The sequence below is a fragment of the Micrococcus sp. H39-S4 genome, assembly GCF_027158145.1.
GTDB lineage: Bacteria > Actinomycetota > Actinomycetes > Actinomycetales > Micrococcaceae > Micrococcus > Micrococcus luteus.
The window spans coordinates 111,676-167,655 of the sequence record NZ_JAPVLT010000002.1; the positions used below are offsets into that span (position 1 = coordinate 111,676).

Sequence of the window (55,980 nt, forward strand, 5' to 3'; positions counted from 1 at the left end):
TCGAAGGAGCCGCCGCCGATGTCGAAGTTCAGGATGGAGCCGGCGCCCCAGCCCTGCCAGCGGCGCACGGCGAAGTACGTCATGGCCGACTCCTGGTCCCCCGTGAGCTCGGAGAGGTGCACACCGGTCTCGGCCTGCACGCGGGCCAGCACGGCGGCGCCGTTCGCGGACTCGCGGATCGCCGAGGTGCAGAACGAGATCATGTCCTCCGCCCGATGCTCCTCCGCGAACGCGGCGGCCTCACGGACGAAGTCCACGAGCTCCCGCTGTCCCTCCTCCGTGATCGCCCCGTCGGCGTCCTGGTAGCGGATCAGCGGAAGGGAGCGCTTGTGCTCCGCGTAGGCGACGGGGCGGGCCCCCGGGTGGGCGTCCACGAGCAGCAGGTGGACGGTGTTGGACCCGATGTCCAGGACGCCGAGGCGCATGGCGCTCAGGCCTTCTTCCGCGCGGTGGTCTTCTTGGCCGGGGCCTTGCGGGCCGCCGGCTTCTTGGCACCGCCGCGGGTGGCCGGGCCCTTGGCACGCTTGTCCGCGAGCAGCTGGTAGGCCTCCTCCGCCGTGAGCTCCTCGGGCTGACGGCCGCGCGGGACGGTGATGTTGGTGACCCCGTCCGTGACGTACGGGCCGAAGCGGCCCTCCTTCACGGTGACCTTCTTGCCGGAGACCGGGTCCTCGCCGAACTCGGCCAGCGGCGGCTTGGCGGCCCCGCGGCCACGCTGCTTCGGCTGGGCGTAGATCTCGAGGGCCTGCTCCTGCGTGATGCTGAAGATCTGGTCCTCGGACTCGAGCGAGCGCGAGTCCGAGCCCTTCTTCAGGTAGGGCCCGAAGCGGCCGTTCTGGGCGGTGATGACCTCGCCCTCGGCGTCCGCGCCCACGACGCGCGGCAGGGACATCAGCTGCAGCGCCTGCTCGAGGGTCACGGTGTCCACGGACATGCTCGTGAAGAGGGAGCCGGTGCGGGGCTTCTCCTTGGCCGGCTTCTTCTTCGGCTTGGGCTTGCCGTTCTTGTAGTACTCGGTGGGCTGGGCGTCGAGCCAGGCCTGCAGCTCCTCCTCGGTCATCTCCGGGATGACCTCGGTGACGTAGGGCCCGTAGCGCCCGTCCCTGGCGACGACGGTCCGGCCCGTCTCCGGGTCCGTGCCGAGCTCGCGCTCGGAGGGCTGGGCGGTGGCGAACAGCTCCTCGGCCTTGGCCGGGGTGAGCTCGTCCGGGGCCAGGTCCTCGGGGACGTTGGCGCGCGGCGGGGTGGCGCCCGCCTCCGCGTCGGCCGGCAGCGACCGCTCCAGGTACGGGCCGTACTGGCCCACCCGCAGGGTGATGTCCTCGGTGATCGGCAGCGAGTTCACGGCTCGCGCGTCGATCTCGCCGAGGTTGTCCACCACGTGCTTGAGGCCCTCGACGCCCTTCTCCGTCTCCGCGGCGGGGGCCCCGAAGTAGAAGGTCTGCAGCCAGGCCTCGCGGCCGAGCTCGCCCGCGGCGATCCGGTCGAGGTCGTCCTCCATGCGGGCCGTGAAGTCGTAGTCCACGTACTTCGCGAAGTAGTCCTCGAGCAGTCCGATCACCGCGAACGCGGTCCACGACGGGACGAGCGCGGTGCCGCGCTTGGACACGTAGCCGCGGTCCATGATCGTGGAGATCGTCGGGGCGTACGTGGAGGGCCGCCCGATCTCGCGGCGCTCCAGCTCGGCGACGATCGACGCCTCGGTGTAGCGGGCCGGCGGGGAGGTCTCGTGCCCGGTGGCCTCGATCGGGTCACCGGTGAGGCGCTCGCCCTGGGCCACCTGCGGCAGGCGGCGGTCCTTGGCCTCCGCGTTCTCGCCGTCGACCTCGGCGTCCCGGCCCTCCTCGTACGCGTCGAGGAAGCCCTTGAACGTGATGACGGTGCCCGAGGCGCTGAACTGCGCGAGGCGGCCGTCCTGCGCGGTGGCCGAGAGCCGCAGCGTGGCGGTGTAGCCCTTGGCATCGGCCATCTGCGAGGCCACGGTGCGCTTCCAGATCAGCTCGTACAGGCGGAACTCGTCCGGGCGCAGCTCGGCCTTGACCTGGGCCGGGGTCCGGAAGGAGTCCCCCGCGGGCCGGATGGCCTCGTGGGCCTCCTGCGCGGTCTCGTTGCGCTTGGCGTAGACGCGCGGCTGGGCCGGCACGGCGTCCGCCCCGTAGAGCTCGGTGGCCTGGCGCCGGGCGGCCTGCACGGCTTCCTGCGAGAGGTTCACCGAGTCCGTGCGCATGTACGTGATGTAGCCGTTCTCGTACAGGCGCTGGGCCACCTGCATGGAGACGCGGGAGCTCATGCGGAGCTTGCGGGCGGCCTCCTGTTGCAGCGTGGAGGTGGTGAAGGGGGCGGCCGGGCGGCGGGTGTACGGCTTGTCCTCCACCGAGTCGACCGTGAAGTCCGCCCCGCGCAGACCCTCGGCCAGCGAGCGGGCGCCGGCCTCGTCCAGGTGGGTCACCTTCTTGCCGGCGGAGGCCTTGAGCCGCCCGGCGTCGTCGAAGTCGCGGCCCGTGGCCACGCGCTCGCCGTCCACCGTGCTGAGGCGGGCCGTGAACGAGCTGCCCACGGCGTCCGCGGCCTGCGCGCCCTCGGCCACCGTGAAGGTGCCCTCCACGCCCCAGTAGTGGGCGGAGACGAAGGCCATGCGCTCCCGCTCGCGCTCGACGACGAGGCGGGTGGCCACCGACTGCACGCGGCCCGCCGAGAGCCCGCGGGAGACCTTGCGCCACAGCACCGGCGAGAGCTCGTAGCCGAACAGGCGGTCGAGGATGCGGCGCGTCTCCTGGGCGTCCACGAGGGCCGTGTCCAGCTCGCGGATGTTCTCCAGGCCTCGGCGCACGCCCTCCTGGGTGATCTCCCCGAAGGTCATCCGGTACACCGGCACCGTGGGCTTGAGGGTGTCCAGCAGGTGCCAGGCGATGGCCTCGCCCTCCCGGTCCGCATCCGTGGCGAGGTAGAGGGCCTCGGCGTCCTTGAGCTCGCGCTTGAGCTCCGCGACCTTCTTCTTCTTGTCCGGGTGCACCACGTAGTACGGGGTGAAGCCGTGCTCCGTGTCCACGGCGAACTTCCCGAACGGGCCCTTCTTCATGTCCGCCGGCAGGTCCGAGGGCTTGGGCAGGTCGCGGATGTGCCCCACGGAGGAGTCCACCACCCAGCCGGAGCCCACCGCGTTGAGGTACTTCGCGATGGACTTGCTCTTGGCCGGGGACTCCACGATGACCAGCTTCTTGCCCTCGGGCACGGGAGCGGTCACGGAAGCGGATGACGTGGACAAGGGGGTCCTCCTCGGACGGGGAAGGCGGTGGTTCCGGGCCGGTGCGCGGTGCACGCCGGCGTCGGGCGGACGTCCCCACATCGTAGGGGGCGCGGTGCCCACGATAACGCCCGGCGTCCCCGCGCCCGCCACCGCCCGATCGTCAGCCCTCCACCAGGAACCCGTCCTCGTACAGCTCCCGCAGCGCGGCCAGCAGGCCGGCCCGCCCGACGTCGTCCAGCTCCAGCAGCGCGGCGACCGCGCCCACCAGCTGCCCCACGGACAGCTCACCGTCGGAGGCGGACAGCACGCCCGCCGTCGCGGTGTCCAGGCGCGCCACGCGCCGGAACCCGGAGCCCTGCCGGGCCAGGATCACCTCGGGGTGCTCCGCCCCGAACCGCTGGTGGCGCTCCTCCGTGACGTCCGCGGCCACGCGCAGGTGCAGGCCGCGCAGCGCGGCCAGGGCCGGGTCCCCGACGGCGTCCCCCGCCCCGGCGCCGGCGGTGAGCCGGTCCCGGCGGGCGACGGCGGCGGCCCACGCGGTGCCGAGGGCCTCGTCCACGGCCTGGGTCAGCTCCTCGGCGACCACCCACCCCCGGCCCTGGGAGCCGTCCGCGGCGGGCCGACGCAGCCACACGTGGCCGAAGCCCACGCCCGCGACCCCGCGCGCGGCGAAGTCGTCCAGGTAGCCGCGGTAGGCGGCCTCATAGGCGGGCGGGTCGAGCTCGAGCGAGGAGTCCTGCAGCCACGTCTCCGCGTAGCCCGCGGGGTCCTGCCGGTCGCGCTGGAGGAACCAGGCCTGCATCCCCGGCGCCACCCACGAGCGCGGGCGCGCGTCCCACGGTGCGGTGTCGGCGTCGGCGGTGTCCCCCGCCGGGATCTCCCAGTTGGCGAGCAGCTGCGCGGTGCCGCCCTCGGCGAGCACGTCCGGCAGGGCCGCGATCAGCTCCGCGACGATCCGGTCGCCTTCGCGGCCGCCGTCGCGGTAGGTCAGCACGGGCGCGTCCGGGTCCGTGCGCGGGGTGATCACGAACGGCGGGTTCGAGACCACGAGGTCGAACCGCTCCCCCGTCACCGGCGCCAGCAGATCGCCGGCCGCCAGCCGGACCCGGTCCTCGAGCCGGTCCCGGTCGAGGCCGAGCACGTCCGCGTTGAGCAGCAGGTTGAACCGGGTGAATGCCAGGGCCCGCTCGGACAGGTCCGTGGCGGTGACATGGTCGGCGTGGGCGAGCAGGTGCAGGGTCTGGATCCCGCAGCCCACCCCCACGTCGAGGGCGCGGGCCACGGGACGGCGCTGCGTGGCGCCGGCGAGCGTGAGGGAGGCCCGGCCGACGCCGAGCACGTGCTCGGGAGGCAGCGGGCCGCGCCGCTGCTGGGCCGTCAGGTCCGAGGCGATCCACATCCGGCCCGGCTCGTCCGCCTCGTACGGCGAGAGGTCCACCGCGCCGCGCACGCGCCCGTCCGGCCCTTCCACGACGAGCCCGGCCGCCACGGCCCCGGCCAGGCCGAGGCTGGGCAGCGCGGCGTCGAGGTCGGCGGCGGGGACGGGGTCGCCGAGCAGCCAGGCCCCGACGGCGGCGGCGAGGCCCCGCGTGCCGTGCCGGTCGCCGGGGCCGGCTGCGTCGTCGTGCCGGCCGGGGCCCGCCAGGTGACCGGCGACGACGCGGCGGGCGGCCTCGGCGTGCGCGCGGTCCAGGGCGAGCGTGGCCACGGGTCCGAGCAGCCCCTCGACGGCGGCGGTGGTGAACGGCAGGGCCGCCAGGTCCGCGGCGAGGGCCACGGCCGTGGCCGGGGTCAGCCGCGGGGCGGGGGGCGACGGGGGTGTCGGGACGGGACTCATGCCTCGGTCCTCTCGGCGGGGTGGGGGCGGTGGGCGCAGACAGGACAGCGGTGCTCGGGGTCGTCGGCGGCGCAGGCCGCACAGCGGACCTCGAGCGTGGTGCAGGCCGGGTCGGCGCAGTTGCGCAGCGCCGAGGTCGGTGCCTCGCACGTGACGCACCGGCCGATGGTCTCGGCGTCGGCGGTGAAGCGGGTGGACAGGCGTCGGTCGAACACGGCCAGCTCGCCCCGCCACAGTCCGGCGTCGCCACGGGCCTCGCCGTAGCGGACGATGCCGCCGTCGAGCTGGTAGACCTCGGCGAAGCCGCGGTCCTTGAGCAGGGCCGAGAGGACCTCGCAGCGCACGCCGCCCGTGCAGTAGGTGATCAGCGGCGCGTCCTTGACGTGGTCCAGGGCCCCGGAGTCGACGGCGGCGAGCAGGTCGCGGGTGGTGTGCGCGTCCGGGACCACGGCCCCGTCGAAGCGGCCGATGGCCGCCTCCACCGTGTTGCGGCCGTCGAGGAAGCGCACGGGGTTCGCGGTGCCGGCCCGCTCGGCGACGAGCGCGTCCACCTGGGCGGGGGTGAGCCGCTCCCCCGTGCCGACGACGCCGTCCGCGTCCACGGTGATGCGCTCGGGGGCCCCGAACGCGACGAGCTCGGGCTTGACCTTGACGGAGAGGCGGGGGAAGTCCGCCGCCGAGCCGCCCGACCACTTCACCTCGAGGTCCCGGAACGCCGGATGCTCCCGCGTGCCGCGCACGTAGCGCTTGACCGCGTCGACCGGTCCGCCGACGGTCCCGTTGATCCCCTGCGGCGACACGATGATCCGGCCGGTCAGGCCGAGGGACGCGGCGAGCGCGCGCTGCCACAGCCGCACCGCCTCGGAGTCGGCGAGCGGGGTGAACCGGTAGTACAGCGCGATGCGCGAGAGGGGGGCGGTGCTCATCGAGGTCCAGGCTAGTGCGCGACCCCGGACGTGACGGCCGTGAGGGACGGGCGGGGCCTGGCCCGCACCGGCCTCACGCCTTACCCTTCAGACATGACTGAGCATCTGGATCCGGCACTGGTCGACATCTGGTTCGCGGCCTGGTCGCGATCGCGCGGCTACCGCGTCAGCCAGGAGGCGGGGCGACGCGCGGCCCTGCGCACCCCCCGCCCCGCCCACATGATCCCCGGCGGCTCCGGTCGCGCCACGGTGGACGTGCCGGCCACGTGGGAGCACGTGGTGGTGAACCCCTCCCGCGCGGAGCTGGAGGACCTGCGCGAGGCGGTGCGGGACCAGGAGCAGATCCTGCTCACCGTGTTCGGCGACGCCGGCGAGGACCCCAAGGCCATGGGTCTGAAGGCCCAGGCCGAGCCGGAGCGCTTCATGACCATGGACATGGACCCCGAGCTGCAGGACGTGGAGCCCCCGCTGCTGCCCGAGGGCTATGAGGCCCGCGTGGACCAGCCGATGGAGGGCAGCCGTCGCCTGCGCATCCTGGCCGTCGGCGCCTCGACCGCGCCCGAGGGCGAGGAGGAGCTCGCCGCCCTCGGCTGGGTCACCGAGGAGGACGGCACCGCCGTCTACGACCGGATCTGGACGTCCCCGAACCACCGTCGCCGCGGCCTCGGCTCCCTCGTGATGCGCTACCTGACCTCCGAGGTCATGAGCGAGGGTGAGATCAGCCGCGGCCTGCTCGTCGCCTCCCCGGACGGCCAGAAGCTGTACAGCCACCTGGCCTGGACCGACCTCGGCCCCGTGTCCATCTGGGGTCGCGGCCTGGCCGAGGACAACCCCACCGCCGAGCACACCGGCACCATGGGGGCGTGACCGGCCACCTGCCGGAGCACGATCCCTGGGCGGATCCCGCGGGCGGCTGGGGGCCGCCCGGCACGGCCGACGCCGCGCCGCCCGTCGACGACGCCGCCCCGGACTTCTCCGGACCGGAGCCGCAACCCGTCGGTGCGGTGGTGGCCGACGTGGTGGCCGGGCTGTCCGTCACGGCACCCGGAGACCTGCGCCCGGACACGCCGGCGGGGGCCGGGCTCCGTGCGGCGCTGGGTCGGACCGGGCTGCCCGAACAGATCCGCCACGTCACCGAGCTGCCCGCCCGGCAGGCCCGGCACACGGACTGGCCCGCGGACGCGCCGGAGGGCCTGGTCAGGGCGTTCGCGGCGCGCGGCGTCGAGCGGCCGTGGCTGCACCAGGTGCGCGCCGCGACCCTGGCCGGTGCGGGGACGCACACCGTGCTCGCCACGGGCACGGCGTCGGGCAAGTCGCTGGGCTACCAACTGGCGGTCGGCACCCGGCTGGCCGCCGACCCCCGGGCCACCGCGCTCTACCTCGCCCCCACCAAGGCCCTCGCGGCGGACCAGCTGACCTCCTGGCGCGCCCTCGAGCGGGACGGCGCCCCGGGGCTGCGCGCGGCCCCCTACGACGGCGACACCGCACCGCAGGACCGGATCTGGGCCCGCGAGCACGCCACCGTGCTCATGACCAACCCGGACATGCTCCACGTCGGGATCCTGCCGCACCACGAGCGGTGGGCCGCGTTCTTCCGGAACCTGGCGTTCGTGGTGGTGGACGAGTCGCACACCTACCGGGGCGTCTTCGGCTCGCAGGTGGGCATCCTGCTGCGCCGGCTGCGGCGCATCGCCGCCCACTACCGCGGGGACCGGCCGGAGACCGTGTTCATCGGGGCGTCGGCGACGTCGGCGGATCCGGCCGGGCACTTCGCTCGACTGATCGGGGCGCCGGCCACGGCCGTCACCGAGGACGCGTCCCCGCACGGGGCGGTCACGGTGGCGTTCTGGGAGCCGGAGCTGACGGACCGTCGGGGCGAGAACGGCGCGCCCGTCCGCCGCTCGGCGATGGCCGCCGCCGCCGACCTGGTCACGGACCTGGCCCTGCAGCAGGTGCGCACGCTGGCGTTCATCCGCTCGCGGCGCGGGGCCGAGGCCATCGCCAGCGCGGCCAAGCGGCAGCTCGAGGAGGTCGAGCCGGGGCTCGGCACCCGGATCGCGGCCTACCGCTCGGGCTACCTGCCCGAGGAGCGGCGGGAGCTGGAGGCGGACCTGCGCTCGGGTCGGCTGCTGGGCATGGCCTCGACGCCGGCGCTGGAGATGGGCATCGACGTCGCGGGGCTGGACGCGGTGGTGGTGGCCGGCTGGCCGGGCACCCGCGCGTCGTTCTTCCAGCAGATCGGCCGCGCCGGGCGCGGCGGCCAGGACGCGCTCGCGTTCTTCGTGGCCTCGGACGACCCCCTGGACACGTTCGTGGTGGACCACCCGGAGGCCGTGTTCGACCTGGGCGTGGAGGACACCGTGGTGGACCCGGAGAACCCGCACCTGCTCGGCCCGCAGCTGTGCGCGGCCGCCGCCGAGCTGCCGATCACGCCCGAGGCGTTCGGCTGGTTCGGGGAGCCGGAGCGGGTGCGCGCCCTGCTGGACGTGCTGGTCGAGCAGGGGCTGCTGCGCCGTCGGCCGGCCGGCTGGTTCTGGACGCACCCCGAGCACGCCGCCGGCATGGTCTCCCTGCGGGACGACGGCGGCGGGCCCATGGACATCATCGACGCCGAGTCCGGTGCCCTGCTGGGCACGATGGACTCGCCCCAGACCCACTACCAGGCGCATCCCGGCGCGGTGTACGTGCACCAGGACCGCACGTACCTCGTGGAGGAGCTGGACGAGGACGCGCACGCGGTGGTCGTCACGCGCGCCTGGCCGGACTTCACCACGCAGGCCCGGGACGTCACGGAGATCGAGATCGTGGCGGTGCACCGCCGCCTGGACGCGCGCGCGGGCACCCTGCGCTGGTGCCTCGGGGACGTGCAGGTCCGCACCCAGGTGGTGTCCTTCCAGCGCAAGGCCCTGGTCTCCGGGGAGGTGCTCGGCGAGGAGCCCCTCGACCTGCCGGCACGGGACCTGTTCACCTCCGCGGTGTGGTTCCAGGCAGCCTCGGACGAGCTCATCGCCGCGGGACTGACCACGGATCGCCTGCCCGGCGCCCTGCACGCGGCCGAGCACGCGATGATCGGCATGATGCCGCTCGTCGCCTCGAACGACCGCTGGGACATCGGCGGCGTCTCGATGGTCCTGCACCCGGACACCGGCTCCCCCGCCGTGTTCGTCTACGACGGCCGGCCCGGCGGGGCGGGCTTCGCCGAACGCGGCTTCGAGCAGGCGCGGCGCTGGGTCGAGGCGACGGCGGGGGCCATCGCGGCGTGCGAGTGCGCGGAGGGCTGCCCGTCCTGCGTGCAGTCCCCCAAGTGCGGCAACCGCAACAGCCCGCTGGACAAGGCCGGCGCGCTGACCGTCCTGCGGTTCCTGATGGACCACGCCGATCACCTCGTCCCGGCGGACGCCTCGACCGACGGCTCGGGCGGCGGTGCCTCCGGCGGGTCCGCGGACGCGGCGCCCGGGGCCTGAGACCGCGGCGGGCCCGCGACGGCGTCGGCCGTGGCCGCCGGCAGCGGGGCGCGGGTGAGCTCGACCGCGACGCGCACGGTCCCGTCCTCGCGCACCTCGCACGCCACGACGGCGGCCCCGTTGCGTTCGGCGGTCCGCCCGGCCAGCGCGCACGGCTCGTGGTCGGAGAGCCCGCGCCGGGCGTCGGAGGCGGCGAGCGCCGCCAGATCGGCGGCCCCGGCCGCCCGGGCGCCGGTGACCGAGGCCTGCCCCAGCGCCGCGACCGCCAGCAGCAGCCCCGCCCCCAGGGCGGCCGTGCCCAGGACGGACACGGTGCCCGAGCCGCGTTCGCCCCGCGCGGGCGCCCTCCCGCGGGTCATGACCGGTCCTCCGGCGAAGCGGCGGGCGTTCCGGGCCGCTGGTCGGGGGCGGCGGCGTGCGCGGTGAGGGTGAGGGCCTCGGCCCAGGCGAGCGGCCCGGGACCGGGCTGGACGACCTCGACGGTCACCCAGCCGCCCTCGATGGTGTGCGAGAGCGAGGCATCGTCGCCGGCCATGCGTGCCACCGCGTCCCGGGCCGCCGCCTCGTCATCGCCCCGGGCGAGGATGCGGGCGGCCGACGCCGCCGCGTCCTGACCCCGCACCTGCTGCACCGCGGCGGCGCCGGCCAGCAGGACGGATACGAGCACGAATGCGATCACGGGCAGCAGCACCGCGTACTCGGCGGTGACGGCCCCGGTCTCGCCGCCCCGGAGCGCCCGGGGCCGCCCCGCCGTCCGGGCGCCCGTGCGGCGCGCGGACGGCGGGGCGGAGGTCGGGTGCTCAGTCACGCTGGAGCGCCCCGGTGACGAGGTCCACGAGCAGCGACTGCACGTCCGGGCTGGTGAGCACGACGGCCAGCACGCCCGCGAAGCCCACGGCGGCGAGCGTGAGGATGCCGTACTCGGCCGTGATCGCGCCGGTCTCCTCGCCCGCGGCGTCGACGAGGCGGGCGAGGCGGTCGCGCTCGCTGGGGCGGGTGACGGAGGGCTGGGCGGAGTGGGAGCGGTGGGTCATGGTGGTCCTCCTGGAGTGGGCCCCGCGGTGCGGGGTGGTGGTGACGGCCCGGCCGGGCCGCTGGTCCCAGGCTGGCCCGGTGCGGGCCCGCGCGCCGGGTGCGGCGCGGATCCGGGGATGAGGCGGGGCGAACGGGGCCCTGTGCAGGACCGGACGCCCCGGTATCGCCGCCGCCTCAGGCCGGTCCCGCCCCGAGCAGGGCCATGACGACGGGCACCACGCCCCAGCACACGAAGGCGGGCAGCAGGCACAGCCCCAGCGGCATCACCAGGCGCACTGCGAGCTCCTCGGCCGCCCGTTCGTCGGCCCGCCGGGTCTGCTGACGGACGGCGGCGGCGGTCTCGGCCAGCGTGCGGGCGCCGGCCATTCCGGACCGGTGCAGCGGACGCAGTCGGGCGGCGGTCTCGGCCCACACCGGGTCCGTGTCGAGGCCTGCCCACGCCTCGTCCCAGTCCCGGCCCCAGAGCAGCAGCGCCGCCGTGGCCCGCAGTCCGCGGGTGCCCGGCAGGGTCCGGCCGAGGTCGTCCAGCGCGGCGGGCAGGGATCGGCCGGCGCTGAGCAGCGCCGCCAGCAGGTCCAGCACGACGGCGGCGCCCACCGCCGCCGGCTCGCGCGCGGCCGCACGCAGCAGCAGGCGCGTCCAGGACCGCCCGGCCAGCCAGAACAGCAGCCCCACCGCGGCGACCACGGCACCGAAGGGCGAGCGGACCAGGTCCCCCGGGGAGGTGCCGAGCAGCCACGCGAGGCCGAGGCCGCCCAGGGGCAGCCACTGCAGCAGGCGGGACGTCGCGCCCGGCCCCGCCGCGGCCGAGCGGCGGGCCCGGGCCGCGTCCACGTCCGCCTCAAGGCTGTGGGCCAGCCGCCGGGCCACGGCTGCGGGAGCGGCACCCGCCCGGGCCCCGGCCGCGAGCGCCGCGTCGACCAGCGCCCAGCCCGGGTCCCGTGCGGGGGTCCGCCAGGGCAGGGTCCCACCGCGGCGCGCCGCCTCCCCGGTCGGCGCATGCGCCGCCGGCACATCCCAGGCCAGCGCCTCGGCCCGGCGTCGGGCGTGGTGATGGGCACAGCAGGCGGTCCCCGCCTCGCTCGGCTCCGACCCACAGGCGGGCAGGGTGCACGCGGTCTCCCGCCAGGCCTGCTCCTCGGTCAGACCGGCCGCGACGAGGGCGGCCCAGCGGCGCAGCACGCCGATGAGCACCTCCGTCTCCTCCTCCAGCGGCACCCGCCCCGCCCGCCAGGGCAGCAGCGCCACGGCACGCCCGGCGTGGGACCGCCGCGCCGGCCCGGTGGCCGTCGTCGGGCTCACCGGCCGCTCCGCCCCGCCAGCCGGGCCGCGAGCGCGGGCACGCCGGGTCCCTCGACGGTCCGCCCGCCCGTCGCCTCCGTCCCGGGCCGCCACGTGAGGGCGGGCAGCAGGGCGAACCCGTCGGCGCGCGGGTCCGGGACGGCGAGCTCGACGGGGTGCCGCCCGTGGCCGTCCCGGGCGACGTGCAGCACGGCGTCCACGCCGGCGCGGGCCTGCGCGGCCACCGTCTCGGGCCGCCAGCCGGCCAGGGAGGCCATGGCCGTCAGCCGGGCGGGCACCTCGGCGGCGGCGTTGGCGTGCAGGGTGCCCCACGCGCCCTGGTGTCCCGTGTTCAGGGCGGTGAGGACGTCGGCCACCTCGGCGCCGCGGCACTCGCCCACCACGAGCCGGTCCGGCCGCATCCGCAGCGCGTGGCGGACGAGCTCGGCCAGTCCGACCTCGCCGGCGCCCTCCGCGTTGGCGGCGCGGCACTGCAGGGCGACCACGTGCGGGTGATCGGGCGCGGCCTCGGCCGTGTCCTCCACGACGACGATCCGTTCGTCCCCCGGCACCCGGCCGAGGGCCGCGGAGAGCAGCGTGGTCTTGCCCGCCCCGGTCGCGCCGCTGACCAGGACGGTGGCGCGGTCGCGCACGAGCGCCTCGAGGGCGTCGGCCCAGAGGGCGCCGTCCGGCCAGCCGTCGGCCAGCGCGGCCAGCGACGGCGTCGCCGCGGCCGGGATCCGCAGGCTCAGCAGGGTGCCGCCGCCGCTGACCGGGGGCAGGACCGCGTGGACGCGCACGCCGCCCACGCGGGCGTCGGCCAGCGGCACCGCCGCATCGAGGCGGCGGCCGGCCCGGTGCAGCAGCCGCACCGCGAGCGCCCGGGCGGCCTCGGGGTCGAGCCGACCGGGGCGGCGGACGAGGCCCTCGTCCCCGTCGGTCCACACCGCGCCCGCGCCGTCCACGAGCACGTCGGTCACGCCCGGGGTGCGCACCCAGGGTGCGAGCGGGCCGAAGCCGTCGAGCTCATCGACCAGCGCCGCCACGCGCGGGTCGTCGATCGGCGCGTCGAGGGCCTCGGCGATCAGCGGGGCCAGCGGCGGCTCCGCACCGTCCGCGGCCGACGCGCGGGCCTCGGCCACGCGTCGGCGCACGGCGGCGACGTCCAGCCCGCAGGGGCCTGCTGCGGGTGCGGCGAGCGGCGGCGCGGCGACCTGCGTGCGTTCCGGCTCGGCCGCACCGGTGCGGGGCCACGGGAACCGTCGGCCGACCTCGGGCGGGGCGAGGCGGGACCGTCGGCCCCGGGGCGGGCGGGCCGGGGCGGCGGGGACGAACGGGCGCATGGCGGACCTCCTGCGGGATGGGGGGCGGCCGCCGCGGTCCGCGGCCGCCGGCCCGTCCAGTCCACCGCCTCGCCCGCGCGCCCGCCTGCCCCGGTCGTCCGGCTGGGGACACGTGCCCACCCCCCGGCGCCTGTGCAGGAGCGGACGGCGCCGCGCAGCCGTCAACCGCGCAGGATCTCGTGGGTCCGCGCGTCGCGCACGCGGGAGTCGTCCCACGGCACGTCCCAGCCCAGCAGCGCCAGCACACGGTCCAGCAGCGCCGCCGTGAACCCCCACACCAGGCGCTCGCCCACGAGGAAGCCCGGCGTCTCGCCGCGGCGGCCGCCGGGCCGGGCCACGCGGCACCGGTTCGCGGGGTCCACCAGGTCCGCGACCGGCATCCGGAACACGGCCGCGGCCTCGGCCTGGTCGACCACCGCCACGCGACTGGGGTCCCGCCACCACCCGAGCACCGGGTGCACCACGTGCCCGGAGACCACCACCGGCACCGCCGGCAGCACGCCCAGGACCTCCACGCCGGCCGGGTCCAAGCCGGTCTCCTCCTGCGCCTCGCGCAGGGCCGTGGCCACGACGTCGGCGTCCTCGGGGTCGACGCGACCGCCGGGGAACGCGATCTGCCCGGCGTGCTGGCGCAGGGTGGCGGCGCGCTGGGTCAGCAGCACGTCCACGTGCGGGTGCACGCGCTCGGCGTCGTGACGGGCGGGGACGTCGTCGAGGGCGCCGAACAGGATCAGCACGGCGGAGGGGCGCGGATCGCCGGACCGGGGCCACTCGAAGCCCCACATCGGCACGGCCTCGGGCGGGATGGTGGTGAGCGAGGCCGGGTCGTGGTGACCGGGCGCGTCCGCAGGGGCCGTGCCCCACCGGGCCACGAGGTCCGCCAGCTGGTCCCGCGCACCCGTCAGCGACGCCTCGGACGTCCCGGCGGCGTCGCGGGAGGTCGGGCGGGGGCTCGCGGGGGTCTCAGGCATAGCCCCCACGCTAGCCGCCGGTCGTAGCCTCGGGGCATGACGGCTCCCCTGACCTCGCCCCCGGCGGACGCCGCGTCCCCGGATCCGGTGGACGTCGCGGTGATCGGCGCCGGACAGGCCGGACTGGCGGTCGGCTACTTCCTGGCCCGGGCCGCGCGGGACGTCGACCGCGGGCGCCGGCCGGGCCCGCCGCCGTCGTTCGTCCTGCTCGACGCGTCCGCCCAGCCCGGCGGCGCGTGGCCGCACCACTGGGACTCCCTGCGCCTGTTCTCCCCCGCCGAGCACTCCTCCCTGCCGGGCCGACCCATGCCGCCGTCGCCCGGTCCCGGCACCCCGGACGCCGGGCACGTCGTCGCCTACCTGGCCGACTACGAGGACCGCTACGGGCTGCCGGTGCGCCGGGGCGTGCGTGTCGCGGAGGTGACGCACGACGCCGCCGCGTCCCCGCCGTTCACCCTGCGGCTCGAGGACGGCACGGCCCTGAGCGCCCGCGCGGTGGTCTCCGCGACCGGCTCGTTCACCCGCCCGTTCGTGCCGGCTCTCCCGGGCGCCGACCGCTTCGGCGGCACGCAGCGGCACTCCGCCGCGTACCGCTCCCCCGACGCGTTCGCCGGGCGGCGCGTCCTCGTGGTGGGCGGCGGCAACTCGGGCGCCCAGATCGCGGCTGACCTGCTGCTGGCGGGTGTCGCCACCACGTGGGCCACCCGGCGTCCGCCCCGGTTCATGCCGGACGACGTGGACGGGCGGGTGCTCTTCGACCGGGCCTCGGCGCGCGTGCTGGGCCGCTCCGAGGCGCGCGTGGGCGACCTCGGGGACATCGTCATGGTGCCCTCGGTGATCCGCGCCCGCGACGAGGCCGGGCTCCACGCGGTCCCCGCGCCCACCGCGCTCACGCCGGACGGCGTCCGCTGGGACCACGACGCCGGCGCGAGCCACGGCTGGCCCGCCGCCAGCCGCGCCGCGGCCCGGGTGCGCGGCACCGAGCACCCGGTGGACGACGTCGTCTGGTGCACGGGCTTCCGGGCGGACCTGCGCCACCTGCGGAGCCTCGAGCTGACCCGCCGCCCCTCCGGGGCGCCGGCGACGGAGCGTGCGCTGCCGACCGCCTCGGTGGACGTGCCGGGGCTGCACCTGCTCGGCTACGACGACTGGTGCGGGGCCGCCTCGGCCACGCTCGCGGGCGTGGGGGTGCACGCGCGCCGGGCCGTCGACGCGATCCTCGCGGGCCTCACCGCGGGCTGAGCGGGTGGACCAGCCGGGCGGTCAGGCCTCCAGTCCGTGGCCGAGCGCGCGCAGCTCGCGGCGCGTCCGCCCCGCGCGCAGGAGCTCGAGCAGCTCCTCCCGGCCGGGCTTGAGCTCGTAGGCGAGCAGGGCGCGCGCCCGCTCGGGGTCGGTCTCCCCCTCGCCGTAGGACGGGCACCAGCGGGCGATCGGGCACGCCCCGCACGCCGGGCGGCGCGCGTGGCACACGCGGCGGCCGTGGAAGATCAGCCGGTGGGAGAGCATCGTCCAGTCACGGCGCGGGAACAGGGCGCCCACGGCGTGCTCCACCTTCACCGGGTCGGTCTCGTCCGTGAACCCCAGGCGTCGGGCCAGCCGGCCGACGTGCGTGTCCACCGTGATCCCGGGCTGGCCGAAGGCGCTGCCGAGCACCACGAACGCGGTCTTGCGCCCCACCCCGGGCAGCGCCACGAGGTCCTCGAGACGGGCGGGGACCTCGCCGTCGTGCCGGGCCACGAGCTCCTGGGACAGCCGCAGGATCGCCGAGGCCTTGTTCCGGTAGAACCCCGTGGAGCGCACGAGCTCCTGCAGCTCGGGCTCGGTGGCCGCCGCCATCGCGTGGGCATCCGGGAAGCGGGCGAACAGCGCCGGCGTGGCCGCGTTGACGCGCACGTCGGTGGTCTGGGCGGACAGCACCGTGGCCACGAGCAGCTCGAACGGCGTCTCGAAGTCCAGCTCGGCGACGGCGTACGGGTACGTCTCGGCCAGGATCCGGTCGATCCGCCGCGCCCGGCGCACCAGGGCCAGCCGGGTCTCCCCGGTCGGCGTGCCCGTCGACTCCGTCTCCATCCGCGCGTCCTCCCGCCCTCGTGCGATCCGCTCAGGTCCGACCATCCTAGGGAGCGGGGCACATGCCGACGTCCGCACCGCGTCCGGCCCCCGCTTCTGGGTGCGATGCGACACACAGGACCCGAGGATTTGTGGCGACGACGCCGCGCGCGGCATGCTGAGGCGGGAGACTAGTGTGGGACGCGTCACATCCGTGCCGCGCACCGACCGCACCACCCCGAAAGGACCCCGTCGATGGACGAGCAGATCCCCACGTTCCCGCCCCCGACCGAGTTCGCCGCCCAGGCGGTGGCCGGAGCCGACCTCTACGAGGAGGCCGCCGAGGACCGCCTGGCCTACTGGGCCCGCCGCGCCCGCGAGATCCTGCACTGGGAGCAGGACTTCACCGACGTCCTGGACTGGTCCGACGCGCCCTTCGCGAAGTGGTTCGTCGGCGGCACCACCAACGCCGCGTACAACGCCCTGGACCGCCACGTCGAGGCCGGCCACGGCGACCGCGTGGCCATCCACTTCGAGGGCGAGCCCGGCGACACCCGGACCTACACCTACGCCGACCTGGCCGCCGAGGTCCGGCGCGCCGCCAACGCGTTCGAGTCCCTCGGCGTGACCAAGGGAGACCGCGTGGCCGTCTACCTGCCGATGATCCCGGAGGCCGTCATCACGATGCTCGCGTGCGCGCGCATCGGCGCGGTCCACTCCGTGGTCTTCGGCGGCTTCTCCTCCGACGCCCTGCGCTCCCGCGTGGACGACGCCGAGGCCAAGCTCGTCGTCACGGCCGACGGCTCCTTCCGCCGCGGCAAGCCCTCCATGCTCAAGCCCGCCGTGGACCAGGCCCTCTCCGCGCCCGGCCACACCGCCGAGCACGTGCTCGTGGTCCGCCGCAACGAGGCCGAGGTCGAGATGACCGAGGGCCGCGACCTGTGGTGGCACGACGTCGTGGACGCCCAGTCCGACGAGCACGAGCTCGTGTGGCACGACGCCGAGCACCCGCTCTACATCCTCTACACCTCCGGTACCACCGGGAAGCCGAAGGGCATCCTGCACACCACCGGCGGCTACCTCGTGCAGGCCGCGGCCACCCACCACGACACCTTCGACCTGCACCCGGAGTCGGACGTCTTCTGGTGCACCGCCGACGTCGGCTGGGTCACCGGGCACTCCTACGTCGCCTATGCGCCGCTGGTCAACGGCGCCACCCAGGTGATCTACGAGGGCACCCCGGACTCCCCGCACCAGGGCCGCTGGTGGGAGATCGTGCAGAAGTACGGCGTGAGCATCCTCTACACGGCGCCGACGGCGATCCGCACGTTCATGAAGTGGGGCCGGCACATCCCGGACGAGTACGACCTCTCCAGCCTGCGCGTGCTCGGCTCCGTGGGCGAGGCCATCAACCCGGAGGCCTGGCGCTGGTACCACGAGGTCATCGGCGCCGGCCGCTGCCCCATCGTGGACACCTGGTGGCAGACCGAGACAGGCGCCCACATGCTCACCCCGCTGCCCGGCGTGACCACCCTCAAGCCCGGTTCCGCCCAGAGGCCGGTGCCCGGCGTCGTGCTGGAGGTCGTGGACGAGCTCGGCGAGCCCATGACGGACACGAGCGCGGGCTTCCTCGTGGTGCGCGAGCCGTGGCCGTCCATGCTGCGCGGCATCTGGGGCGACCGGGAGCGCTTCAAGGAGACCTACTGGTCCCGCTTCCCCGGCATGTACTTCGCCGGCGACGGCGCCCGCTACGACGAGGACGGCGACATCTGGCTGCTGGGCCGCGTGGACGACGTCATGAACGTCTCCGGCCACCGCCTGTCCACCACCGAGATCGAGTCCTCCCTCGTGGCGCACCCGTCCGTGGCCGAGTCCGCGGTGGTCGGCGCGAAGGATGAGACCACGGGCGAGGCGGTCGTCGCGTTCGTCCTGCTCACCGAGGACGCCGCCGCGGCCGATCGCGACGTCGCCGAGGTCGAGGAGGAGCTGCGGCAGCACGTGGGCAAGAACATCGGCCCCATCGCCAAGCCCAAGCGCGTGCTCGTGGTCCCCGAGCTGCCCAAGACGCGCTCCGGCAAGATCATGCGCCGCCTGCTCAAGGACGTGGCCGAGGGCCGCGACCCGGGCGACTCCACCACGCTGGCCGACCCCACGGTCATGCAGCGCATCGTGGAGACGCTCGCCCCGAAGGCCTGAGCCGGCACGACGACGCCGCCCCGGTCCGCACGCTGTGTGCGGTCCGGGGCGGCGTCGTCGGTGGGCGGGCCCGGCTCAGGCGCGGGCGGCCGCGTCCCGCCGGACCAGCTCCACGGCCTCGTCGGGCGTGTAGCCGAGGCGTTCGAGCAGGGTGTCGAGACAGCGGCGCACGGCCTGGTGCGCGGCGTCCGCGCGGGCGTCCGCCGAGGCGGCCACGAACGTGCCCGCGCGCCCCCGGGTGCGGATGGTGCCGTGCGCCTCGAGCTCCTTGTAGGCCCGGGCCACGGTGCCCGGTGCCACGCCGAGCTCGGCCGCGAGCGCACGCACGGGCGGCAGTCGGTCCCCGCGGGCGAGGGATCCGGAGGCGACGCCGGCCAGGACCGCGTCCACGATCTGCCGGTAGGGCGGGGCCGGCAGGCTCCCGTCCACCGCCACGACCGGCAGGGAGGCGGAGACCACGCCCGCGGCCCCGTCGGCGACCGAGGCCGCGGACGGGGCCGCTGCGGACGGACCGGGGGCCCTCATCGACTCACCGGTGCTGCGCGTCGAGACGGCCATCCTCGCGCTCCCACACGGCGGGGGCCAGTTCGTCCTCGATGGCGAGGTCGCCCGAGGAGTCGTCCGGGTGGCGGAGCAGGTGGACGGCGGAGACCGCGAGGCCGCCCCACACCAGGAGGATGGCCAGGGACATCATGACGATCGCTGCGGTGCTCATCGGTCAGAGCTCCTTCCGGGTGGCGGCCGCGGGCACCACCGGCAGGGCGCCGGTGGGGACGGTGCCCTCGGGCACGGCGTTGTGCGGGATGAGGTCGCCGTGGATCTCGCTGTCCAGGTCCTCGGCGTAGAGGTTGGACTTGCGGGACCACGGGATCAGGGAGAGCAGGATCGCCAGGGCGACGGAGCCGAGCGCGATGCCCCAGCCGAAGACGCCGAGGAAGTCGCCCGGGTAGCCCTCATAGCCCTCCGCGATCACCTTCATGATCCAGGAGAGCCAGATGTAGGCGAGCACGATCGGCATGAGCACGCCGATCAGCAGCACGTACCCGCGGCCGACCTTGAAGGAGGAGACGGCGTTGAGGTGCGCCGTGATGCGACGGGCCGAGCCCAGCGCACCGGTGACCAGGAGCACCGACAGGAGCGCCGCGCCCACGATGCCGAAGTTGTTGGCGAACGCGTCCATGGTGTCCAGCATCTGCAGGCCCGTGGTGGTGGAGAACAGGGCGAGGGAGACCACCCCGGACAGGCCGATCACCACGATCGTGGCCGTCCAGCGGCCCCAGCCGAGCTTGTCCTTCACGGCGGAGATGACGACCTCGAGGATCGAGATCAGCGAGGTGAAGCCGGCGACCACGAGCGAGCCGAAGAACAGCACGCCGATCAGGGCGCCGAGCGGGGCCTGCGAGATCAGGGTGGGGAAGGCGATGAACGCCAGGCCGATGCCGCTGCCGGCCACCTCGGCCACGGACACGCCGGAGGCCTGCGCCATGAAGCCCAGGGCGGAGAACACGCCGATGCCGGCCAGGATCTCGAAGCCCGAGTTGGAGAAGCCGACCACCAGGCCGGAGCCGGTGAGGTTCGTGCGGCGGTTGAGGTAGGAAGCGTAGGTGATCATGATGCCGAAGCCGACGGACAGCGAGAAGAAGATCTGACCGTAGGCGGCGATCCAGACGCCCGGGTCCGCCAGCGCGGCCCAGTTCGGCGTGAACAGCGCGTCCAGGCCCTGGGCGGCGCCCGGCAGGGTGAGGGCGATGCCGACGAGGATCAGGAACATCACGACGAGCAGCGGGATGCCGACCATCGAGGCCAGGGCCACGCCCCGGCGCACGCCGAAGCCCATGATGAGCAGCGTGATCACCCAGACGGCGAGCATGGGCCAGAAGACGCCCGAGACGACGTCGAAGGACGGGGACGGGTCGTCGGCGACCTGCAGGTAGTCGCCCATGAGGAAGGTCTCCGGGTCGTCGCCCCACCGCTGGTCCACGGAGAACCAGGTGTACATGATCGCCCAGCCGATGATCGCGGCGTAGTAGATCCCGATGACGACGCAGATGAGCACCTGCCACCAGCCGACGGTCTCGGTCCACCGGGACAGGCGCCGGAACGCCAGCGGCGCGGAGCCGCGGAAGCGGTGGCCGATCGCGTAGTCGAAGAACAGCAGCGGGATGCCCGCGGTGAGCAGCGCGATCAGGTAGGGGATGACGAACGCGCCGCCGCCGTTCTCATAGGCGACGTAGGGGAAGCGCCAGATGTTGCCGAGGCCCACGGCGGAGCCGATGGCCGCCAGGATGAAGGCCCACCGGCCGGTGAACTCCTCCCGGGTGCGCTTCGGCGCCGACGCGGGCGCGGAGACGGTGCTGGACATGCAGGACCTCCGGGGGTCGGGAAAAACTCGAGTGTGACGGAGGACACAATAGTCGACACGGGCCGTTGCCGGACAGTCCGGTCCGGAATGCGGGCATCAGGCGCGTGGCGCGGCGCCGGCTCAGCCGCCCGGGACGCAGTCCCCCGAAGGGACCGTGGCCGTCATTTCCGGGGCCGCGGCGACGACGGGGGCGATGGTGTCCGCCGTCAGGGCGTAGCCGACGGCGTCCGAGCCCGGGGCCCGGGCGAACACCAGACCGGCCAGGTTCCCGGCCGTGTCCACCACCGGGCCGCCCGAGTAGCCGTGGCGGATGTCCGCCGCGAGGGTGTAGACGTCCACCATGCTCGCGGCACCGGTCAGGACGTCGCCGAGCGGCACCTCGCCGACGGCCTGCACGGTCGCGGGGGTGGAGGCGAACGGGCCGCCGTCGGGATAGCCCAGGACGGAGGCCGACGCGCCGCCCGTCAGCTCGGCGCCGACCGGCATGACGGGCAGGTTCGCGTCGTCGACCGCCAGGACGGCGAGGTCGTGCGCCGTGTCCAGGTGGACGATCCGCGCCGCGTGCACGCCGCGGGCGCGGTCCGTCACGGTGGGGGCGTCCACGCCGAGGACCACGTGCGCGTTCGTGAGCACGCGGTCCGGGGCCACGGCCACGCCCGAGCCGCTCTGCACCTGGCTGCACTGCGCGGCCGTCCCGGTCAGCCGGACGACGGCGGCCGACGCCGAGGAGGCGGCGGGAGTCGAGGGGGCGGCCGTCGACGTCGACGAGGCGGGGGCGGTCGTCGTGGCCGACGGCGCGGCGGCGTCGTCGGGCTCCTCGGGGGTCGCCGAGGCGGACGGGGCGGACGTCGCGGTGTCGGACGGGGAGGAGGCGGCCGAGGGCAGACCCGGCGTCGCGGCCGGGGCCGGGGCGGCGCGGACGCCGTCGTCGGACTCCGGGACGGGGGCGGGCAGCTCGAGCTCCGGCAGCACGTCCAGGTCGGCGACGGCGGAGCGCGAGCGGGCGGCCCAGGCCAGGAGCGAGTCGGGCATCACGGTGTCCAGCGCCGTGATCATCTGCGAGCGGTTCACCTCACGGGTGACCGCGGTGGAGCCGGAGGCCGCGATGGAGAACGCCACGAGCCAGAGGACGAGGGCGCCCGCGAGACCGGCGGCGAGCGCGCCGAGCAGGCGGTCGACGAGTCGCAGGGCCGGCAGGTTCACGCGCAGCCGGATCGCCTCGCCGATGGCGGCGCCCACGTACTGGCCCGCCGCCACGAGCAGGACGAGGGTGGCGATCAGCGCGGCCCACCGCCACTGCGGCGCGGTGACGAACTCCGCCACCTCCGGCAGGGCGTAGAACGCGATCGCGGCACCGCCGACCAGGCCGACGAGGTTGCCCAGCACCACCCACAGGCCACGACGGTGACCTTGGACCAGGAGCATCGCGAGCGCGACGATGAGCAGGACGTCCAGCCACGTCAGACCCAGCGGCATGGGCGACCTCCTTCGGATGCGACGGCACCGGCCACGCACGGGGACCGCCCGCGCGCCCGGTCGAGGATCCAGGGTATCGGCCCGCACGGGGGTATGGGGCACAATGGACGCCAGTGAACCGGGCGGCTCCTCCGCCGCGGTGTGAGGAACTGCCCACAGAGAGGACACGCACACATGGATCTCGAGGTTCTGCGGAAGGCTCCGCTGTTCACCAACCTGGACGACGAGGTGTTCGCCATCCTCACCTCGGAGCTGACCGAGGTGGAGCTCTCCCGCGGCGCGTCCGCGTTCCACGAGGGCGACCAGGGCGATCAGCTGTACGTGATCATGTCCGGCAAGATCAAGCTCGGCCGCACCGCTTCGGACGGCCGCGAGAACCTCGTGGCCGTGCTCGGCCCCGGCGAGATCTTCGGCGAGATGGCCCTGTTCAACCCCGCCCCGCGCAACGCCACCGCCACCGCGGTCTCCGCCACGCGCCTGGCCGGTCTGCGCCACGAGAACCTGCGCCGCGCCATCGCCTCGTCGCCGGACGTGTCGGTCCAGCTGCTCCAGGCCCTGGCCCAGCGCCTGTCCAAGACCAACGAATCCCTGGCGGACCTGGTGTTCTCGGACGTGCCGGGCCGCGTGGCCAAGGCGCTCCTGGACCTCGCGGACCGCTTCGGCCGCCCGGCCGCGGACGGCCTGCTGGTGGCGCACGACCTCACGCAGGAGGAGCTCGCCCAGCTGGTGGGCGCGTCCCGCGAGACCGTGAACAAGGCCCTGGCCGAGTTCGTTCAGCGCGGCTGGATCCGCCTGGAGAACCGCGCCGTGGTCATCCTGGACCTGCAGCGTCTGCGCCAGCGTTCGCGCTGACGCCCCCCGCCGCCGTGGAGCGGGCCACCCCGGTCAGACCCGGGTGGCCCGCTCCACGCGCATCCGGGGGGTGCCGTCGTCGCCGGCCTCGGTGACCAGGTGGTATTCCGGCACGGGGCCGCGCCGGGCACAGGGCGTGACGGAGAGCAGGAAGGCGGCGGCCGTCCGGTGTGCCGCGACCCGACGCACGATCACCTGCGTCAGCGGGGTCGCCACCTGGTCGAAGGGTGCCGTGCCCTCCGCCCCGGCGGGTCCGGGCAGCCGCAGCGGGCCGGCGAGCGCGCGACGCGCGGACACCCACGCCTGAAGTTCGGGACCGGGTTCCTCGGATGCCGGCGCGGACTGCAGCGGTGGGGTCATCGTGGCGAACACGGCCGTGTCGAAGCGTCGGTGGACGTGGGGCGCGGATCGCCAGCGCATGACGGGGCGCAGCAGGTCGGCGCGCACCCCGAGGCCACGCGCGGCCAGCAGATGGGGCAGACTCTCCGAGCCCTCCTCGAGGGAGCTGCGGCCCCCGCCCCAGGTCTCGATGCGCGCCGTGGACACGACGTCCGTGTCGGAGCGACCGGCGAGGAGCACTCCGGCCTCGTCGTGGAGCTCACGGACGGCGGCCACCACGTGCTGCCGCGCACGCCGCCGGTCCGTGGTCCCGAACGTGCGGGCCCACTGGGAGGGCTCGGGCCCGTACCACGGGCAGGAGTCGGCGTCGGACTCGATGAGCGCGCCGCCGGGCAGACCCACGCGGCCGAGCGGGGTGCGTCCCGCGCGGTGACGGAGGAAGACCTCCGGGCCGTCGTCGCCGTCCCGCACGAGCACGACGAACGACCCGGGCCGGGCGGGGCGGACCTGGCGGAAGCGCCGGTCCAGCCACTGGCGGGTGAGGTCCTCCTCCTGCCCCGGGACCGGCAGCAGCAGGCCGGCCGGGTCAGCGGACACGGACGGTGATCTCCACCTCGACGGGAGCGTCCATGGGCAGCACGGCCACGCCGACGGCGGAGCGCGCGTGGCGGCCGGCCTCGCCGAAGATCTCGGCCAGCACGTCCGAGGCGCCGTTCACCACGCCGGGCTGACCGGTGAACGCGGGGTCGGAGGCCACGAAGCCGACGACCTTGACGACCTGGGCGACCCGGTCCAGGTCGCCCACCAGCTCGTGCACCGCGGCCACCGCGTTCACGGCGCATGCCCGCGCGAGCTCCTGGGCGCGTTCGGGGGTGACCTCCGCGCCCACCTTGCCGGTGGCGGGCAGGGCGCCGGCCACGAAGGGGAGCTGGCCGGAGGTCAGCACGAGGTCGCCGTCCCGCAGCGCCGGGACGTAGGAGCCGACCGGCGCCGCGACGGCGGGTCGGTCGATGCCGAGCTCCGCGAGGCGGGCCGCGACGGCGCCGTCGCCCCAGGTGGGGGCCGAGGACTGCTCCGTCACGTTCACGCCGCCTTCGGACGCTTGAGGTAGGCCACGGGGTTGTTCCCCTCGGGGCCCGGGATCACCGTGACGAGCTCCCAGCCGTCCTCGCCCCACTGGTCGAGGATCTGCTTGGTCGCGTGGATGAGGAGGGGGATCGTGGCGTACTCCCACTGCGTCTGCTGAGTCATGGGACCCACCCTAGCCACCGGCGCGGACCCCGGAAGAGGTCCCAGGCGCCCGCGCTACACTCGCGCCCATGGCCTCCCGCACGACCCGCTTCCCCGCGCCCTCGAGCGCCCTCGGCCGCCTCCTCGCCTTCGTGGGCCTCTCGGCGGTGGCCGGCCTGCTCGTGGCGGCCCTCCTGCTGCCCGTCGCGGGCCTGGCCGGTGTCGCCGCCGCGTCGGGCCGGGAGATGCTGGACGAGCTGCCGGACGAGCTGCCCACGGAGCCGGTCTCCGTGCCGTCGCGCATCCTCTCGGAGGACGGTGAGGAGATCGCCGTCTTCTACGAGGAGAACCGCACCCCGGTCCCGCTGGACGAGATCTCGGAGCACATGCAGCACGCGATCGTGGCCATCGAGGACGAGCGCTTCTACGATCACGACGGCGTGGACGCGCGCGGCCTCATCCGCGCGACCGTGAACAACGCCACCTCCGACTCCACGCAGGGCGCCTCCACCCTCACCCAGCAGTTCGTGAACAACATGCTGGTGAACGTGCAGCAGATCCGCGGCGACTCCCGCCTCACCCTCTCCGGCTCCAAGAACATCGCGGACAAGGTCAAGGAGATCAAGCTCGCCGTCGCCGTCGAGAAGCAGATGTCGAAGGACGAGATCCTCGAGGGCTACCTCAACATCGTGCTGTTCTCCGGCCGCGCCTACGGCGTCGAGGCCGCCTCGCAGTACGTGTTCGGCAAGTCCGCCGCCGACCTGGAGAGCTGGGAGGCCGCCACGCTGGCCGGCATGGTCCAGTCCCCCACCCGGTTCAACCCGGCCCGCAATCCGGAGGAGGCCACGGAGCGGCGCAACCTCGTGCTGAACGCGATGAAGGACAACGGCTACCTCTCCCAGGAGGAGTACGACCACGCCGTCGCCCAGCCGATGGAGGTGGTGATGGAGTCCCGCCCCTCGGGCTGCCTCTACGCCAAGTTCGGCGCCTACTTCTGCGACTACGTGGAGCGGCAGATCCTCGCCGACCCCACGTTCGGCCCGGACGTCCAGTCCCGCCAGGCCCTGCTGGACCGCGGCGGACTCACCATCCGCACGACGATCGACTCGACGCTCCAGAAGGAGACCGAGAAGAACCTGCGCGCCTCCGTGCCCAACAACGAGTCGCTGGGCGCCGGCCACGCGCTCACCTCGGTGGAGGCCGGCACCGGCAACATCCGCACCATGGCCCAGAACACCGAGTACGCCATCCAGGACGAGCTCGGCCACACCTCGCTGAACTTCAATGTGGACAAGCAGTGGGGCGGCGGCCAGGGCTTCCAGGCCGGCTCCACGCTCAAGCCCTTCGTGGCCCTGACGTGGCTGCGCAACGGCAACCGCCTGGTCGACTCCGTGGACGCCTCCCGGAACGTCTACCCCACGGGCACGCGCTTCGCGGCCTCGTGCCGCCCGGGCGGCTACACCACGATCGGCGGCACCTGGCAGTTCAAGAACGTGATCCCGAACATGCTGCGGCAGGTGCGCGTGGACGAGGGCCTCTTCTGGTCCGTGAACACCCCGACCGTCGCCACCGCGTACCAGCTGGACCTGTGCGACATCACGAGCCTCACCACCCAGCTGGGCATCACCCGCGCCCTGGACAGCTCCCCGCTGCAGCCGGACGACCCGTCCTTCCTGCTCGGCAAGGACTCGGTGGCCCCGCTCTCCCTGGCCGGCGCGTACGCCGCCATCGCCGCGAACGGCCTGTACTGCGAGCCGCGCGCTATCCTGGAGGTCACGGACACCGCCGGCAACCAGTACGACGTCGCCGACCCGCAGTGCGACCAGGTCATCGACCCGGACCACGTCCGGGAGCTGATGCCGGTCCTGCGCCACATCGGCGGCTTCAACATCGCCGAGGAGGGCGCCGGCTACGAGTTCGGCGGCAAGACGGGCACGAACGACAACGTGTCCTCCACGTGGTTCGTCGGATTCACCAGCAAGCTGGCCACCGCCGTGTGGACCGGCCGCTACAACAACCTGAAGTCCATGACGGGCGAGACCGTCAACGGCGAGGTCCGAAACCCGTTCTACTCGACCTCCATCAACGGCCCGTCCTGGCTCGAGTACAACCAGTTGGCCAAGGAGAAGTTCCCGCCGGGTGAACTGCCCGAGTGGGACGGCCCGCAGTCGGAGGACCCGGGCGAGGCCGGCGAGCACCCGGACGGACGCCAGTTCACCATCGACGACCTGGACCGGGGCGGGCCGCAGCCCCAGGCGGTCCCGGGCTTCTGACCGCGATGCGCCCCGCCGCCTCCCCCGCCCGGCGCATGTTCCGCGCCGCAGCGCCTGCCGCCGCCGGGCTGGCCGCGACGGCGGGCCTCGGCCTGGCCTGGGGCCTCGCCGAGGCCGAGGCCCGGACGGTGCGCACGCACCGACTGGCCGTGCTGCCGGCCGGGTCGGCGCCGCTGCGGGTGCTGCACCTCTCGGACATCCACCTGCTGCCCCGGCACCGGGCCAAGCGGGCGTGGCTGCGCGGATTGGATGCACTCGAGCCGGACCTCGTGGTCAACACGGGTGACAACGTGTCCGCCGCGGCGTCGGTGCCGCTCGTGCTCGACGCGCTCGGGCCGCTGCTGGCGCGGCCCGGCGTGTTCGTGCCCGGCTCCAACGACTACTACGCGCCCAAGGCGGCCAACCCCCTCCGGTACTTCGCGGGCCCCTCGCGCATGGACGCGGACCGGCCCCGGCTTCCCTCCGACGTCCTGTTCGGCGCGTTCCGCGCCGCCGGCTGGGCCGACCTGACGAACCGGGGCGCCGCTCTGGCCGTGCCGACCCGCGCCGGGACCACGCTCGAGGTCCTCGCCGCCGGCACCGACGACCCGCACCTCGGTCTGGACGCCTGGGCCGGCTTCCCCGGCTCCGCGCCCGACGACGGCGCCGGGCGGCCCGGCGACGACGGGCGGTTCCGGCTGGGCGTCACCCACGCCCCGTACCGCCGCGTGCTGGACGCCATGACCGCCGACGGCGCCGACCTGCTGCTCGCCGGCCACACCCACGGCGGGCAGGTGTGCGTGCCGTTCCTCGGCGCGCTCGTCACCAACTGCGACCTGCCCCGCCGACAGGCCTCCGGGGTCTCGACGTGGACGGCCGCGGGGCGGACCGTCCCCCTCGAGGTGTCGGCCGGCCTGGGGACCGCGCCGTCCGCGCCCGTGCGGTTCGCGTGCCGGCCCGAGGCCGTGGTGCTGGACCTGGTCCCGCGGGGCTGAGCCGCCTGTCCCGTCCGCGGCCGCGGGTACAGTGGAGCCCCGTGACCCGCGCCACCTCTCCCGCCGCCTCGTCCCTGCGTGACGCCCTGGGCGGGATCGCACCGTACCTCGAGGGCGTGCGGGCGCGCTGGGTGCTCGGGCTCGCCTCGGCCACGGCGGCGGGCCTCGTGGCCCTGGCCATCCCGCAGGTCATCCACCTGCTCGTGGACACCGTGTTCACGCAGACTGTGCTCGCCGGGCCCTCCTCCCCCGACTCCCGCGCGGACGTGTGGCGGGCCGCCGGCCTGCTCACCGTGCTCGGCCTCGCCGAGGCCGCGTTCATCGGCCTGCGCCGGTACTTCATCCTCCCGCCGGCCGCCGGGGTGGAGAACCGGGCGCGCATCGCCCTGTTCGAACGGCTCCAGCGCCTGCCGGTGGCGTTCCACGACGCGTGGCCCTCGGGGCAGCTGCTCTCCCGGGCCCAGGGCGACCTCTCGCTGCTGCGGCGGTGGATCGCGTTCGGCTCGGTCATGCTCGTGGTGGACGTGGTGACCATCGCCGTCGGCCTCGTCCTGCTGTTCCTGCTGTCCTGGCAGCTGGCCCTGCTCTACCTCGCCGCGGCCGTGCCGATCATGTGGGCGTCGTTCGGGTTCCGCAACGACTTCCGCGCCGCGTCCCGGCTCTCCCAGGACCAGGCCGGGGACCTCGCCACGTCCGTCGAGGAGTCGGTGCACGGCATCCGCGTCCTCAAGGCGTTCGGCCGCGGCGCGCACGCCCTCGACGGCTTCCGCGGGCGCGCCCGCACGCTGCAGGGCACCGAGGTGCACAAGGCCTCGGTGCTGGCCCGGTTCATCGCGCTCATCGTGGCCCTGCCGGAGACGGTGCTGGGCCTGGGCCTCGCCCTGGGCCTGTGGCTCGTGGCGACCGGGGAGCTGACGGTGGGCGCGCTCGCCGCCTACTTCGCCACCGCGGCCGTGCTGGCCGGGCCGGTCGAGTCGGTGGGCCAGCTGATGGGCATGACGCTCTCGGCCCGCACGGCGATCGACCGCCACGTGGACGTCCTCGCCACGCCCGTGGACATCGCCTCGCCCACCGGGGAGGCCGCCGTCGTGCCCCCGGCCACCGGCGCGCTCGCGTTCCGCGGGGTGCGCTTCCGCTGGCCGGACGCGGACCCGGGGCGCGGGGAGCGCGACCTGCTCGACGGCGTCGACCTCGAGCTGGTGCCCGGCGAGACGATGGCCCTGGTCGGCGCGACCGGCGCCGGCAAGTCGACGCTGCTGCAGCTGGTCCCCCGGCTGCTCGACGTCACGGCGGGCTCCGTCTGCGTGGACGGGATGGACGTGCGCCGGATGCCGCTCGAGGAGCTGCGCCGGCGGGTGTCCGTGGCATTCGAGGACGCCACGCTGTTCTCCGCGACCATCCGGCAGAACGTGCTGCTCGGCGCCCCGGCGGACGTGCTCGCGGACGGCCTCCACTCCCCCGCGGCGGACGCCCTGCTCGACCTCGCGCTCGAGACCGCGCAGGCGGGCTTCGTGGCGGACCTGGCGGACGGCGTCGAGACCGAGATCGGCGAGGAGGGCCTCAGCCTCTCCGGCGGACAGCGCCAGCGGATCGCCCTCGCCCGCGCGATCGCGGCACGCCCGGACGTGCTCGTGCTGGACGACCCCCTCTCCGCCCTCGACGTGCGCACCGAGGAGGCCGTGACCGCGCGCCTGCGCGAGGTCCTCGACGGGACGACCACCCTGATCATGGCGCACCGTCCCTCCACCGTGGCCCTCGCGGACCGGGTCGCGGTGCTGGCGGACGGGCGGATCGAGGACGTGGGGACGCACCCCGAACTGCTGGCCCGCAGCGCCGTGTACCGGCACATCATCTCGAGCCGACCGGAGGAGCAGGCATGAGCGCCGCCGACGTGAGCCGCGTGCGCGGCGTGGGGGCCGAAGAGGACCTCGACTACACCCGCGCGGAGCGCCGCCACATCCGGCGCCGATCCTTCCGCCTGCTCGGCGAGCTCGCGCGGCCGGTCCGGGGGACGCTGCTGCTCACCGTGGTCTTCGTGCTCGTGTCCAACGCGGCGCGGGCGGCCGGGCCGCTGATCATCGCCTGGGCGATCGACGCGGAGCTGCCGCGCGTCGTCGAGGCCGTGCGGGCCGGCGAATCCGTCTGGCCCATCCTCGTCCCCGTGGGCGGGGCGTACGTGGCGGCGGCCCTCATCTCCGGCGGCCTCCTGGGGGCGTACACGTGGCTCACCGCGCGGGCGAGCCAGGCCATGCTGCTGAGCCTGCGGCTGCGCGTGTTCCGGCACACGCAGCGGCTGAGCCTCGGCTTCCACGAGCGGTACACGTCCGGGCGGGTGATCTCGCGGCAGACCTCGGACCTGGAGGCGCTGCGGGAGCTGCTGGACCAGGGCGTGTCCTCGCTCGTGTCCGGGCTGATGTTCATGTCGTTCACCGCGGCGTCCATCCTGCTGCTGGACCCGCCGTCGTTCCTCGTGCTGCTGGGCGCGGCCGTGCCGGTGGCGATCGTGACGCGCTGGTACCAGGTGCGGTCCGAGGAGGCGTACCGGCGGTCACGGGTGTCCTCGGCGCGGTCGATCGTGCACTTCGTGGAGACCATGACCGGCATCCGCGCGGTCCAGGCCTTCCGGCGGGAACGGGACAACGACGCGCGGTACCGCGACTTGGCCACGGCCTACCGGGACGACATGGTGGCCACGCTCAACCTGTTCGGCATCCTGCAGCCGGTGCTCGTGGCGACGGGCAACCTGACGGTGGCGGCGCTGCTCGTGACCGGGGGCCTGCGCGTCCTCGACGGCGACCTCGAGGTGGGGGTGCTCGTGGCGCTCCTGCTGGCCGGACGGCGCGTGTTCCAGCCCATGGAGATGGTGGCGATGTTCTACTCGTCGCTGCAGTCCGCGACGGCGGCGCTCGAGAAGGTCTCCGGCCTGCTCGAGGAGGAGCCCACCGTGGTGGAGGCCGCCGAGCCCACGCCGCTGCCCGGGGCCGACGCTCCGGGGACGGGCGTGGCGTCCGGGCGGGTGGAGTTCCGGGACGCGGTGTTCAGCTACGGACCGGACCGGGTGGTGCTGCCGGAGTTCGACCTCGTGATCCCGGCCGGGCAGACCGTGGCCGTGGTGGGCCAGACGGGTGCGGGCAAGTCGACGCTGGCCAAGCTCATCGCCCGGTTCTACGACGTCTCTGCCGGCTCGCTGACGCTGGACGGGGTGGAGCTGCGCGAGCTCAGCCAGGCGGATCTGCGGCGCAACGTGGTGATGGTGACCCAGGAGGCGTTCCTGTTCTCCGGGTCGATCGCGGAGAACATCGCCCTCGGCCGGCCCGACGCCACCGAGGCCGAGATCCAGGCGGCCGCCCGGGCGGTGGGGGCGCACGACTTCATCCTGGGGCTGCCCGAGGGCTACGCGACCGACGTCGCCAAGCGCGGCGGGCGGCTGAGCGCGGGACAGCGGCAGCTCGTGTCGTTCGCGCGGGCGTTCCTCGCGGACCCCGCCGTGCTGATCCTGGACGAGGCGACGTCGTCGCTGGACCTGCCGAGCGAGCGACTCGTGCAGGCCGGGCTGGAGCGGCTGTTGGGGAACCGGACGGCACTGATCATCGCCCACCGGCTCAGCACCGTCGAGACCGCCGACCGGGTGCTCGTGATGCACGACGGCCGGATTGTCGAGGACGGCAGCCCCGCCGAGCTGGTGGCGGCCGACGGGCGGTTCGCGGCGCTGCACCGGGCCTGGGAGGACTCGCTCGCCTGACGGGTGGCGCGCCCGACGCGCTTTCGAACGTGGCAGAGGGCCTACCCCACGTTCGAAAGTCCGGGTCAGGCGTCGAAGGGGCGGCCCGTCAGGCGCTCGTACGCCTCCACGTAGCGGTCGCGGGTCTTGGCCACGACGTCGGCGGGCAGCGCCGGCGGGGCCTCCCCGCTGGTCTTGTCCCAACCGGAGTCGGGGCCCGTGAGCCAGTCGCGGACGAACTGCTTGTCGAAGCTCGCCTGGGGGCGGCCGGGCTCGTAGTCCTCGGCGTCCCAGAACCGGGAGGAGTCCGGGGTGAGGACCTCGTCGCCCAGCACCACCTGGCCGGTGGCAGGGTCCACACCGAACTCGACCTTCGTGTCCGCCAGGATGATGCCGGCCTCGCGGGCGATCGCCTCGGCGCGGGCGTACAGGTCCAGGGTGAGGAACCGCAGGCGCTCGGCGGCCTCGGTGCCCACGCGCTCGACCATCTGCTCGAACGTGATGTTCTCGTCGTGCTCGCCGACCTCGGCCTTCGCGGACGGCGTGAAGATCGGCGGGTCGACCCGCGAGCCGTCCACGAGCCCGGCGGGCAGCGGCAGGCCGGCCACCGTGCCCGACGCGCGGTACTCGGCCAGGCCGGAGCCGGTCAGGTAGCCGCGGGCGATGCACTCCACGGGGAACATGTCCAGGCGCTTGACGATCATCGCCCGCCCGGCCACGGCCGCGGGCACGTCCGTGCTCACCACGTGGTGCTCGACCGGCTCGGCGTGGGCCCCGTTGTAGCCCTCGGCCAGCTTCTCGAACCACCACAGGGTCAACCGGGTGAGGATGGCGCCCTTGTCCGGGATCGGCGGCTCCAGCACGTGGTCGTAGGCGCTGATCCGGTCGGAGGCCACCACGAGCAGCGTCGCGGACCGCCCCGGCTCGGCGTCAGCGGGCTCGTACAGGTCCCGCACCTTGCCCGAGTAGACGTGCCGCCAGCCCGGCAGCTCGAGGGCCTCGGCCCCCGTGAACCCCACGCGCTCCCCGCTCACTTCGCTCCCTCCGTCCCCGGCACGGTGATCTCGCCGCGCTCGGCCTTGAGTCCGATGTCCGTGCGCCACTGGGCGCCGTCGAACCGGATGCGCTCGACGCCCGCGTAGGCGCGCTCGCGCGCTTGGGCCAGGTCCGCCCCGCGCCCGACGACGGCCAGCACCCGGCCGCCCGCCGTCACCACGTCCTCACCGGACACCGCGGTGCCCGCGTGGATCACGTGCACGCCCTCGAGGCCGGCCGCGTCGGCCAGCCCGGTGATCACGTCGCCCTTCGAGGAGGAGGCCGGGTAGCCGGCCGAGGCCATGACCACGTCCACGGCGACGTCGTCGCTCCACTCGAGTCGACGGTCCGCGCCGAGCCGGCCGGCCGCGGCGTCGGCGAGCAGCCCGCCCAGGGGCGTCTCGAGGCGGGCGAGCACGGCCTGGGTCTCGGGGTCGCCGAAGCGCACGTTGAACTCGATGACCTCCACGCCCTCGGCGGTCACGGCCAGGCCGCAGAACAGCACGCCCGTGAACGGGGTGCCGCGGCGGGCCATCTCGGCGAGCACGGGGCGGGCCACGCGGTCCATGACCTCGTCCGTGAAGCCCTCGGGCAGCCACGGCAGCGGCGTGTACGCGCCCATGCCGCCGGTGTTGGGGCCGGCGTCGCCGTCGTGGATGCGCTTGAAGTCCTGGGCGGGGGTGAGGGCGACGGCGGCCTCGCCGTCGCAGATCACGAAGAGGGAGACCTCGGGGCCGTCCAGGAAGTCCTCGATCACCACGGTGCCGCCGGCGGCGAAGCAGGCCTCGGCGTGGGCGAGGGCCTCGGCGCGGTCGGAGGTGACCACGACGCCCTTGCCCGCGGCCAGACCGTCGTCCTTGACGACGTGCGGGGCGCCGAACTCGTCGAGGGCGGCGGCGGCCTCCGCGGCGGTGGTGCACACGCGGGAGCCGGCGGTGGGCACGCCCGCGGCGGCCATGACCTCCTTGGCGAAGGCCTTGGACGCCTCGAGCTGCGCGGCGGCCTGCGAGGGGCCGAACACGGCGAACCCGGCCTCGCGCAGGGCGTCGGAGACGCCGGCGGCCAGCGGGGCCTCGGGTCCGACGACGACGAGGTCGGCCCCCAGCTCGCGCGCGAGCTCCACGACGGCGGCCGGGTTGGTGGCCTCGACGGCGTGGAGGGTGGCGAGGTCGGCCATGCCGGCGTTGCCGGGCGCCGCGTGGAGGGCGCTGACCTGCGGATCACGGGAGAGGGCGGTGAGCAGCGCGTGTTCGCGGCCGCCGTTGCCGAGCACAAGGGTCTTCACGAGCCTCAAGCCTACGCGGTGGCCCTGGCCCGGCCCGGCCCGTGGCCCCTACGGTGGAGCGCATGACGATGCCTCCCCTCCACCACGGTCAGCCCGGCGACGACGGCGACCCCCGTGACCCCCGCCACCGGCCCGGCGCGGGGCTGGGACCCGGGCTGCGCTCGGCCTGGACGTTCGTCGGCGTGATGTTCACGTGCGCCCTGATCGTCTTCTGGACGCTGCGGGGGCTCGGCGTCCAGCGCGGCGACCTCAGCCTGCCCGCCGCGCTCGGCGTGCTGGCGCTGGCCGCCGTCGCCGCGGCGGTGATCACCCGGTACGTGCGGCGCCGCTGAGCAGGGCTGGGCCCTCCAGGGCCGGCCGCCCCGGCCTGTCCGTCAGCGGATGATGCGCCGTCGCCGGGCCTCGTCGACGGCGCGCGTGCGGTTGTCCACCCCGAGCTTCTGGAAGATGTGCACCAGGTGCGTCTTCACGGTGGCCTCGGAGATGAACAGCTCCTTCGCGGCCACCTTGTTCGTGGCGCCCCGCGCGATCAGCTCGAGCAGCTGGATCTCCCGCTCGGACAGCACCTCGGAGCCGCCGGACATGCGCCCCATCAGCGTGGCCGCGACCTGCGGGGCCAGCGCCTTGCGCCCCGCCGCCGCCTGCCGCACCGCCGAGGCGATCTCCTCGCTCGGGGCGTCCTTGAGCAGGTAGCCGGCAGCGCCCGCGTTCACGGCCGCGAGGATGTCCGCCTCCGTGTCGAAGGTCGTCAGGATCAGCACCTGCACCCCCGGCCACCGCTCCCGCACCGCGCGGGTGGCGGTCACGCCGTCCATCCCCGCGCCCATCTGCAGGTCCATCAGCACGACGTCCACCGCGGGCTCGCCCGCCTCCAGGACGCCGATCGCCTCCGCCCCGTCGGCGGCCTCGGCCACCACGGTCAGGTCCGGGTGCGCCTCGACGACGGCCCGCACCCCCGCCCGGACCACGGGGTGGTCGTCCACCAGCATCACGCGCACGCTCATGCGGTCTCCTCGCTCTCGGTCTGCTCGGGATCAGCGCTCCGGCCGGCCCCGGCGGCGACCAGCGGCACCCGCAGCGCCACCACGGTGCCCTCGCCGGGGGCCGACTCGACGGTGGCCTCGCCGCCCACCGCCGCGAGGCGCTCGCGCACGCTCGCCAGTCCCACGCCGGTCCCCACCCCCGGGTCGGCACCGGCGGCTCCGGCCCGGGCGCGAGCCGCGACGACGGCCGGGTCGAACCCCGCGCCGTCGTCGGCCACGTCCACCGTCAGCTCGTCGCCGAGGTAGCCCAGCGTGACGCGGGCGCGATGGGCGCCCGCGTGGGCGCCGACGTTCGCCAGGGAGGCCTGCACGGCTCGCAGCACGGCGGTCTCCACGGCCTCGGCGACCGCGACCGGCTCGCCCACGACCTCGACGTCCGCGGCCACGGGTGTCCCGGCGGCGGCCTGCCGGTCGGCGAACCCGGTGACCGCTCGTTCGAGCGCCTCGATGAGGGACGGTGCCCCGGTGCCGCGCAGGTCGCGGACGAAGCGGCGGGACTCGGCGAGGTTCTCGGCGGCCGTGGCGCGCACGGTCTCCATGCGCTGCCGGGCGAGGGCGGGGTCGGCGGCGTCGAGCGCGTCCTGGGCCGCGCGCGAGACCAGCACGATCGAGGCCAGCCCCTGGGTGAGGGTGTCGTGGATCTCGCGGGCGAGCCGCTCCCTCTCGGCGCTCACCCCCGCCCGGTGCTCGGTGCGCGCGAGCTCGGCCTGCGCGGCGCGCAGCTGCTCGGCCACGGCACGCTGGCGCTCGGACTCGGCGTGCAGGGCGCGGTACGCCCCGGAGAGCACCACGGCCACGGCGGCGCCCACCAGCGGACCAATGACGGCCGGCACCCGCACGCCGCCGGCGCCCGCCGCCATCCCGGCCACCACGACGACGGCCATCGCCACCACCAGCGCGGGCCCGACCACGTGGCGCACCCAGGCCTGCCGGGCCACCCGGTCGACCACGTGCAGGACGACGAAGAAGAGGGGGAAGGCGACCCACGCGAAGTCGCCGTGGTGGGCCACGAGCAGGCCCCACAGCAGCAGCACCAGGGCCAGCCAGGCGACCGCCGGACCGCGGCCGACGTCGTCGCCCCGGGCCCACCGGCGCCGCTCCAGCACGGTCCCGGCCAGGTAGACGCCCGCCAGCGCGGCGGTCAGCAGCACCAGGGTGGTGGCCGGGAACGGACCGGAGGACGCCTCCGGGGACCGGTCCGCGAGCGCGCGCGCCAGCCCCACGGTGAGCAGCGCGGCGAACGTGACGTGCAGGGCCACGCGCAGGCCGGCGAGCACGGCGGTGGTGCCGGTCTCGGTGGGCGCGGGGGGCACGGCGGCGCGGGGTGCGACGGACATGGCTCCACCCTAGGGCGCGCCCCGGACGCGACAACGGCCCGATGCCCCGGGGCCGCGCCGCTGCGCCGCCGGGATCAACCATTCGGTTGACCGGGTCCAGCCGCCGCGGGCGATGTGGCGACCCCTCCCCGCGCGAGACCGTGGAGGCAACCTCAGGACAGACCTCGTCAGGAAAGGACGCGCCCCGTGTTCCTCGCACTCCGCGACCTCCGCTTCGCCACCGGACGGTTCGCCCTCATGGGCTCCGTGGTGGCCCTCATCAGCCTGCTGCTCGTCATGCTCTCCGGCCTCACGGCCGGCCTGGGCGGGCAGAACACGGCCGCGATCGACCGCCTCGGCGAGCAGGGCGTGCAGCGTCTGGTCTTCGGCGGTGCGGCGGGCCAGGAGCCCACCGCGTCGTTCACCCAGTCCGAGTTCACCGTGGCCCAGCGCGACGCGTGGGCGGCCACGGACGGCGTGGCCTCCGTCGAGCCGCTCGGTGTGAGCCAGGGCCGGGCCATTGGCCTCGAGCACCCCGTGGACACGGACCCGCAGGGCCGCGCGGACGTGTCCGGCGAGCCCACCACCGGCGTGGCCACCACCGCGTTCATCGGTCTCACCCCGGGCGGCTCCGACGCGCCGGCCGGCGTCGAGCTCGGGCAGATCGTGCTCAGCCAGGACGTGGCCGACTCCCTCCACGCCCAGGCGGGTGACGCCGTCGCGGTCTCCGGCTTCGTCTACACCGTGGCCGACGTCGTGCCGACCGAGTACTACTCCCACTCCCCCGTGACGTGGCTGGCGCTCGAGGACTGGAACGCCATCTCGCACACCGCCGACGACGCGGTGCTCGGCACCGCCGGCCTCGTGCGCTTCGACGCGGGCGCCGACGTCGACGCCGTGGCCGCCGCCGGCGACGACGCCGCGGGCACCGTCGCGGAGACCGTGAAGGGCTCCTACGCCGCCCTGCCCAGCTACCGGTCCGAGAACGGCTCCCTGATGACCATGCAGGGCTTCCTGTACGGCATCTCGGCGCTCGTGGTGATCGCGTTCCTGTCCATCTGGACGGTGCAGCGCACCCGCGACATCGCGGTGCTCAAGGCCCTCGGCGGCTCGAACGGCTGGGTGCTGAAGGACTCGCTCGCGCAGGCCGCGTTCGTGCTCGTCGGCGGCGTGGCCGTGGGCACCGGGCTGGCCGCCGTGATCGGCGCGTTCGCGGGGCGGGCCGTCCCGTTCGAGCTCTCGTGGGCCACCACCGCGGTGCCCGCCGCCGGGGTCCTCGTGCTCGGCATGCTCGCCGCCGTCATCGCGGTCTACCGCGTCACCCGGATCGACCCGCTGGTCGCCCTCGGCGGCAACTGAGCGCCCCGACGACGGCGCCGCCCGGCGCCGTCGTCCCCCTCGGCTCCGCCTCGCCCCCGCCTGGAGAAAGGACCTCCCCATGACCACCCTCACCGCCCCGCAGGCCGACCTCGACGCCCTCCGCACCCCCGCCGCCGCGGCCGCCCACCGCGTCGCCGGCGAGCGCCCCGCCGCCGCGGCCGACGCCACCCCCGCGCTGTCCGTGCGCGACCTCGTGCTGGAGTACCCGGACGGCGAGCGCGGCGTGCTGCGCGCCCTGGACGAGGTGAGCCTGGACCTGCTCCCCGGCACGTTCACCGCGATGGTCGGCCCGTCCGGCTCGGGCAAGTCCTCCCTGCTGGCGGTGGCCGCGGGCCTGGTGACGCCCACCTCCGGCAGCGTGTCCGTCGCCGGCCGCGAGATGGCCGGGCTGTCCCGGAAGGAGCGCACGGCGCTGCGCGGCCAGGAGATCGGCGTGATCTTCCAGCAGCCGAACCTCATCCCGTCCCTGACCGCCGCCGAGCAGCTCGAGCTGACCGTGCACCTGGACCGCGACGCCACCCGCGCCGACCGCAGGGCCGCCAAGGCCCGGGCCATGGAGCTGCTCGAGCGTGTGGACCTGGCCGACCAGGCCGGCAAGCGCCCGCACCAGCTCTCGGGCGGTCAGCGGCAGCGCGTGAACATCGTGCGCGCGCTGATGGCCTCCCCGACGCTGCTGCTCGTGGACGAGCCCACCTCCGCGCTGGACCGTGAGCGCTCGGCCGCCGTCGTGGACCTGCTGGGCACGCTGACCCGCGAGGAGCAGGTGGCGACGCTCATGGTCACGCACGACCACGAGTTCCTCTCCGTCACGGACCGCACCCTGACCATGGTGGACGGGCGGCTCTCCGCGGAGTGAGCCGCTGACGCCGCCGGACCCGACCCGGCCCACCGGCCCCGGACGCCCGGCGCGTCCGGGGCCCTCGCTACCCTGGACCGCATGACCCACGCCACCGTCGCCCCCGCGGGCGAGACCCTCGCCCTGTCCGACGCCGTCGAGCTCGTGGAGACCGTCCGCAACGGCTTCGTCGAGTCCCGGACGGCGGGCGCCGCCGTCGTGACCGGCCCCGACGGGCGGGTGCTGGCCGGGCTCGGCCCCGCGGACGCGCTGATCTACCCGCGCTCCACGCTGAAGCCGTTCCAGGCCGTCGCGTCGCTGCGCCACGGGGCGGCGCTGGAGGGCGAGGCCCTGTCCATCGCGTGCGGCTCCCACCGGGGCACGCTCCGGCACCAGGCGCTGGCCGAGCGCATGCTCGCGGACGCAGGCCTCGACGCGTCCGCCCTGCAGTGCCCGCCGGCCTGGCCCGCGGACACCTCCGAGGTGGTCGCCCAGGTCCGCCGCGACGGCGAGTCCGCCGCCGCGACCCCGCTGGCCTTCAACTGCTCCGGCAAGCACGCCGGCTTCCTCGCGGCCTGCGCGGCGTCCGGGCACGACGTCGCCACGTACCTCGACCCGGCGCACCCGCTGCAGCGCGAGGTGGACGCGGTGATCGCCGAGTACTGCGGCGAGCCGGTGGCCCACACCGGTGTGGACGGCTGTGGCGCCCCGGCCGCCGTCATCTCGCTGGCGGGCCTGGCCCGCGGCATCGGGCGGGTCGCCGCGGCGCCCGGCCGCGCCGACGCGGATCCGCACGCGGCCGCCGTCGCCACCGCGATGCTCGAGCACCCGTGGGCCGTCCACGGGGAGACGAGCTCCAACACCGTGGTGATGCGCGAGCTCGGCCTGCTCGCCAAGGCGGGCGCGGACGGCGTGCTCGTCATGGCCGCGCCGGACGGCACGGCCGTGGCCGTCAAGGCGCTCGACGGCGGCACGCGGGCCGGCGACCTGGTCGCGCTCGCGCTGCTGGCCCGGTTCGCCCCGGACCACGTGGACCGGGCGACGCTGCCGGGCGTGCTGGCCGCCGTCGTGCCCCCGGTGCTCGGCCGGGGTGAGCCGGTCGGTGAGATCCGCCTGGCCGCGCCGGTGCGGGACCTCGTGGGGGACGTCCTGCCGGCCTTCGAGGCGCGGGCGTGACCACCGGCTCCGTGCCCCGCCGCCGGGTGCCTGTCGTCGAGGGCCACGCGGCGCTGCTGGCGTGGGCACGCGCCCACGAGGAGGACCCCGCGGCGGCCGCCGCGCTGCCGCGCCCCACGCGGGCGACGGCGGTGCGCTTCGCGCTCGAGGAGCTGGCGACCCGCGTGCCCGGGAACTCGGTGGAGGTGCGCGTGCCGCCCTTCGGCGTCGCCCAGTGCCTCCCCGGGCCCCGGCACACCCGCGGCACCCCGCCCAACGTGGTGGAGATGGACGCCGTGACATGGCTGTCCCTGGCCACGGGGCTGACGACCTGGGAGGACGCGACGGCGGCCGGCGGCGTGCGCGCCTCGGGCGTGCGGGCCGACCTCGGCGCGCACCTGCCGCTCGTGCGGCCGTGAGCGAGGGGTGTCCGGCAGTCCTCTCGGCGGCACCGACCGTTCGAACGTCGGCACCGTTCCTCGTCGCGGGATGCAGCTCTGCCGATCCCGCCCCGGACACCGCGGCGAAGGCACAGCTCGCCCGTGCCTGCGGGCAGGTCGTGCTCCCGCTGGAGGAGTATCAGGCCGCGGTCGACGAGCTCAACGTCACGCAACGCGCCGGCCAGAGCGTGCTCCGGGAGTGCCGCCACCGCCGCGGGCACGCGCGACTGGCCCCAGCGGCCGACTCGATAGACTGGCGCGCATGACCTCCGCCCCCGAGCCGACCCCCGATCAGCGCGCCTACACCGTCCGTCGCGCCCCGCGGCTGACCGCGGTGCTCGCGGTGGCGCTCGCGCTCGGCCTGCTGATCGCACTCGTGATTACCACCGCGGTCCACGCCTCCCCCACCCCGCCCGCGGACCCGTACTCCGGCATCCCGCTCTCCTTCTCGGAGACGTTCGGCTTCGCATCGCTGCTGAGCATGCTCGGCACGAGCGTGCTCGGGCTGCTCGTGTGGCTGCTGCTGGACCGCCGCTCCCGGTCGACCGCGCGCACCGTGGTCCTCGAGCGCACCGACGACCCGGCCGTGGCGGACGTCCGCCTGGACCGTGTGGACGCGGGTGCCCCGCCCGCCCGCACCACCCCCACCGAAAGGACCCCCGAGCAGTGATCGCACCGCGCACCCGACGAGGCGACGGCCGCCTGACCGCCGCCCTCGACCCCCAGGACCAGGGGCCGCAGGACGAATGCGGCGTGTTCGGCGTGTGGGCGCCGGGCGAGGAGGTCGCGAAACTGGCCTACTACGGCCTGTACGCCCTCCAGCACCGCGGCCAGGAGTCCGCGGGCATCGCCGTCTCGGACGGCGGGCGCATCGCCGTCTACAAGGACATCGGCCTGGTCTCCCAGGTGTTCGACGAGGCCACCCTGACCGCACTGAGCGGCCACATCGCCGTCGGCCACTGCCGCTACTCCACCACCGGCGTGAACAAGTGGGCCAACGCCCAGCCCACCCTGGGCGCCACCGCCGACGACGGCACGGTCGCCCTGGCGCACAACGGCAACCTCGTGAACTCCGCCGAGCTGCTGCGCATGGTGCACGCCGCGGACGGCCGCCACACCCACGGTGAGATGAAGCAGGGCAACACCACGGACACCGCCCTGGTCACGGCCCTGCTGCACGGCGCCCCCGGGGACCGCCTCGAGGAGACCGCCCTCGAGCTGCTGCCGAAGATCCGCGGCGCCTACTGCTTCGTGTTCATGGACGAGCACACCCTCTACGCCGCCCGCGACCCGCAGGGCGTGCGCCCGCTCGTGCTCGGCCGCCTCGAGCGGGGCTGGGTGGTGGCCTCCGAGCAGTCGGCCCTCGCCACCGTCGGCGCCTCGTTCATCCGTGAGGTCGAGCCCGGCGAGATGATCGCGATCGACGAGGAGGGCATCCGCTCCACCCGCTTCGCCGAGTCCAAGCCGGCCGGCTGCGTGTTCGAGTACGTCTACCTCGCCCGGCCGGACGCCACGATCGCCGGGCGCTCCGTGTACGAGTCCCGCGTGGAGATGGGCCGCCGCCTCGCGCTCGAGCAGCCGGTCGAGGCCGACGTCGTGATCCCCGTGCCCGAGTCCGGCACGCCCGCCGCCGTGGGCTACGCGGACGCCTCGGGCCTGCCGTTCCGCCAGGGGTTCGTGAAGAACGCGTACGTGGGCCGCACCTTCATCCAGCCGTCCCAGACGCTGCGCCAGCTCGGCATCCGCCTCAAGCTCAACGTCGAGTCCACCGTGGTGGCCGGCAAGCGCGTCGTAGTGGTGGACGACTCGATCGTGCGCGGCAACACCCAGCGCGCCGTCGTGCGGATGCTCAAGGAGGCCGGCGCCGCCGAGGTGCACGTGAAGATCTCCTCCCCGCCCGTGAAGTGGCCCTGCTTCTACGGCATCGACTTCGCCACCCGCGCCGAGCTCATCGCCAACGGCGCCGCGGTGGACCAGATCGCCGCATCCATCGGCGCCGACTCGCTGGCCTACATCAGCGAGGAGGGCATGATCGAGGCCACCGGGCAGCCGCGCGAGCGCCTGTGCACCGCCTGCTTCACCGGCGACTACCCGATCCCGCTGGCCGACGAGGGCGAGCGCGGCAAGGGCCTGCTGGAGCCGGTCGCCGTGTCGCCCGCGTCCACCGTGGTGTTGGACGAGGACGGCGAGACCACCACCGTGACCGCCACGGGCTGCGAGCCCGGCCCGGACGCCGACGACGAGAAGCTGCTCACCGAGACGGACAGGACCCCGCTGTGACCCCGAACCAGACCCCCTCCTCCGCCGCCCCGATCACCTACGCCTCGGCCGGCGTCGACGTGGAGGCCGGCGACCGCGCCGTCGAGCTGATGAAGGACGCCGTGAAGGCCACCCACACCCCCGAGGTCATGGGCGGCATCGGCGGCTTCGCCGGCATGTGGGACGCCTCCGCGCTGCTGCAGTACCGCAAGCCGCTGCTGACCACGTCCACGGACGGCGTCGGCACCAAGGTGGCGATCGCGCAGGCGATGGACAAGCACGACACCATCGGCCAGGACCTCGTGGGCATGGTCGTGGACGACATCGTGGTGGTCGGCGCCCAGCCCCTGTTCATGACCGACTACATCGCGTGCGGCAAGGTCGTGCCCGAGCGCATCGCGGACATCGTGCGCGGCGTGGCCGAGGGCTGCCGCCTGGCCGACACCGCGCTCGTGGGCGGCGAGACCGCCGAGCACCCGGGCCTGCTGGCCGCAGACGAGTACGACGTGGCGGGCGCGGCCACCGGCGTGGTCGAGGCGGACATGGTCCTGGGCGCGGAGCGGGTGCAGTCCGGCGACGTCGTGATCGGCATGGCCTCCTCCGGCATCCACTCGAACGGCTACTCGCTCGTGCGCCGCGTGGTGAACGCCGCGGGCTGGTCCCTGGACCGCGAGGTCACCGAGCTCGGCTGCACCCTCGGCGAGGAGCTGCTCGTGCCGACCCGCATCTACTCCCGCGCCTGCCTCGACCTGGTGCAGCGCCTCAACGGCCACGAGGGCGGCTCGGACCTGCCGGTGCGCGCGTTCAGCCACGTGACCGGCGGCGGCCTGGCCGCGAACCTGGCGCGCGTGCTCCCGCAGGGCCTCATGGCGACCGTCGAGCGCGACACCTGGTCCCTGCCGCCCGTGTTCCGCCTGGTGGGCGAGCTCGGCCGCGTTCCGCAGTCCGACCTCGAGCGCACCCTCAACCTCGGCGTGGGCATGGTGGCCGTGGTGGACCCGGAGGTGGCCGCGACGTCGATCTCCGTGCTCGTGGACGCCGGCATCGACGCGTGGGAGATGGGCACCATCGGCGCCCTCACCGACGACGCGGCGGCCGCAGGCCTGAACTTCGTGCAGGGCGCCAAGGGCGTCGACGGCGGCGCCGTGCTGATGCGCGGCCAGTACGCCGCCTGACCCCACGGGGCGTTTTCGTTCGGGAAACGGCGGCCTCCGGGGTGTTTTCGTTCGGGAAACGGCGGTTCACGACGCGAACACCCGCCCGCCGAGCCGGGCCCGGTGCGTCTGCACCTCGGCGACGACGCGCCGGAAGTCGTCCCGTGCGTCGTCCACCGTGGCCCAGATCTGCGTCCAGCCCGCGCGCGCCCATCCCTCGTCTCGCCACGAGTCCACCGCGAGCTGTGCCGGGTCGAGGTGGTGACCGCCGTCGTAGTGGACCACCAAGCGCCACTGCCGCCACCCCAGATCCGCGTCCGGTGACCGGGCCCGGCCCGGGTGCAGCACCAGCTGGAGCTCCGGCTCGGGCAGGCCGGCGTGGAGCAGGGCCAGTCGCAGGGCTGTCTCCTGCGGGGAATCCGCGCCCACCCGCACCAGCTCGAGTGCGGCACGGGCGGTGCGCACTCCCTTGAACCGTCCGGCACGCAGGAGCGCGGACCGCAGGGCCGCCGTCGTGGTCCGTGGTGAGCGACGCCCCTCCGGCGACCACGGCCGATGGATGAGGGCGTCCCCGGCCGCCACGACGGGCTCGAGCATGCCTGGACGAAGCAGCGCGGCCAGATCCGCCCAGGATCGCTCCAGGCTCGTCAGGCGGATCCCGTGGAGGGCTGTGACGTCCGCGGCCGGGACGAGGCGGGCATGCGAGGTGATCTCCGGTCGGACGCTCGCCCCGCGCGGGTGCGGCCGGGACACGTGCACCGTGCCGTCCTCCGCCAGGAACGGCGGCAGCGGCACGCGGTGCAGGAGCAGCGCCGTGAGGTGGGAGGCCACTCCCCCGCTCGCCTCCACGATCGCGGCCGTCTCCTCCGGCGCGAAGGGAGCGGGCGCCTCGGCGTAGCCGAGATCCGCCCACGAGCCGAGGTGGTCAGTCCGGAGCCGATGGACCCCATGCGTCACGCGCCGCACGTCACCGCCGCGGACCAGTCGCTCCGAGACCCCGGCCGCGCGCAGGTCGCCACGGGTGAACGGCCGGCCGGCCTCGGCGATGTCCGACAGGGGCAGGGAAGACGTGACCATGCCCGTGACGATGGCTCAACCCGGCCGACCCCGGCCGCGCGGGAGCACCCACCGTGGACGAGGACGTCGGCGGCGCCGCCTGTGCAGGAGTCGTGCGTGGCCCCGGGCCACCCGGTGTCCACACCCCCGGCGCCCGCCGTTTCCCGCACGAAAACGCCCCGGCGTCCGCCGTTTCCCGAACGAAAACGTGGGTGGGGGTCAGAGGCGGGCGTCGAGCCAGGCCAGCGCGTCGGCGACCGGGGCGCGCCAGCGCCAGCGGGCCTTGGCGTCGGCGCGGGTGGGGCCGAGGTTGATCAGCCCCGTCTCATGCCCGGCCCGCTCGGCCCGCAGCACGAACCGGTAGCCGCTCATCACGGCCAGCGAGGTGCCGACGGCGAGCACCGTGCCGCCGTCGTCGGCCATCGCCTCCGCGGCCGCGCGCCGCGCCGCGGGCACGGACTCGCCGAAGTACACGACGTCCGGCTTGAGCTTCACGGAGCCGCACACCCGGCAGCCGACCATCGTGAACTCCTCCACCCAGTGCTGGTCGAGGGAGACGTCCCCGTCGGGGTTCACGGCGTCCGGGTCGATCGCCACGCGCTCGAGGTAGCCCGGATTGGCGGCCTCGAGCCGCAGGTCCAGGTCACGGCGGGACTCGGTGGCCCCGCAGTTCAGGCAGGCCACGCGCGCCAGGTCCCCGTGGAGCTCGATCAGCCGGTCCTCCGGCATCCCCGCCGCGCGTCCGGCCTCGGCGTGCAGCCCGTCCACGTTCTGGGTCAGGACGCCGGCGATCCGCCCCTCGGCCGCCCAGCGCGCGAGGATGCGGTGCGCCTCGTTCGGGCGGGCCTGGTCCATGCGGCGCCAGCCCACGAACGAGCGCGCCCAGTAGCGGTGGCGGGCGGCCGGGTCGTCCCGGAACTCCTGGTACGTCATCGGCCGGTGGCGGTGCAGGGACCCGTTTGGCCCCCGGTAGTCCGGGATGCCGGAGTCCGTGGACACGCCGGCCCCGGTGATCACGAGCGGGCGGGACTCCTCCATCAGACGCAGCAGACCCCGAGACGCCGTCTCGGGGTCCTGCAGCGGTGCTGTCTCATCCACCACCCTGGCGATCGACCGCAGGGCGGCCTGATACCCGTCCAGGGCCGGATGCCGTGCGGGCGTCATCGCGCCCGCGCGTCGTCGTCCTCGTCCTCCGCGTAGAGGTCCGCGTACGGATCCTCGTACTCGGGCTCCTGGTCCTGCTCCGGGCCGCGCGTGCGTCCGCCCGTGAGCTCTCGCTCCAGTGCCGAGAGGTCTGTTCCAGGAGAGAAGTACTTCATCTCCCGTGCCTGCTTCGTGGCCTTCGCCTTCTGACGGCCGCGCCCCATGAGCGTGACCCCCTTCGCATCTCTCGCCGCCTCGGATCTGTGGCGCACAGGGGCCCGCCGAGGTCTTCACTGGTCAATATGGTTCGTGCGGACAAGGATACATGACCCGCCGGACGGCCTGTGGACGACGACGACCGGCCCGGTCCGGCGGGGCGTGCAGTGGCGCCGGGCGCGGCGCGGGCGGCCGCGACACGGGCGGCATCCGGCTGGACGGGCGTGACACACACCCTGTACGGACGCTGGACGACCGGCTAGGTTGCGTACGTCACACCCACTCCGACGATGAGGATGCCCATGCGCCGCACCCCCACCCTGCTGGCCGCCGCCACCCTGGCCGCCACGCTGACCGCCGCCCCCGTCTCACTCGCCGCCCCGGCCGCCCCGGCCGCCCCGGCGAAGGCCAGCGCCGCCACCGCGCAGACCGCCGACCGGGGCCTGGGCCCCGGCCAGAACCGTGCCGGCGGCAACCCGAACTCACCGGAGAAGCTGGTCCGATCCATCTCCTCGGACCACCTCCGCCAGGACATCGAGGCGTTCGCGGCCATCGCGGACGAGCACGGCAACCGCGCCGCGGGCACGCCGGGCTTCCAGGCCTCGCTCGACTACGCCGTGGGCGAGCTCGAGGAGGCCGGCTACGACGTCGAGCTCCAGGAGTTCGAGATCACCTACACCGAGACCCTGCGGGACCGGCTTCAGCAAACCGGACCCGTCCAGCGCGACCTCGAGCACACCGTCTTCACGTCCTCGCCGTCAGCGCAGGTCACCGACGCCCCGCTCGCCGCCCCCGCCGGCGCCGCCACCGGCTGCGCCGACGCGGACTGGGCCGACGCGGACCTGACCGGCAGCGTCGCCCTGGTCTCCCGGGGCGACTGCACCTTCGCCCAGAAGTCCCAGGTCGCGGCCGCCTCCGGTGCCGAGGCCGTCATCATCTACAACAACGCCGAGGGCGCGCTGAACGGCACCCTGGGCGCCGCGCCGGGCGACGTCGTCGGGACCGTGGGCGTGACCCGCGAGCTGGGCGCCGATCTGCTGGCCCAGACCCGCGCCGGCGGCGCCACCGTCACCCTGGACCTCGAGCAGCTTGTGGAGCAGCGGCCCACCTGGAACGTGCTGGCGGAGACGCGCACGGGCAGCGACGACGACGTCGTGATGCTCGGCGCCCACCTGGACGGCGTGCCGGAGGGCCCGGGCATCCACGACAACGCCTCGGGCGTCGCGGCGACCCTCGAGGTCGCGCGCCAGGCCGCCAAGGCCAACAAGGCCGAGAGCAAGGTCCGCTTCGCCCTGTGGGGTGCCGAGGAGATCGGCCTGCTGGGCTCGCACCACTACGTGGACACCCTGACCGCCGCGGAGCGCGAGGACATCATCCTCTACACCAACCTGGACATGGTGGCCCCGCTGGACCACCAGAACACGCTCGGCGTGCTCACGGCCGACTGGTCGATCGGTGCTGAGTCCCTGCTCGGCGCGCAGCTCGACCGCGACGGCCACGGGCACCAGCCCGAGGGCAGCAACGGCCGCTCGGACTACGCGCCGTTCGTGGACGCGGGCATCGCCTCGACGGGCCTGCTCTCGATCCGCGACGACAACTACCACACGCCCCAGGACGACATCGACAACGTCTCCATCACCACGCTGACCCACACGGCCCGCGCGGTGGCGAACCTGATCGGCACCCTCCAGCAGGACGCCGACGCCCTCGGCACCCGCTGACCCGAGGCGTCCGCCCGTCTCGCAGATGCCGTCGGGGGCGGTTTCGGGTGGTATCCAGGCCGGATACCACCCGAAACCGCCCCCGACGCGCCAGAGGGAGGAGGAACACGGTCCGTCGGTCCCGGCGTCAGCCCTTCCGGGTCACGGTGAGGCCGTTCTCGCCCTCGACACGGTCCACGACCACGGTGTCCCCGTCCGCGATCTCCCCGGCGAGGATGCCGCGGGCCAGGCGGTCGCCGATCTCGCGCTGCACCAGGCGGCGCAGGGGCCGGGCGCCGTAGGCCGGGTCGAACCCGGTCGCGGCGAGCCACGCCTTGGCGGCGTCGGACACCTCGAGGGTGAGGCGGCGGTCCGTCAGGCGCGCCTGCAGGGACTCGACCTGCAGGTCCACGATCCGCGTCAGCTCGGCCACGGTGAGCGCGTCGAACTGCACGATCTCGTCCAGGCGGTTGAGGAACTCGGGCTTGAACGCCCCGCGCACCACGGACATCACGGACTCGCGCTTGGCGGCCTCGTCCAGGGTCGGGTCCACGAGGAACTGCGAGCCCAGGTTCGAGGTGAGGATCAGGATCACGTTGCGGAAGTCCACGGTGCGGCCCTGGCCGTCGGTGAGGCGGCCGTCGTCGAGCACCTGGAGCAGGATGTCGAAGACCTCGGGGTGGGCCTTCTCCACCTCGTCCAGCAGCACCACCGAGTACGGGCGACGCCGCACGGCCTCCGTGAGCTGGCCGCCCTCGTCGTAGCCGACGTAGCCCGGAGGGGCGCCGACCAGGCGGGAGACGGAGTGCTTCTCCGCGTACTCGGACATGTCGATCCGCACCATGGCGCGCTCGTCGTCGAAGAGGAACTCCGCGAGCGCCTTGGCCAGCTCGGTCTTGCCCACGCCCGTGGGGCCCAGGAACAGGAACGAGCCCGTGGGCCGGTTCGGGTCCGCGATGCCGGCCCGCGAGCGGCGCACCGCGTCCGCGACGGCGACGACGGCGTCCCGCTGCCCGATCAGCCGCTCGCCGAGGTGCTCCTCCATGGTGAGCAGCTTCTCGGACTCGGCGGTGAGCATGCGCCCGGCGGGGATGCCGGTCCAGGCGGAGACCACCTCGGCGATGTCGTCCGCCGTGACCTCCTCGGAGACCATCGGCTCGGTGGCCGAGCGGTCGGCCTCGCGGGCGGCGCGGTCCGCCTCCTCGAGCTGCTTCTCCAGCGCGGGGATCTCGCCGTACAGCAGGCGGGAGGCCTCGGCGAGGTCGCCGTCGCGTTGGGCCTTCTCGGCGAGCGAACGCAGCTCGTCCACCTTGGCGCGCAGGTCGCCGGCCTGGTTGAGGGTGGCCTTCTCCGCGTCCCAGCGGGCGGTGAGGGCGGTGAGCTCCTCCTCGCGGTCCGCCTTCTCCGCGCGCAGGGCGTCGAGCCGCTCGATGGACGCGGGGTCCGTCTCGCCTTCGAGGGCGAGCTCCTCCATGGTCAGGCGGTCCACCTGGCGGCGCAGGACGTCGATCTCCTCCGGGGCGGAGTCGATCTCCATGCGCAGGCGTGAGGCGGCCTCGTCCACGAGGTCGATGGCCTTGTCCGGCAGCTGGCGGCCGGTGATGTACCGGTGGGACAGCGTGGCCGCGGCCACGAGCGCGGAGTCGGCGATGGCCACCTTGTGGTGGGCCTCGTAGCGCTCCTTGAGCCCGCGCAGGATGGCGATCGTGTCGTCCACGCTGGGCTCGCCCACGAAGACCTGCTGGAAGCGGCGCTCCAGGGCGGGGTCCTTCTCGATGTTCTCGCGGTACTCGTCCAAGGTGGTCGCGCCGATCAGGCGCAGCTCGCCGCGGGCCAGCATGGGCTTGAGCATGTTGCCGGCGTCCATGGCGCCCTCGGACGCGCCCGCGCCCACGACGGTGTGGATCTCGTCGATGAACGTGACGACCTGCCCCTCGGCGGCCTTGATCTCCTCGAGGACGGCCTTCAGGCGCTCCTCGAACTCGCCGCGGTACTTGGCGCCGGCGACCATGGCGCCCAGGTCCAGGCTGATCAGCGTCTTGCCGCGCAGGGACTCGGGGACGTCCCCGGCCACCATCCGCTGGGCCAGGCCCTCGACGACGGCGGTCTTGCCGACGCCGGGCTCGCCGATGAGCACGGGGTTGTTCTTGGTGCGGCGCGAGAGCACCTGCACCACACGGCGGATCTCGGCGTCGCGGCCGATCACCGGGTCGAGCTTGCCGGAGCGGGCGATCTCGGTGAGGTCCGTGCCGTACTTCTCCAGGGACTGGAAGGTGGTCTCCGGGTCCTGGGTGGTGACGCGGGAGTCGCCGCGCACCAGGGTCAGGGCGGCGGCGAGCGCCTCGAGGCTCGCCCCGTTCGAGCGCAGTGCCTCACCGGCCTCGCCGGAGTCCGCTGCCACGCCGAGCAGCAGGTGCTCGGTGGAGACGAACTCGTCCGAGCGCTGCTCGGCCTGGGTGCGCGCGTTCTGCACGACCTGCAGGGCGGCGCGCGAGAACTGGGGCTGGGCCACCGTGCTGCCCTGGGTGGAGGGCAGGCGTCGGATGGCCGAGGAGGCCGCCGTGGAGACGGCGTCGGGGTCGGCCCCGGCGGCCTTCAGGACGGCCACGGCGACGGACTCCCGCTGGTCCATCAGGGCCTTCAGCAGGTGGGCCGGCTCGACCTGGGGGTTGCCGGCGGTGGAGGCGTTCATGGCCGCAGCCGAGAGCGCCTCCTGGCTCTTGGTGGTGAACTTGGCATCCATGGACTATTGGCTCCTTCTCTCCCGTGTCCCGGGGTGTCGGACAACCGTCGACCGCGGGCCGTTCCCGCCGCAGACGAAGTTGAGTCTATATAGCTCAACCCTCCACGCACCAGGGCTATTCCCCCTCGCGCCGGTACGTTGGTGCCATGGCCGGCTCCACAGCGGCGCCCCGGCGCCTCCGCACGTACACCCGACCGCGGGTGTCCCTGCTGTACGTCCTGCGCCGCACCCTGCACCGGCTCTTCGAGCTGCAGGTCTGGGATGTGGCCGCCGCCATGACCTTCTTCGGGGCGCTGTCCCTGCTGCCCACCGTCATCGCCCTGCTCTCCGTGGTCTCGCTGCTGGGCGTCGAGGAGGAGACCGTGGACGCCGCGGCCCACCTGGCCGCCGAGATCTGGCCGTCGCTGACGCCCGACGTCGTCCGCGAATGGATCCTGACCCTCGGCTCGGCCGGGCCCGGCACCGGCGCCGTCGTCCTCGGGGCCGTCGGCACCGTGGTGTCCGCTTCGGGCGCCGTCGGCGCGTTCCACCGGGCCATGCACCGCATCCACGACACCCGCGAGGGCCGGCCCTTCCTCCACTTCCGCCTCGTGGTCTTCGTCGAGACGCTCGCCCTCATGCTCGGCGCCGTGCTGATCACGATCCTGGTGGTCGTCGGCGGCGACCTCTCCCTGCGCCTCGGCCAGGCCGTCGGCCTGCCGGAGGAGACGGTCCAGACGTGGAACGTGGTGAAGTGGCCGGTCATCCTCGTGGTGATCGCCCTGATCGTGACCCTCGCCTACCGCCTGGGGCCCAACGTCCGGCAGCCCCGCTACCGCCCGCTCTCGCTCGGCGCCGTGGCCGTGGTGGTCCTGCTCTTCGGCGCCACCGTGGCCCTGGGCTGGATCACGGACCGGTTCGGCCAGTTCGCCGTGGTCGGGCGGATCAACTCCGCGATCGGCGTGCTCGCCCTCGCGTGGGTGGCGTGCATCGTGCTGCTGGCCGGGGCCGCCTTCGACGCGGAGGTGCTGCGTGCCCGCCAGCTGGCCGTCGGCATCGACGCCTCCGTCGAGATCCAGCTGGCGACGCGGCACACCGCGGTGCTCGAGGCCTCCGAACGGCACGAGGCCCGCAACCGCCGCCTGGCCCGGCTCGTGGCCGACGCCGTGCGCGCCGGCGAGGACCTCACGATCGAGGCCACACCCCTGCTCTCCGAGGAGGGGCGCCTCCTCGCGGTCGAGTCGGGGCGGCGGGACCCGGAGGACGTCAGCTCGGGCAGCCCGTTCCACGCGGACCCGGTGTCCGACGATGGCGCCCGCCTCGAGCCGACGTCCCGGCCCGACGACTGACAGGTCAGCGCTCCCGGGCCTCGAACGCCTCGACCTGGGCACGCAGCGTCTCGGCCGCGATCTCCTCGTCGAGGCCCACCATGCCGAGGTACACGAGCTCGTCCCCGTCCGTGACGCCGCCGACGGTCATGGTGAACAGGGCCGTGTCCATGCCCGAGTTCCCCAGAGCGATGTGGACCGCGTCCGGCACGCCGGGCACCTTCGTGAAGGCCGCCTGGACGCCGTCCGGGTCGCCGAACGTGCCGCACGTGTCGGCCAGCTTGCCGAAGGGCGCCAGCAGATCGGTGCCGTCGTCGGTGACCGCGACCATGCCGAACGCCCCGGCCTGGGAACCGGCCAGGCCGGTGACGGCGGCCGGGTCCACCTCGTACTGGGCCAGCGCACCGCCGAGCCCGGGCGCCTGCTGCGTGTTGATCTGCTCGATGAGGTCCGCGCAGGCGCCCGTGGGGGTGACGCCCGTCAGGCTCAGGCTGGTGCTGATCGGCTCGCCGCCGCCGGCCTGGGTCTCCATGCCCGTGAACACGCCGCCGGGCGCGGTCTCCGGGGTGAGCAGGACGTCCTCGAGCGCCTCCACGCGCTCCTCCTGCTCGTCCGTGAGGTCCGAGCCGGCCCCCGTCGGGGCGGACTCGGACGCGTCGGCCGAGGAGGACGAGGCCTCGCCGCCTCCCCCGCCGCAGCCGACGAGCGCGAGGGCGCCCACGGCGAGCAGGGACAGGGCGACGGCGGGGCGAGCGGGGGCGGCGGGGCGGAGCATGAGAGACCTCTCAGACCGGGTGACGACGATGTGACCAGCCTGACAATCCCCACAGCGCAGGGCCAGCTTTCGCCTGCGGAGGCGGGTCGCGGCAGGGCCACCGGTCGATCGGCTCGCTCCGCGGCGACGAGCCGTCTCCCGGCGCCCGCGACGGGCCCGACGCACTACGATGACCACCAATCACGGCGGAACACGTCACTCTGCCGGCTCCCTCCGACCCGCCCCCTCCCGACGGCGACACAGAAGGCCCTCCATGACCCGCATCCACTCCCGCCTCCTCGGCACCGTGGGGCTCACCGCGTCGGCGGCGCTGCTCACCGGCTGCGCCGTCCTCGGCGGCGACGCCGGATCCGCCGGCATCGTGTCCGACGACGACCTGAGCACCTCGTACGGCCTCGTCCAGCCCGGCGTCCTGACGGTCTGTTCCGACGTCCCCTACCCGCCCTTCGAGTTCGAGGAGAACGGTGAGCTGACCGGCTACGACATCCAGCTGGTCGAGGCGGTGGCGGAGAAGCTGGGCCTCGGGGTGAACGTGATCGACTCCTCCTTCGAGGCCATCGAGTCGGGTGCCTCGCTCACCGGCTGCGACGTGAACGCCTCGTCGATCTCCATCACCGAGGCCCGTCAGCGCGTCATGGCCTTCACCCTCCCCTACCTCGACGACGACCTCGTCCTGGTCGCGAAGAAGGGCTCCGGCATCACCGACGTCGACTCCGCGAAGGGCCGCCGGATCGGCGTGCAGGCCGCGACCACCGGCGACGAATACGCCCAGCAGAACGGCCTGAGCCCCGTGCAGTTCGAGGACGGCGGCATGCAGGTCCAGGCCCTGCAGGCCGGCACCGTGGACGCCGCCCTGGGCAACCAGTCCGTGTTGCTCTACTCCCTCAAGGACGACGATCGCTTCGAGGTGGTCGAGTCGCTGCCCACGGGCGAGCAGCTCGGCATGGCGGTCGGCCCGCAGAAGGCGCAGCTCGGCTCCGCCGTGAACCGCGCGCTGCAGGAGCTGCGCAACGACGGCACCGTGGCCGAGCTCCAGGAGCGCTGGTTCGGTCAGGCACAGGAGGACTACCGATGAGCACGCAGGCCCCCGTCTCGCCGGCACCGGCCATGAAGCCCGGCCGCGCGCGCCGCCGTCGTCGGCTGTCCCTGATCATCCAGGCGGCCGTCTTCGTCCTCGCCCTCGTCGTCCTGGCCGTCCTCATCGACTGGGGCGCGCTCGCCGAGAACGTCCTGAACTTCCCCGCCGTGGCCCCGATGTTCCCCAACGTGATCCTCGTGGGGCTGGGCAACACGCTGTTCTACACGGTCACCTCGTTCGTCGTCGGCCTGCTGGGCGGCATCGTGCTCGCGCTCATGCGCCTGAGCTCGTTCGGCCCGTACCGGTGGCTGGCCACCGCCTACGTGGAGTTCTTCCGCGGCGTCCCCGCGCTGCTGGTGTTCCTCGCCTTCGGCTACGGGGTGCCCTTCGCGTTCGGGGTGTCCTGGCCGATCCCCGTCGTCGTGATGGTGGCCCTGGGCATGGTCTCGGCCGCGTACATCGCCGAGACCCTGCGTGCCGGCCTGCAGGCGGTGCCCCGCGGCCAGATGGAGGCGGCCCGGTCCCTCGGCATGCCGACGTGGCGGGCCATGGTCACCATCGTGATCCCCCAGGCGTTCCGCATCGTGCTGCCGCCGCTCACCAATGAGGTCATCCTCCTGACCAAGGACTCCTCGCTGGTCTACGTGCTCGGCCTGGCCGCGCACGAGTACGAGCTCACCAAGTTCGGTCGCGACGGCATCTCCGCCCTCGACGCCGGCATGACGCCGATCCTTGTGGCCGGCCTGTTCTACCTCGTGATCACCGTGCCGCTGTCCCTGTTGGCCCGCCGGTTCGAGGCCCGTTCGACCAAGAAGGGGCACTGAGATGGCCCAGCAGAACCCCATCACCGGATCCTTCGGCGCGGTGGCCGCCGCGGACGCCGCCGGCGTGCACGTGGCCGGCCTCAACAAGTCCTTCGGCGCCAACCACGTGCTGCGCGGCATCGACCTCGACGTCGCCCCCGGCGAGGTCGTGTGCCTGATCGGCCCGTCCGGCTCGGGCAAGTCCACCCTCCTGCGCTGCGTGAACCTGCTGGAGAAGCCCGACTCGGGCGTCGTCACGGTCGGTGAGTTCACGGTCACGGACGAGGACGTGGACCTGGACCTGCTGCGCCGCCACGTGGGCATGGTGTTCCAGCAGTTCAACCTGTTCCCGCACCTGTCCGTGCTGGAGAACTGCACCGTGGCCCAGCTCAAGGTGCTCAAGCGGGGCAAGGCCGAGGCGGTGGACATCGCCCGTCGGCAGCTGGCCCGCGTGGGCCTGGCCGAGCTCGAGGACCGCTACCCGGACCAGCTCTCCGGCGGCCAGCAGCAGCGCGTGGCGATCGCCCGGGCGCTGGCCATGGACCCGCAGCTGATGCTCTTCGACGAGCCCACCTCGGCCCTCGACCCCGAGACCGTCGGCGACGTCCTGGCGATCATGCGTCAGCTGGCCCGCGACGGCATGACCATGCTCGTGGTCACCCACGAGATGGGCTTCGCCCGTGAGGTGGCCGACCGGGTCGTGTTCATGGACGGCGGCGTCGTGGTGGAGGCCGGCCCGGCCGCCGCGGTGATCTCCGACCCCCAGCAGCCGCGCACCCAGGACTTCCTGCGCCGCGTGCTGCACCCCACCGAGATCGATCTCTGAGCCTGCCCGCCCGCCGTGCCCCGGTGGGTGGGCACATGCGTGAGGGGCCCCCCCCGGACCTGGGGCGGGGCGGGGCCCCTCAGGCATGCGGCGGAGGCGTCAGGCCTTCTTGCGCAGCTTCTTCAGCTCGTCACGGGCCTCGCGCAGCGCGGCGACCTGCTCCTCACGGGCGGCGTGGATCGCGGCGACCTTCTCGTCCTGGGCGTCGCGGATGGCCTGCACCTTGGCGTCGCGGGCGCCCTCGATGCGGGCGGCGCGCTTCTTGGCGGCCTTGCGGCGCTTGCCGGGGCGGTTGGCCACGGAGTCGGCGGCGATGGCCAGGCCGGAGCCGACCAGGAAGATGTCCTTGGCGACGGCGGTGCCCTCCTGGGACGGACGCACGCCGTCCGCCTCGGTCATCTCCGGGGTGTTCAGGTACATGGAGAACAGGCCTCCGGAGAACGCGGTCAGGGCGGAGCCGGCGAGCCAGCCCGGGACGAACGGGGCCAGCAGGGCCGAGCCCACGCCGATCTCGGTGGTCACGAGGAACTTCTTGAACTGCTCCGGTGACAGGTTGGCCAGCGCGGGCAGGCCGCGGGCGCTCATGTCGCGCAGGCCCTGGGCCTGCTCCGCGGAGATGCCGCGCTTGTTGAGGCCGGAGTTCAGGATGAACGCGCCGGAGGCCAGGCGCAGCGGAATCTGGACGATGCTCATGGAGTCTTCCTTCCAGTAGGGCCCGCGGCACGCACGTGGAGTGGGGTGTGGCGCGAACGGTCGGTGAGCGGTCTGCACCTCCGACAGTACCAACGGCAGCCCGCTCCCGCCCGCCCGGAGGCGCGGCTGTGCGCGCAGAGCGGACGGCGTCGGCGCCTCCAC

50 protein-coding genes (1 of these 50 only partly in view) are annotated in these 55,980 nt (G+C 74.5%); 22 read left to right on the forward strand and 28 right to left on the reverse strand.

The window, feature by feature from the left end; genetic code table 11:
- The 4 genes from O3T09_RS02545 to trhO form a co-directional block, all read right to left on the reverse strand.
- A protein-coding gene (locus O3T09_RS02545) for a Ppx/GppA phosphatase family protein (RefSeq protein ID WP_036341216.1) crosses the window boundary here: on the reverse strand, nucleotides 1–425 show its 5' portion. Its footprint begins 598 nt before the window's first position; the window shows 425 of its 1,023 coding nt (coding positions 1–425); it begins with the start codon at nucleotides 423–425; its stop codon lies beyond the left edge, outside the window.
- 5 nt (nucleotides 426–430) lie between these two features.
- Nucleotides 431–3,265, reverse strand: coding sequence for a type I DNA topoisomerase (gene topA / locus O3T09_RS02550; RefSeq protein ID WP_061867164.1), 2,835 nt, complete (start codon nucleotides 3,263–3,265; stop codon nucleotides 431–433).
- 142 nt (nucleotides 3,266–3,407) lie between these two features.
- Nucleotides 3,408–5,084 (reverse strand): DUF7059 domain-containing protein, encoded by a 1,677-nt coding sequence (locus O3T09_RS02555; protein WP_269295317.1) that lies wholly within the window; start codon nucleotides 5,082–5,084, stop codon nucleotides 3,408–3,410.
- Nucleotides 5,081–6,010, reverse strand: coding sequence for an oxygen-dependent tRNA uridine(34) hydroxylase TrhO (trhO, locus tag O3T09_RS02560; protein WP_269295318.1), 930 nt, complete (start codon nucleotides 6,008–6,010; stop codon nucleotides 5,081–5,083). Before trhO ends, O3T09_RS02555 begins: the two co-directional genes overlap by 4 nt.
- A gap of 93 nt (nucleotides 6,011–6,103) precedes the next feature.
- On the opposite strand from trhO, the gene O3T09_RS02565 reads away from it, so the two are divergent.
- Nucleotides 6,104–6,877 carry a GNAT family N-acetyltransferase gene (locus tag O3T09_RS02565; protein WP_129867271.1) on the forward strand — a complete coding sequence of 258 codons (774 nt, stop codon included), beginning with the start codon at nucleotides 6,104–6,106 and terminating at the stop codon, nucleotides 6,875–6,877.
- Nucleotides 6,874–9,474: a DEAD/DEAH box helicase gene (locus O3T09_RS02570; RefSeq protein WP_129867270.1), complete on the forward strand. Its 2,601-nt coding sequence runs from the start codon at nucleotides 6,874–6,876 to the stop codon at nucleotides 9,472–9,474. The genes O3T09_RS02565 and O3T09_RS02570 overlap by 4 nt, the downstream gene beginning before the upstream one ends.
- Here O3T09_RS02570 and O3T09_RS02575 read toward each other — a convergent pair.
- The 6 genes from O3T09_RS02575 to O3T09_RS02600 form a co-directional block, all read right to left on the reverse strand.
- Complete coding sequence (locus O3T09_RS02575) at nucleotides 9,390–9,833, reverse strand: Rv3654c family TadE-like protein (protein WP_095694900.1); 444 nt, start codon at nucleotides 9,831–9,833, stop codon at nucleotides 9,390–9,392. The two genes, O3T09_RS02570 and O3T09_RS02575, sit on opposite strands and share 85 nt — an antisense overlap.
- A complete protein-coding gene (locus O3T09_RS02580; RefSeq protein WP_095694901.1) occupies nucleotides 9,830–10,282 on the reverse strand; it encodes a TadE family type IV pilus minor pilin in 453 nt (150 codons plus the stop codon). Before O3T09_RS02580 ends, O3T09_RS02575 begins: the two co-directional genes overlap by 4 nt.
- Nucleotides 10,275–10,508, reverse strand: coding sequence for a DUF4244 domain-containing protein (locus O3T09_RS02585; protein ID WP_036317912.1), 234 nt, complete (start codon nucleotides 10,506–10,508; stop codon nucleotides 10,275–10,277). The genes O3T09_RS02580 and O3T09_RS02585 overlap by 8 nt, the downstream gene beginning before the upstream one ends.
- A gap of 175 nt (nucleotides 10,509–10,683) precedes the next feature.
- On the reverse strand, nucleotides 10,684–11,811 hold the full coding sequence (locus O3T09_RS02590; RefSeq protein ID WP_240739730.1) for a type II secretion system F family protein: 1,128 nt from the start codon (nucleotides 11,809–11,811) through the stop codon (nucleotides 10,684–10,686).
- On the reverse strand, nucleotides 11,808–13,133 hold the full coding sequence (locus tag O3T09_RS02595) for a CpaF family protein (RefSeq protein ID WP_144861978.1): 1,326 nt from the start codon (nucleotides 13,131–13,133) through the stop codon (nucleotides 11,808–11,810). Before O3T09_RS02595 ends, O3T09_RS02590 begins: the two co-directional genes overlap by 4 nt.
- A 161-nt stretch (nucleotides 13,134–13,294) precedes the next feature.
- Nucleotides 13,295–14,104, reverse strand: coding sequence for an NUDIX hydrolase (locus O3T09_RS02600; RefSeq protein ID WP_041103998.1), 810 nt, complete (start codon nucleotides 14,102–14,104; stop codon nucleotides 13,295–13,297).
- A 36-nt stretch (nucleotides 14,105–14,140) separates the two neighbouring features.
- Between O3T09_RS02600 and O3T09_RS02605 the strand changes: the two genes are divergently transcribed.
- A complete protein-coding gene (locus O3T09_RS02605) occupies nucleotides 14,141–15,346 on the forward strand; it encodes an NAD(P)-binding domain-containing protein (protein ID WP_102708564.1) in 1,206 nt (401 codons plus the stop codon).
- A 21-nt stretch (nucleotides 15,347–15,367) separates the two neighbouring features.
- On the opposite strand, the gene nth is transcribed toward O3T09_RS02605, so the two are convergent.
- A complete protein-coding gene (gene nth, locus O3T09_RS02610) occupies nucleotides 15,368–16,174 on the reverse strand; it encodes an endonuclease III (RefSeq protein WP_070709151.1) in 807 nt (268 codons plus the stop codon).
- 234 nt (nucleotides 16,175–16,408) lie between these two features.
- Between nth and acs the strand changes: the two genes are divergently transcribed.
- The gene (acs, locus tag O3T09_RS02615; RefSeq protein ID WP_061867654.1) at nucleotides 16,409–18,349 is read left to right on the forward strand and encodes an acetate--CoA ligase; all 1,941 of its coding nucleotides are present in this window, start codon (nucleotides 16,409–16,411) and stop codon (nucleotides 18,347–18,349) included.
- 75 nt (nucleotides 18,350–18,424) lie between these two features.
- Here acs and O3T09_RS02620 read toward each other — a convergent pair whose 3' ends face one another.
- From O3T09_RS02620 to O3T09_RS02635, 4 genes are all read right to left on the reverse strand, one after another.
- Nucleotides 18,425–18,907, reverse strand: a complete 483-nt coding sequence (locus O3T09_RS02620) for a GntR family transcriptional regulator (protein WP_049144842.1) — start codon at nucleotides 18,905–18,907, stop codon at nucleotides 18,425–18,427.
- Nucleotides 18,879–19,064, reverse strand: coding sequence for a methionine/alanine import family NSS transporter small subunit (locus O3T09_RS02625; RefSeq protein WP_049144840.1), 186 nt, complete (start codon nucleotides 19,062–19,064; stop codon nucleotides 18,879–18,881). The genes O3T09_RS02620 and O3T09_RS02625 overlap by 29 nt, the downstream gene beginning before the upstream one ends.
- 3 nt (nucleotides 19,065–19,067) lie before the next feature.
- Complete coding sequence (locus O3T09_RS02630) at nucleotides 19,068–20,711, reverse strand: sodium-dependent transporter (protein WP_041103987.1); 1,644 nt, start codon at nucleotides 20,709–20,711, stop codon at nucleotides 19,068–19,070.
- 120 nt (nucleotides 20,712–20,831) lie between these two features.
- Nucleotides 20,832–22,187, reverse strand: a complete 1,356-nt coding sequence (locus tag O3T09_RS02635; protein WP_269295319.1) for a MarP family serine protease — start codon at nucleotides 22,185–22,187, stop codon at nucleotides 20,832–20,834.
- A 174-nt stretch (nucleotides 22,188–22,361) separates the two neighbouring features.
- Here O3T09_RS02635 and O3T09_RS02640 point away from each other — a divergent pair, with 174 nt between their 5' ends.
- A complete protein-coding gene (locus O3T09_RS02640) occupies nucleotides 22,362–23,039 on the forward strand; it encodes a Crp/Fnr family transcriptional regulator (protein ID WP_002854021.1) in 678 nt (225 codons plus the stop codon).
- A gap of 33 nt (nucleotides 23,040–23,072) precedes the next feature.
- On the opposite strand, the gene O3T09_RS02645 is transcribed toward O3T09_RS02640, so the two are convergent.
- The 3 genes from O3T09_RS02645 to O3T09_RS02655 are packed head-to-tail and all read right to left on the reverse strand — an operon-like array spanning nucleotide 23,073 to nucleotide 24,629.
- On the reverse strand, nucleotides 23,073–23,975 hold the full coding sequence (locus O3T09_RS02645) for an NUDIX hydrolase (RefSeq protein ID WP_102708562.1): 903 nt from the start codon (nucleotides 23,973–23,975) through the stop codon (nucleotides 23,073–23,075).
- Nucleotides 23,965–24,465, reverse strand: a complete 501-nt coding sequence (locus tag O3T09_RS02650) for a RidA family protein (RefSeq protein WP_020628330.1) — start codon at nucleotides 24,463–24,465, stop codon at nucleotides 23,965–23,967. Before O3T09_RS02650 ends, O3T09_RS02645 begins: the two co-directional genes overlap by 11 nt.
- Nucleotides 24,462–24,629, reverse strand: coding sequence for a DUF4177 domain-containing protein (locus O3T09_RS02655; protein WP_010080276.1), 168 nt, complete (start codon nucleotides 24,627–24,629; stop codon nucleotides 24,462–24,464). Before O3T09_RS02655 ends, O3T09_RS02650 begins: the two co-directional genes overlap by 4 nt.
- A 68-nt stretch (nucleotides 24,630–24,697) precedes the next feature.
- On the opposite strand from O3T09_RS02655, the gene O3T09_RS02660 reads away from it, so the two are divergent.
- The 4 genes from O3T09_RS02660 to O3T09_RS02675 are packed head-to-tail and all read left to right on the forward strand — an operon-like array spanning nucleotide 24,698 to nucleotide 31,597.
- Nucleotides 24,698–26,881, forward strand: a complete 2,184-nt coding sequence (locus tag O3T09_RS02660) for a transglycosylase domain-containing protein (protein WP_115165896.1) — start codon at nucleotides 24,698–24,700, stop codon at nucleotides 26,879–26,881.
- 5 nt (nucleotides 26,882–26,886) lie between these two features.
- Nucleotides 26,887–27,855 (forward strand): metallophosphoesterase, encoded by a 969-nt coding sequence (locus O3T09_RS02665; RefSeq protein WP_036314271.1) that lies wholly within the window; start codon nucleotides 26,887–26,889, stop codon nucleotides 27,853–27,855.
- A 41-nt stretch (nucleotides 27,856–27,896) separates the two neighbouring features.
- A complete protein-coding gene (locus O3T09_RS02670; RefSeq protein ID WP_101966072.1) occupies nucleotides 27,897–29,735 on the forward strand; it encodes an ABC transporter ATP-binding protein in 1,839 nt (612 codons plus the stop codon).
- Nucleotides 29,732–31,597 (forward strand): ABC transporter ATP-binding protein, encoded by a 1,866-nt coding sequence (locus tag O3T09_RS02675; protein WP_101966071.1) that lies wholly within the window; start codon nucleotides 29,732–29,734, stop codon nucleotides 31,595–31,597. Before O3T09_RS02670 ends, O3T09_RS02675 begins: the two co-directional genes overlap by 4 nt.
- 65 nt (nucleotides 31,598–31,662) lie before the next feature.
- Here the strand turns inward: O3T09_RS02675 and O3T09_RS02680 are convergent, their stop codons facing one another.
- Both O3T09_RS02680 and purD read right to left on the reverse strand, forming a co-directional pair.
- Nucleotides 31,663–32,610: a phosphoribosylaminoimidazolesuccinocarboxamide synthase gene (locus O3T09_RS02680; RefSeq protein WP_044658867.1), complete on the reverse strand. Its 948-nt coding sequence runs from the start codon at nucleotides 32,608–32,610 to the stop codon at nucleotides 31,663–31,665.
- Nucleotides 32,607–33,896 carry a phosphoribosylamine--glycine ligase gene (purD, locus tag O3T09_RS02685; RefSeq protein ID WP_044658866.1) on the reverse strand — a complete coding sequence of 430 codons (1,290 nt, stop codon included), beginning with the start codon at nucleotides 33,894–33,896 and terminating at the stop codon, nucleotides 32,607–32,609. Before purD ends, O3T09_RS02680 begins: the two co-directional genes overlap by 4 nt.
- A gap of 62 nt (nucleotides 33,897–33,958) precedes the next feature.
- On the opposite strand from purD, the gene O3T09_RS02690 reads away from it, so the two are divergent.
- Entirely contained in the window at nucleotides 33,959–34,228 is a 270-nt protein-coding gene (locus O3T09_RS02690) for a hypothetical protein (RefSeq protein ID WP_020624424.1), read from the forward strand.
- A 42-nt stretch (nucleotides 34,229–34,270) separates the two neighbouring features.
- Here the strand turns inward: O3T09_RS02690 and O3T09_RS02695 are convergent, their stop codons facing one another.
- Nucleotides 34,271–34,900, reverse strand: coding sequence for a response regulator (locus O3T09_RS02695; protein WP_060973807.1), 630 nt, complete (start codon nucleotides 34,898–34,900; stop codon nucleotides 34,271–34,273).
- On the reverse strand, nucleotides 34,897–36,276 hold the full coding sequence (locus O3T09_RS02700; RefSeq protein WP_101966070.1) for a sensor histidine kinase: 1,380 nt from the start codon (nucleotides 36,274–36,276) through the stop codon (nucleotides 34,897–34,899). Before O3T09_RS02700 ends, O3T09_RS02695 begins: the two co-directional genes overlap by 4 nt.
- Nucleotides 36,277–36,462: 186 nt before the next feature.
- On the opposite strand from O3T09_RS02700, the gene O3T09_RS02705 reads away from it, so the two are divergent.
- The 7 genes from O3T09_RS02705 to purM all read left to right on the forward strand — a co-directional run bounded on the left by O3T09_RS02705 (nucleotide 36,463) and on the right by purM (nucleotide 43,499).
- Nucleotides 36,463–37,614, forward strand: a complete 1,152-nt coding sequence (locus tag O3T09_RS02705) for an ABC transporter permease (RefSeq protein WP_078026137.1) — start codon at nucleotides 36,463–36,465, stop codon at nucleotides 37,612–37,614.
- Between the two features lie 79 nt (nucleotides 37,615–37,693).
- Nucleotides 37,694–38,491, forward strand: coding sequence for an ABC transporter ATP-binding protein (locus O3T09_RS02710; RefSeq protein WP_078026136.1), 798 nt, complete (start codon nucleotides 37,694–37,696; stop codon nucleotides 38,489–38,491).
- 81 nt (nucleotides 38,492–38,572) lie between these two features.
- On the forward strand, nucleotides 38,573–39,646 hold the full coding sequence (locus O3T09_RS02715) for an asparaginase (RefSeq protein ID WP_078026135.1): 1,074 nt from the start codon (nucleotides 38,573–38,575) through the stop codon (nucleotides 39,644–39,646).
- Nucleotides 39,643–40,044 carry a sterol carrier family protein gene (locus O3T09_RS02720; protein ID WP_036314253.1) on the forward strand — a complete coding sequence of 134 codons (402 nt, stop codon included), beginning with the start codon at nucleotides 39,643–39,645 and terminating at the stop codon, nucleotides 40,042–40,044. The genes O3T09_RS02715 and O3T09_RS02720 overlap by 4 nt, the downstream gene beginning before the upstream one ends.
- A 283-nt stretch (nucleotides 40,045–40,327) precedes the next feature.
- The gene (locus O3T09_RS02725) at nucleotides 40,328–40,735 is read left to right on the forward strand and encodes a hypothetical protein (RefSeq protein WP_044658862.1); all 408 of its coding nucleotides are present in this window, start codon (nucleotides 40,328–40,330) and stop codon (nucleotides 40,733–40,735) included.
- A complete protein-coding gene (purF, locus tag O3T09_RS02730; RefSeq protein ID WP_078026134.1) occupies nucleotides 40,732–42,345 on the forward strand; it encodes an amidophosphoribosyltransferase in 1,614 nt (537 codons plus the stop codon). The genes O3T09_RS02725 and purF overlap by 4 nt, the downstream gene beginning before the upstream one ends.
- Nucleotides 42,342–43,499, forward strand: a complete 1,158-nt coding sequence (gene purM, locus O3T09_RS02735) for a phosphoribosylformylglycinamidine cyclo-ligase (RefSeq protein ID WP_078026133.1) — start codon at nucleotides 42,342–42,344, stop codon at nucleotides 43,497–43,499. Before purF ends, purM begins: the two co-directional genes overlap by 4 nt.
- Before the next feature lie 66 nt (nucleotides 43,500–43,565).
- Here purM and O3T09_RS02740 read toward each other — a convergent pair whose 3' ends face one another.
- The 3 genes from O3T09_RS02740 to O3T09_RS02750 form a co-directional block, all read right to left on the reverse strand.
- Nucleotides 43,566–44,555, reverse strand: a complete 990-nt coding sequence (locus O3T09_RS02740) for a hypothetical protein (protein WP_144918895.1) — start codon at nucleotides 44,553–44,555, stop codon at nucleotides 43,566–43,568.
- Between the two features lie 198 nt (nucleotides 44,556–44,753).
- Nucleotides 44,754–45,698 (reverse strand): Sir2 family NAD-dependent protein deacetylase, encoded by a 945-nt coding sequence (locus O3T09_RS02745; protein ID WP_061867644.1) that lies wholly within the window; start codon nucleotides 45,696–45,698, stop codon nucleotides 44,754–44,756.
- Nucleotides 45,695–45,901, reverse strand: coding sequence for a DUF3073 domain-containing protein (locus O3T09_RS02750; RefSeq protein WP_036314242.1), 207 nt, complete (start codon nucleotides 45,899–45,901; stop codon nucleotides 45,695–45,697). The genes O3T09_RS02745 and O3T09_RS02750 overlap by 4 nt, the downstream gene beginning before the upstream one ends.
- 294 nt (nucleotides 45,902–46,195) lie before the next feature.
- Between O3T09_RS02750 and O3T09_RS02755 the strand changes: the two genes are divergently transcribed.
- Complete coding sequence (locus O3T09_RS02755) at nucleotides 46,196–47,614, forward strand: M20/M25/M40 family metallo-hydrolase (protein WP_260840248.1); 1,419 nt, start codon at nucleotides 46,196–46,198, stop codon at nucleotides 47,612–47,614.
- Between the two features lie 127 nt (nucleotides 47,615–47,741).
- On the opposite strand, the gene clpB is transcribed toward O3T09_RS02755, so the two are convergent.
- The gene (gene clpB / locus O3T09_RS02760) at nucleotides 47,742–50,336 is read right to left on the reverse strand and encodes an ATP-dependent chaperone ClpB (protein ID WP_070709419.1); all 2,595 of its coding nucleotides are present in this window, start codon (nucleotides 50,334–50,336) and stop codon (nucleotides 47,742–47,744) included.
- A gap of 146 nt (nucleotides 50,337–50,482) precedes the next feature.
- Here clpB and O3T09_RS02765 point away from each other — a divergent pair, with 146 nt between their 5' ends.
- Nucleotides 50,483–51,664: a YihY/virulence factor BrkB family protein gene (locus O3T09_RS02765; protein ID WP_070709417.1), complete on the forward strand. Its 1,182-nt coding sequence runs from the start codon at nucleotides 50,483–50,485 to the stop codon at nucleotides 51,662–51,664.
- Between the two features lie 4 nt (nucleotides 51,665–51,668).
- On the opposite strand, the gene O3T09_RS02770 is transcribed toward O3T09_RS02765, so the two are convergent.
- Nucleotides 51,669–52,418, reverse strand: a complete 750-nt coding sequence (locus tag O3T09_RS02770) for a hypothetical protein (RefSeq protein WP_230282047.1) — start codon at nucleotides 52,416–52,418, stop codon at nucleotides 51,669–51,671.
- Between the two features lie 253 nt (nucleotides 52,419–52,671).
- Here O3T09_RS02770 and O3T09_RS02775 point away from each other — a divergent pair, with 253 nt between their 5' ends.
- From O3T09_RS02775 to O3T09_RS02785, 3 genes are read left to right on the forward strand one after another with little or no spacing between them, the layout of a single operon-like run.
- On the forward strand, nucleotides 52,672–53,493 hold the full coding sequence (locus O3T09_RS02775; protein ID WP_036314235.1) for an ABC transporter substrate-binding protein: 822 nt from the start codon (nucleotides 52,672–52,674) through the stop codon (nucleotides 53,491–53,493).
- Nucleotides 53,490–54,320: an amino acid ABC transporter permease gene (locus tag O3T09_RS02780; protein WP_020626482.1), complete on the forward strand. Its 831-nt coding sequence runs from the start codon at nucleotides 53,490–53,492 to the stop codon at nucleotides 54,318–54,320. The genes O3T09_RS02775 and O3T09_RS02780 overlap by 4 nt, the downstream gene beginning before the upstream one ends.
- Before the next feature lies 1 nt (nucleotide 54,321).
- Nucleotides 54,322–55,125 carry an amino acid ABC transporter ATP-binding protein gene (locus O3T09_RS02785; protein ID WP_241251958.1) on the forward strand — a complete coding sequence of 268 codons (804 nt, stop codon included), beginning with the start codon at nucleotides 54,322–54,324 and terminating at the stop codon, nucleotides 55,123–55,125.
- Between the two features lie 99 nt (nucleotides 55,126–55,224).
- Here O3T09_RS02785 and O3T09_RS02790 read toward each other — a convergent pair whose 3' ends face one another.
- On the reverse strand, nucleotides 55,225–55,818 hold the full coding sequence (locus tag O3T09_RS02790) for a hypothetical protein (RefSeq protein ID WP_020626481.1): 594 nt from the start codon (nucleotides 55,816–55,818) through the stop codon (nucleotides 55,225–55,227).
- Nucleotides 55,819–55,980 lie beyond the last annotated feature (162 nt).

Bases quoted from the DNA above. Each gene is read 5' to 3' on its own strand.
- O3T09_RS02655 (WP_010080276.1), bottom strand. From the start codon at position 24,629: ATGACTCAGCAGACGCAGTGGGAGTACGCCACGATCCCCCTCCTCATC.
- O3T09_RS02745 (WP_061867644.1), bottom strand. From the start codon at position 45,698: ATGACGCCCGCACGGCATCCGGCCCTGGACGGGTATCAGGCCGCCCTG.
- O3T09_RS02665 (WP_036314271.1), top strand. From the start codon at position 26,887: ATGCGCCCCGCCGCCTCCCCCGCCCGGCGCATGTTCCGCGCCGCAGCG.
- O3T09_RS02740 (WP_144918895.1), bottom strand. From the start codon at position 44,555: ATGGTCACGTCTTCCCTGCCCCTGTCGGACATCGCCGAGGCCGGCCGG.
- O3T09_RS02555 (WP_269295317.1), bottom strand. From the start codon at position 5,084: ATGAGTCCCGTCCCGACACCCCCGTCGCCCCCCGCCCCGCGGCTGACC.
- O3T09_RS02625 (WP_049144840.1), bottom strand. From the start codon at position 19,064: ATGAGCACCGCAGCGATCGTCATGATGTCCCTGGCCATCCTCCTGGTG.
- O3T09_RS02660 (WP_115165896.1), top strand. From the start codon at position 24,698: ATGGCCTCCCGCACGACCCGCTTCCCCGCGCCCTCGAGCGCCCTCGGC.
- O3T09_RS02635 (WP_269295319.1), bottom strand. From the start codon at position 22,187: ATGCCGCTGGGTCTGACGTGGCTGGACGTCCTGCTCATCGTCGCGCTC.
- O3T09_RS02620 (WP_049144842.1), bottom strand. From the start codon at position 18,907: ATGGCCGTCTCGACGCGCAGCACCGGTGAGTCGATGAGGGCCCCCGGT.
- O3T09_RS02785 (WP_241251958.1), top strand. From the start codon at position 54,322: ATGGCCCAGCAGAACCCCATCACCGGATCCTTCGGCGCGGTGGCCGCC.
- O3T09_RS02575 (WP_095694900.1), bottom strand. From the start codon at position 9,833: ATGACCCGCGGGAGGGCGCCCGCGCGGGGCGAACGCGGCTCGGGCACC.
- clpB (WP_070709419.1), bottom strand. From the start codon at position 50,336: ATGGATGCCAAGTTCACCACCAAGAGCCAGGAGGCGCTCTCGGCTGCG.
- O3T09_RS02585 (WP_036317912.1), bottom strand. From the start codon at position 10,508: ATGACCCACCGCTCCCACTCCGCCCAGCCCTCCGTCACCCGCCCCAGC.
- O3T09_RS02690 (WP_020624424.1), top strand. From the start codon at position 33,959: ATGACGATGCCTCCCCTCCACCACGGTCAGCCCGGCGACGACGGCGAC.
- O3T09_RS02755 (WP_260840248.1), top strand. From the start codon at position 46,196: ATGCGCCGCACCCCCACCCTGCTGGCCGCCGCCACCCTGGCCGCCACG.
- O3T09_RS02565 (WP_129867271.1), top strand. From the start codon at position 6,104: ATGACTGAGCATCTGGATCCGGCACTGGTCGACATCTGGTTCGCGGCC.
- O3T09_RS02600 (WP_041103998.1), bottom strand. From the start codon at position 14,104: ATGCCTGAGACCCCCGCGAGCCCCCGCCCGACCTCCCGCGACGCCGCC.
- O3T09_RS02715 (WP_078026135.1), top strand. From the start codon at position 38,573: ATGACCCACGCCACCGTCGCCCCCGCGGGCGAGACCCTCGCCCTGTCC.
- O3T09_RS02605 (WP_102708564.1), top strand. From the start codon at position 14,141: ATGACGGCTCCCCTGACCTCGCCCCCGGCGGACGCCGCGTCCCCGGAT.
- O3T09_RS02775 (WP_036314235.1), top strand. From the start codon at position 52,672: ATGACCCGCATCCACTCCCGCCTCCTCGGCACCGTGGGGCTCACCGCG.
- O3T09_RS02695 (WP_060973807.1), bottom strand. From the start codon at position 34,900: ATGAGCGTGCGCGTGATGCTGGTGGACGACCACCCCGTGGTCCGGGCG.
- O3T09_RS02750 (WP_036314242.1), bottom strand. From the start codon at position 45,901: ATGGGGCGCGGCCGTCAGAAGGCGAAGGCCACGAAGCAGGCACGGGAG.
- O3T09_RS02640 (WP_002854021.1), top strand. From the start codon at position 22,362: ATGGATCTCGAGGTTCTGCGGAAGGCTCCGCTGTTCACCAACCTGGAC.
- O3T09_RS02630 (WP_041103987.1), bottom strand. From the start codon at position 20,711: ATGTCCAGCACCGTCTCCGCGCCCGCGTCGGCGCCGAAGCGCACCCGG.
- acs (WP_061867654.1), top strand. From the start codon at position 16,409: ATGGACGAGCAGATCCCCACGTTCCCGCCCCCGACCGAGTTCGCCGCC.
- O3T09_RS02725 (WP_044658862.1), top strand. From the start codon at position 40,328: ATGACCTCCGCCCCCGAGCCGACCCCCGATCAGCGCGCCTACACCGTC.
- O3T09_RS02765 (WP_070709417.1), top strand. From the start codon at position 50,483: ATGGCCGGCTCCACAGCGGCGCCCCGGCGCCTCCGCACGTACACCCGA.
- O3T09_RS02780 (WP_020626482.1), top strand. From the start codon at position 53,490: ATGAGCACGCAGGCCCCCGTCTCGCCGGCACCGGCCATGAAGCCCGGC.
- O3T09_RS02675 (WP_101966071.1), top strand. From the start codon at position 29,732: ATGAGCGCCGCCGACGTGAGCCGCGTGCGCGGCGTGGGGGCCGAAGAG.
- O3T09_RS02770 (WP_230282047.1), bottom strand. From the start codon at position 52,418: ATGCTCCGCCCCGCCGCCCCCGCTCGCCCCGCCGTCGCCCTGTCCCTG.
- nth (WP_070709151.1), bottom strand. From the start codon at position 16,174: ATGGAGACGGAGTCGACGGGCACGCCGACCGGGGAGACCCGGCTGGCC.
- O3T09_RS02790 (WP_020626481.1), bottom strand. From the start codon at position 55,818: ATGAGCATCGTCCAGATTCCGCTGCGCCTGGCCTCCGGCGCGTTCATC.
- O3T09_RS02710 (WP_078026136.1), top strand. From the start codon at position 37,694: ATGACCACCCTCACCGCCCCGCAGGCCGACCTCGACGCCCTCCGCACC.
- O3T09_RS02595 (WP_144861978.1), bottom strand. From the start codon at position 13,133: ATGCGCCCGTTCGTCCCCGCCGCCCCGGCCCGCCCGCCCCGGGGCCGA.
- O3T09_RS02700 (WP_101966070.1), bottom strand. From the start codon at position 36,276: ATGTCCGTCGCACCCCGCGCCGCCGTGCCCCCCGCGCCCACCGAGACC.
- trhO (WP_269295318.1), bottom strand. From the start codon at position 6,010: ATGAGCACCGCCCCCCTCTCGCGCATCGCGCTGTACTACCGGTTCACC.